This window comes from Streptomyces griseoluteus (genome assembly GCF_004784465.1).
Taxonomy (GTDB): domain Bacteria; phylum Actinomycetota; class Actinomycetes; order Streptomycetales; family Streptomycetaceae; genus Streptomyces; species Streptomyces griseoluteus.
Genome location: NZ_SRRU01000009.1, coordinates 340,616 through 394,395 on the forward strand (window position 1 = coordinate 340,616; position 53,780 = coordinate 394,395).

Below are 53,780 nucleotides of genomic sequence, written 5' to 3' on the forward strand. Positions count from 1 at the left end.
GACGGGTCGCCTCGGCGGGCTCGACGGTCGTATTCGTCATGGAGTTCCTTCGGTCGTGCGTGTTCAGGGGTAGGTGGACATCGCGTGTCGGTTGGGCCGGGAGGCTATGGGCGAACGTTCTCCGTTCTCGCCGGCGAACCAACAGGAAAGTGATGGACGGCGAGTAGGGAGGCGTACGCCGGTGGAGGCCGGCTCGGCGGGCCGGTACGGACTGCCCAGACCGCAGAGCGGCGCGCAAGCGGGTGGAGGCGTGCATCACTCGGTCCCCTTGATGTAGCGGGCCTCAATCAACTCTTCGATTAGGTCGGCAGTGACGAAGGCGAGACGGCGGGCGAGGCCGACAGCCTGCCGATAGGCCGCCGGTGTGTACTCCTCCCGCAGAGGAAGCCCTCGCTCCACGAGTCGGGTCATCTCAGCCGTGGGTGGGAATCCGTTGTCTGCCACCGTGATGTCGCTGAGCTGCTTCAAGTGGTTGCGCAGACGGTCGACCAGGGCGGCAGTCGTCGCACCGGGCGGAGGCTGATTGCCGATCGCCGCGTCGAGATCGTCAAAACGTCCTCGATGTCGAGCGGTTGCCAGACCCGGAAGCGCTCCAGCACGAGCCGTAAACCGTCTGCGTCGACCGGTGGCGTCCATTCCTCGGCCGGGCGTTTCGGAGCCACTGCGGTGCTCACCGCTCTCGCCCTGCCGAAGCCTCGATCACAGCCCAGGTGACCTTGCCCCACCGGTATGTGTCGTAGCCCCACCGCGAACTCATCCCCGCCACCAGACTCAGCCCCCGGCCACTCTCAGCGTTCAGTGCTGCCGTCTTCAGGTGGGGGACGCCGTGCGACCGGTCGGAGACTCCGATGCGGACGGCGCCGTTGCTCCGGCGCTCGATGGTGACCTTCGAGACGGGGGTCTCGGTGTGCTCGACGGCGTTGGCCAGCAGTTCAGTAACGATGATTCGTCCGCAGTCGGCTATGTCATCGTCCATGCCCCAAGCCGCCAGCACGTTTGAGACGAGAGCGCGGGCGTGGCTCGCGGACTCACGGACGCAGGGCAGCTCCGCGGTGTAGCCCGGGGCGCCGATCGCATTCGTTTTAGCGACGGTCATGGTCACGAGCTCTTTCCCTCCGGCGTGGGGTGCCCGGTCACTGACGAGTGAGGCAGGGCCGGGCTTTCCTCCGTGCCGCCGTGCCGAACTCGACTCAGCGACCGATGACCAGTCAACGAGTGACGAGCGGAGCACAACAGGAAGAGTCCCGGTTTTGTGCACGCCGACCAACCGGAAGACTTTGCGTTCCCATTACCTAGGGTCTGGGCATCAGAGTGACGGTGGTACTACGTTCGGTGCATGGGAGTGAATCTCGCCCTTCAGAGCCGATTAGTTCAACTTGGCCTCACGCAGGAGGAGTTGGCGGCCCGGCTGAACGCTGCGCTGCAGGAGATCACAGGCCGACCCGGCGAAATCTCTTCCCGAACGGTCCGCAACCTGCTCAACGGATCAAGTCGACGTCCAATCGGCCGCACTTGCGCGGCACTTGAGCGTGTGTTCGGCTGCCCCGTGGCGGACTTAGGGTTCAGCACCCCCAGCTCCATGCAACATCCTTCGGAGGGCCCCGTGCGGCGTCGCGACTTCATCGTTTCCACCACCGGAACGGCAGCCGCAGCCGTTCCAATCGTCAAGCAGCGTCGGTCAGTAGGTATGACGGACGTAGCCCGCGCCTCGGCCAGCATGAACGAGTTCGTGGAGGCCGACGACCGACAAGGAGGGCACGCCTCCCTGGCGACCGCAGCCCTCGAAGCTCGCGCCAAGGTGCTGGAGCTTCAACAGCGGAACGCCAGCGAACGTGTACGCCGCGCCCTGTACTCACTCGCGGCCGAGTTCACCACCATCGCCGCCTGGTCGTGCATCGACCTCCGCGACCTGGCTACGGCACAGGCGTACCTGCATGAGTCGTCTACGTTCGCCGGCCTCTCGCAGGACCCTCCCACCGGCATGCGTGTGTGGGTCAACATGGCCATGCTCGCCTATCAGCGCAAAAACTGGCCGGAACAGCTCGCGGCAGCGCAGGCGGCCAACGCCTCCCCGGCCGCCCGTAGGGACCCCTTCTTCGGCTCCATGGGCCGCGTCCGCCTCGCTCTGGCTCACTCGTCGTTGGGCGATCTGCGGGCCGCTCGGCGTGCTCTTGGCACAGCACAGGAGTCCTTCCAGAAGGCGGCCGAGGAGGAGCGTCCCCGATGGACCGCGTTCTACGGGCCGGCCGAACTCAACCACCTCGCCGCGATCATCCTCAACCACAACGGGGAGCCCGCTGAAGCCGAGGCGATGGCGCACCGAGCCCTGGCCAAGATCCCGGCGAAGTTCCAGCGCAACCGCGCGCTGGCGACTTGCCAGCTCGGGCTGGCACAACTTCGCCAGGGAGAGCCGGAGCAGGCCACGGCGACCGCGGCCACCGTCTTCACGATCATGGATGGCGCACCACTGCCTGGGCGTATGCGCACCTTGATCGGAGACTTCCACCGAGACCTGTTCCGGCTGGCGCCGTCAACGACGTACGCCCGCGACTGGGCAGACCGAATGCGAGATGAATGGAGTCGAGCGTGACCAGGGTGATCGAGCTGCGGCATTACGGACAGGAAAGCCTCCCAGAGAACTTCAGGCAGATGCTCATCGATGTGCACGCCGACGCCTACGCCGATGCGATGGACGACGAGTTCAACCAGCGGTTCCCGTGGTTCGTCGATCACTGGTCAGGGATGGACGGCTTCTCCTGCGTCGTTGCTTTCGACGGCGACGAGCCGACCGGCTTCGCGTACGGCGCCCCGCTCCAGCGAGGTCGTGAGTGGTGGCGTTCCACCGCGTTCGCGCCGAACAACGGCCACATCGCGACCTACGCCGTCTCCGAGGTCATGGTGCGCCCGCGGTGGCGGAAGCAGGGGATCTCGGAGCGGCTCCACGAAGCCCTGCTGAAGGAACGCAGCGAAGATCTAGCGGTGCTCCTGGTCGACGTGACGCACCCGAAGGTGCAGGATCTGTACGAGACTTGGGGCTACGAGAAGGTGGGCGAGCAGCAGCCCTTCGCAGACTCCCCGGTGTACGCCGTCATGGTGAAGAGGCTGCAACCCTGAGCAGCCCCGCCCCCGAGTCACCCGCGTACGACGCCATGTACTGGCCCAGATCCCGGCGCTCATAAACACCAATGAGCATCAGAGGCACCGACGGCCACCTTTGTGACTGTTCTTGAGTTCGCTAAGGAAGAGTTCACTCGATCCCGTCCGATCTGATGGATCGGGCGGGATCTCGGCGTTTCCGGGGTCTGTTCGAGATGTTTTCCGAACGGGTTCGGTGCCGGGAGCGGTTGCCTTGCGCCGTGATCCCCGTGTGTGGTGCCGGGGTCTCAGGTGGTCGTGCGGGTCTTCGAACCGTTGGGTGGAGGCAGGCCGGACACGTCGGGTGGCTGCGCGGCGGGTCCGGCGATGGAGGCGATGACTTCATGAGTGGTCGCGGTCGCTCGGGCTCCGGGGGTCTGATGCCGGGTGAAGAGGGTGTGCAGGTTGATGCTGCAGATCATCAGCCCGAGGAGGATGGTCTGCGCGACCCGGCCGTGGGCGATCCGCTCGGTGGGGTTGGAGATGTCGATGGCGTGGCTCTTGGCCCTGCCGTTGAGATCCTCGATGTTCGCCCGCTCGGGACGGTAGGCGTCCTGCCAGGTGAGGTGGAGGCAGTGCCGGTCCTGATGGAACTTATCGAGCTGGCACTACTGCGGAGGCTCTGAAGAAGGCATCTTCGGACACTCCGCCAGCCTTCTGGTCGCCGCCAGCCGACGCCAGCCCGCAGGGCACCAGCAGGCCGGTGAGCGCATCAGCCGCCATCCGCAGCTCGCACTCGGCCTCATCCTGGACACCCCGGTGTGATCGCCTTGCGCTCACGCCCCTCCCACGGACGACAGCACCCGTTAGCACCGTAGGGTCGGAACATGTCGATCGAGGACGTCCCGGGCCGTACGGCCAAGCACTGGCGGGACTGCACGGACGTGTACGACTTCCTGGACCAGATACGTCTCCGGCCCGGCACGTGGCTACGCGGCGGCTCACTCCACGATCTGCAGACAATGCTGATCGGCTACCAGGTAGCCCTCGGCGTGCATTCCATCGATGACCCCTGCGACTTCTGGCGCGGTGGGGCATTCGGCCAGTGGCTCGGGACACGCCTTGGCGGCACCAGCCCGCTCGGCTGGGCAGCCGACATCGAGCGCAACATGCCCGACGGCTCGACCCCCGTCGAAGAGTTCTTCCGCCTCCTCGATGCCTACAGGAGCGAAGCGGCGCAAGCCACCGCGACCACTCGGCTTCCCGGCATCGAGTACATGATCAACACCTTCGTTACCCTTTTCTGGCGCAAGCGTCTCCTCACACAGGCGACCGAACGTCTCGAAGACCACGGCTTCCGCGTTATCCGTCTGGAGGCCGGCCAATGGAGCACGGAGCGAGACATGCACCGTGCCATGGCCGCGGCCCTAAACTTCCCCGACTACTACGGGCACAACCTGGACGCGCTCAACGACTGCCTCGGCGACATGGCCTGTTACGGCGGCTACGACGATGCTCCCGAGGGCGCCGGACGGGCTCTCGTCTTCACCGACTACGACCGGTTCGCGACGACCTGCCCCAGGGCGGCCCAGGTCGTCCTGGACATCATCGCCGTCCAGGCCAGGCAGGCAGCCGTACTTCGCCGCCGTCTGATCTGCTTGGTCCAGAGCAACGACCCGCAGATCCGGTTCGAACCCATCGGAGCCATGTCCGTCATGTGGAATAGCGACGAATGGGCGGACAGCAACCGCGGCTGAGCGAGTGGCACACCAGAGGGGGACGATCAGCGCCAACACGGCACCCGTCATCGTCGGCGTCCACCCGGATGATGTCCCCACTGGCGACCCCGCGCACGAACCACGGAGTGTTGTCCAACCGCACCGTTCCATCGCCAAGGTCCACCGCCCACAGGCTCTCGACACTCGTCGGTGGCCAGCCATTCTCGCCCACCTCCAGCCGGAAATGGACCTTCACGTGGTTCTCGCTGATGCCCGTCACCGCACCATCACCCACATCTCGTCCAGGCCCTGATGTCCGGCAGCCGTTCCCGACCCCGGCGTACTTTCACGCTGGTCCGGCCCGTGCGGCCGCTGTCAGTGGCCTCTGTCAGGATTCCTCGATCAGCACCGTGATCGGGAGAGACTATGGGCACGTGGGACGTCGGCCCCTTCGATAACGACACCGCAGCGGACTTCTGTGGCGACCTCGACGAGGCTGCCGCAGGCGAACGCGAGGGCATCGTTCGCGGCGCTCTCACCCGTGTGATCGACACCGTGAACTACCTCGAAGCGCCTGAAGCAGAGGTAGCTGTGGCCGCGGCCGCCCTCGTCGCGGCGCAGTGTCCCCGGGGTGAGCCTGCTGATCCCGTTTATGGGCCGGAAGAGCTCCTTCCTGATCTAAGCGGCCTGCGCGATCTGGCACGTCAGGCCCTCGACCGTGTCATGACCAAGCCGTCCGAGCTGATGGGGCTGTGGGGCGAGTCGGGTGGCGCCACCTGGCGCGCGAACGTCCGCCAGTTGCAGAGCGTGCTCCTGCCTCAGCCTCCTGGAGAGCAGCTCAGCCTGATCTGACCGACCGCGACCGCTACTTGAGTCCTACCTGAAAGGCCACCATGAGCTGGGATGTGCTCCTCCTCCGCTTGCCCGACGAGGTCACCTCGATGCACGAGCTTCCCGACGACTACTCGCCGGAACCGCTCGGCCGGCAATGCGAGGTGCTCGCGGCTGTCACCCAGGCCGTTCCCGAAGTTGATCTCTCGGACCCCACGTGGGGCGACCTGTCCGGCCCCACTTGGTCCATCGAACTAAGCATCGACTCAGAAGACCCGGTGGACTCGATCATGCTTCACATTCGGGGCTCCGGCGAGGACGTGCTGGCACCTGTCTTCCGCCTTGCGGAGGCTCTGGGGTGCAAGGGGCTCGACCTCGCCGAAGGGGACCTGATCAATCCGGGGCAGACGTCGGGCTGGCACACCTTCCAACAGTTCCGTGACGGTGTGATCGGATCCGCTCAGTGATGCCGTCCGGCCGGATGATCACGTCCAGTGAAGGCGATGGAGATTCCCAACCCCTATGGCTCAGCGACGAGCCGGCCGCAGCCGGGCTGTGGGCTCGGATGCACGCCGAACACCGCGGCTCCGGCCGGTGGCCCCTGCTGCTGGACGCGCTCGACCCCGAGGATGCTGAATTCCGCCCCTGGGGATCGGGCGAGGTTTTTCCAGAACAGATGTCCGCTGCCGCGAGCCACGACCCAGCCGGCCTTCTCGCGGAGTGGTGGGCGACGTATACCGCCGTCGACGAAGACGACGACATGCTGTCGGCTGATCGGCGCCTCGCCATCACCGCCCCCTTCGAGCAAAGCTGGCCTGGACGCGCACCCAGCCGAGAAGCCGTGTTGAGCGCTGACCAACTGGCCGCCGAGTATGCCGAGGTGTTCCTTTCCGACCACCCCAAGTCGCGTCTCGGGCTGGTCACCGCCGCATCCGGCGCAGAAGCCCTCACAACGGCAGGATGGTCCGGTCCCGCCAACTATGACACCGACACGGCGAAGTTCTCCGCGATCGTCGGCGACTGGGAGAACCGGTTCAGCGCCCGTGTGGTCGCCGTCGGCTTCTCCACCCTGCATCTCAGCGTCGCAGCCCCACCCACAACTGAGGAGGACGCCCTCCTGGTCGCGGCCGAGCACTTCGCCTTCTGCCCCGACAACATCTGGCAAGGCAGATGCCCGTACACACTGGCCGCGTACGCTGAGCGGCTCACCGGTGTCCACAACTGGGACTTCTGGTGGGACTGAGGCCCCTCGCTGACACCCCGTGCGGGAAACGATCAACCTTGCCGCGGGAAGCGATCTTCAGGCGCTTCACGCGTACCTGATCAGAGGCACTCGTGAACACCCACCTTTGAGGGTCCGCCGCCCGACGATCAGCACGCCGTCCGCCACTCTCGGCCTCGTGTACCGCTGGACCGACCAACAGAGGCGGGGGGCCACGTCACGGAACGCGGCGCCAAGGCCGCGTGGATCGTGCTGGCCGCAGCTTCGATGGCGCTGTCCGAGGGGAAGGATGCTGACGGCGCTCGGGCGTCCCGTGCCGAGAGCGAACCGAGACAGCAGGAAGCTGACGATGCATCGGATCCTGTCTGGGAACCCCGGCAGGATGCGGCCGGCGGTTTCCGACCCCAGCCGTGCCCGGGTGATCCGGACGCCGGCGCCACGCGCCGGCGCCTAACCGCTGACTGACCCGGCGGATACTTCTTGGTCAACTGATGCGGTGAACCTGAGCGAACGGGTCAGCGCAGTCCCGCGAACACCACGGCTGCCGCCGTGCCGCCCAGGATGGTGCCCGCGATCACCTGTGCCGTTGTGTGGTCGCGCAGCGAGACTCGGGACCAGCCGACGGCGGCGACGCCGAGGAAGAGGAGGGCGGCCCACCAGCCGTAGGCGACGGTGATGACGATGGCGACGCCGGAGGCGACGGCGGTGTGGACGCTGACTTTCCACCAGACGGTGACCGCCATGGTCAGCACCAGGCCGGCGATCATGGCGGCGACCAGGGCGACGACCTCGCGGGGCGCGTCGAGCGCTAGCAGCAGGCCCGTGCCGACGAGGACGGAACCGAGGGTGACGAAGAGCGGTATCCACCGCTGAGAACGGACCTTGAGGTGCTTGTCGGTCCAGCGGCCACGGCGGACGCCGGCGACGATGTAGGCGATCGGCAGGCCGCCGCAGAAGGCGCCGGCCAGCAGACCCCAGCCCGCACCCGCAAGGGAGTCGGTGGAGTGCCAGCCGATGACCAGCAGGACGCCGACGACCAGGTTGGCAGGCGCCAGGACCTCGGTGACGAGGCGTGCGGAGCGCCGCTCGGCAGGAACGGCGGCAGTGGGCGGAAGCTGCGTGGTGGCGGTCATGCCGGTGTCTCCTCAAGGTGGGCGCGGAGGAAGTCCTGCGTGGCGCGGGAGCGGTAGGCGGTGCTGAGGGTGATGAGGGCGCGGATCTCGGTAGCGAGGTCGCGACCTCCGCTGGCCGGGGGCATGGGCTCGCCGGAGCCGGTGGCCGCGCCGCGGAGCCGTTCCTCACGGGCGACGGCGAGCCAGCAGGCTTCGGTGGTGATGTCGGCGTGGGCGCCGATGAAGCCGAGGGAGGTGGCGTGGTCGTAGGAGCGCCCGCGCAGTTCTGCCGGCGCGTGGTCGGCGAGGGTGAGGATCGAGTCGCGTATCTCGATGGTGCGCCGGTACAGCCGGTCGTGCGTACGCAGTGGGTTGGCCGCGTCGGCGGCGCGGCTCGGCGGGGTGTCGAGCCGGGTCTCCGGGACGGCGTCGGTGAGGGCGCGCCACAGGGGATAGAGGCTGACGAGCTGCCAGTGGGCCCGGATGCGGGCCAAGACGCGTGGGGCGGCGGGGAGGGTGCTGCCCAGCACGATCAGCAGCAGGGCCAGGAAGAGCAGGTCCGTGCTGAGCGCGTGGTTGACGTTTTCACCGCGCGGACTGTTGCCGAGGTAGTCGATGAACAGCACGGCGACGCGGTGGAGGGCGTATACGAGGCCGACGGCGGTGCCGGTGCCGATGAGGAGCAGCCCTCGGCCGACGAGTCCGCTGTCGGGGCGGCGCCCCCAGCGGAAGCAGAGCAGCGTGGCACTCAGCAGGGCGGCGCTGAGGTAGGAGGTCCATACGACGCCGTACGCGAGGATCGTGGCGTGGTCGGCGTAGTCCGCCAGGAGGTCCTCTGCCTCGTGAGGCTGGGGCGTGGCGAAGAAGCAGGCGGCCAGCAGGACGACCGCGACGACAGGCACGGCCTTGTGCAGCCGGGATACGCGTATCCCGGCCTTCGACTCGGCCATGTCGGCGACGAAGGTGAGGACCGATGCCGCCGCGACGGTCCCGCAGATGTGCTTGATCAGGAACGTCAGGTTGGTGACGTGCAGGTGCTCGTCGACTGCCGATGCGATGGCGCCCGGTCGGACCGTCATGGCCACGGCGAGTGCCGCGAAGGCCAGCCAGAGACTGAGTCGTTGGGGTCTGCGGAAGGCGGAGCGGGCACGCCAGAGGGTGACGGCCCAGAGCAGGACGGCGGGTATCGCGTCAATCATGTGTGGGGGAGTCTCAGGTGTCGCTGAGCGCGGCATTGAGCCGACGCAAGGTGCTGGGGGTGGGCCGGTCGCTGGTTCTACGCAGAGCGGCGCGGGTCGCGATGAGGCCGGCTAGCGTCTCCGCGCTCCGCTCCTCCTCGGTCTCGTAGCTCGTGCGGCCAAGGACGCCCATCACGAGGTCGGGGTCGAGGTGGTGGAAGGCTCGGCCGAGGGTTTGGCGCGGGGTGTGCCTGAGGAGCATGTGGCTGACCTCGTGCAACACGATGTGGTCCCGGTGGAGTGGACTGGTGGCGTCCTCGACGAGGATGTGGTCTGCCTTGTCTGTGGCGAGCCAGGCTCCGCAGGGCAGTTCGTCACCGGTGATCGCCGGGAAGGTGTGCAGGTGGATAGGCCGGCCGCGCTTCTTGGACACGCGGGCGAGCAGTTCCTCGATCTTGAAGGGGTCCGGAAGGTCGAGATCGTCCAGGACGGATGCGAGCCGGATTTCCTGATCTTGGGCAGGCCCCGAACGACCGGACTTCATCTGCCCTCCGACTCCGACACTTCTCGAACGCGCGGCTCACTGCCGCGATGCCGTGGCGAGTATATGGATCATTTCCGATCGCACATCTGGGGGGCTGTCGATTGCGCCGACTAAATACGGACAATTATGTGCAAGACCGGCGACGGATCCTTGCTAATGGGGCATCAGTTCACGCCATCGTGATGTTTGCCACTGGAATTCACATCGATGATCGAATCCCCGTGGGGAACCCCGAGGCCTTCGAGTTCGCGAGCGCGCTCGATGAATTCTGAAATGATCTTGAGGCTCTTGTCGGAGAGTCCGGACGCACGTAGGGCAACTGATCTCACGCCCGCATCGCGCATGGCGGCGAGTGCGTCGAGTTCGGCGGCGATCTTCTCCGATTCGTCGTCGTCGAAGAAGTAGGCGGGCTTCACGCCGAAGAAGGTGGAAAGGGCCTCGAGGTGGCGCTTGGTCGGATTGTCCTTGGCGCCGGTTCTCAGTTGCCAGATGTAGCTCGCGGAGATGGTCGGGCCGCCCTGTCGGCGGATGCCTGACGCCACCTCCTCGTAGCTGTACGGGCCGCGTCCCTTCGGGTGGACGGTGGTGAACAGCCGGTCCAGGCGACCGGCAAGTGTGGCCCCGCCGCCCGCCTGCGCCGCGGGTGCGTTGTTCTCGTGGTCCATTGTGGCCGTCCTCCGGTCGCGTCACTTCCACTGCTGTGAATGGCTGCCCTGCCTTCATCTTCCCTGGTTGACAGTAGCGCCCCATCTCAGTCTAGTGTGATCATCGTGCCATCCACCCACGAAAACGGTCCAGGCCAGGGTGGGGCCAAAACGACGATGCCCGGGAGCGCCAACTCCCGGGCATCCGTCGGCTGCCCTCGCCGAGGGCACCCAATGATCCGGGGCCGCGTGGCCAGCTTGCAGGCAACAACCGCGCAGCCCCGTCCATGAAGACGGAGTATCACATGCGCCCACCCAGCAGCGGAATCCCAGCAGCCTCGACGCGGGGCCGGTGCCAGCGGCTCCAGCGCCGTCGAGCTCACCGGGAGGGCTGATGGCCCGCATCCGGACGGTCAAGCCCGACCTGTTCGTCAACGAACGGGTCGCAGCCTGCTCGGTCACCGCAGTCGTCACCTACATCGGCCTGTTTTCCCATCGGGCGATGGCGCAGGCGTACGCTCCCCATCGCCTCAGCCGCTCGAAGGTGAGTGGCGGCTCGTGCAGCACAGCTGTGCGGAGCAGTTGTGACAGTTGCTCGGCATCGTACTCGGCCACGCTCGTGCGGTCGACGGCTTCCTGAGCGCGGGCCGCCTCGTAAGCGAGCTTCTCCTTTCGAGCCTTTCGCTTGGCCTCGGCCTCAGCGGCTCTCCTGGCCTTCTCCCGTTCCCTGGCCTGTCGCGCAAGTTCACCTGCGTATGGATCGTTCCCGCCCGCCACTGTTTCCCCCAGCTCAGAGCGTGATCGTCGGATCGGAACCTTCCGCAGTATCTCCCACTGGGTCGATGGCGTCAGCAGGTACTTTAGGAAAGGGATCGGTTGGCCGCCGACTTTTCTCACCGGCTGAAGCCGAACTCGGCGCGGCTCGGACCGAGCACGGGGTTGGCTACTCGCGTGGGTGGCGGTGGTGACGGGGCCTGACCGCCCCGCCGGGTAGTGGCCCTCGCTCCGGGCAGGGATTCGCACAAGCTGAGGGTTGTCGCAACGGAGGTTGGTGGGCACGAACATTGAGAACGACAGCCCTCAAGTTCGTTTCAGCTTCCTCGGCTGACCAGGATGGTCATCGGAGGCGTGCCGCCAAAGCCCCGCCCCGTCCTCCTTCCCAGTTGCGCGCCCCGGCACCTCCACACCTGGAACCAGCTATCCGCACAGGGACTCCAACCGCGTAACAAGCACGTTGCCTGGCTCTCTCGCTACGGGCAACATTTTCACGAATTGCTACACCGCCAGGGTGCTGCGTCGAGCCCGGGTCAGCGCGACGTAGAGCGCGCGATGTGCCTCGTCGGATGAGTCGAGGCCCTTGCGGAGCGCAGCCGCGTCGGACTGCTCCAGCCGCACTCCGACTCTGTCCCATTCCCTGCCCTTCGCCTGGTGACAGGTCATGCCGAGAACCAGTTGCTCTTGTTCCACGTTCAAGCGCGTGCGCAAGTGGCCGAGAGCCGTGCGGGGCGTCCGCGCGTGTCCCCCCCGACGGTTCGACGCGCGTTTTGGCGAGCACGGTACGCACCAAGGAGGTCCAGATCGCGGTGATGTCGTCCTGGCCTGCCAGACGTTGCAGTGCACTCTGCAGGTGGGGGCGGAGCTCCTCGAACGTGTCGGTCTCCTTGATGCCCAGGGTGGTCCATGCCTCCGGGAGAAACAGGGTTGGCAGGCCGAGGGCCTTCTGGGTGAGTTCGTTCAGAAGTGCGGTGCACAAGGCCTTCTGGAGTGGCCCCATAGGCGCCTTCCACCGGGCGGCCAGGGGAAGCACTTGCGGGTCGCAGTCCCACAGCGACTGCCACCTGCGTGCGAGCACGACATCGACCTCACTCGCCGTTCCCTCCGGGAGGGTCGTGCTCTCCCGGCGGCGTAGTCCCTGCGCCAGTGACGTCTGGGTCGCGCTGTCGCGCCATCTGAACGTGGTCCGGAGCTCGCCGCGTTCGAACTTCAGCTGCCTAAGGAGCTGGCGCACGCTCTCCGGACGGGCGCCGCGAAAGGCGTAGAGAGCCTGCCACGGGTCTCCCACCAAGGTGACGGCCAGTCCCGCGTCAACGGCGACACGGATGATCTCCACATCAAGATCATTCGCGTCGTAGACCTCATCGACGAGCAGGGACCTGATCGCTGTGGCGAAATAGGCCGTCACACGCGTGCGAACCTCCTCGCTGCCCAAGGCGTCGCGCAGGACTTCACGAACGTTGTCGTGAGTGCACCACCCGTCGTCGATCGCGGAGGAGAAGTCCACCGGCCTAATGTGGTACTTCGGCTCATTCTCCTCTGGATAGGCGGTGGCGACTTGGGTGCCCACGAGGCGGAGGGCGGGTCTCACTTTGGTGCGAGTGGTAGGCAGATGGGGCGGCCATGCGTCCAACACTTCCAGTTCCTCATGGCCGCCCGGCCACCGGAGGACCTGGGTCCGCAGAAGGTGGGTGAGCAGGTCGTTCAGGACCGAGTCGAGCGTGACGATGCGATGGGGCCATGCCAGCGCCGACGGACCCCACTGCTGAGACACCCGGCTGCGTAGCTCCTCGGTGGCCGAACGGGTGAAGCTGACCGCCACGACTGCCCGGTGATCAGCCGCGCGCGCGAAGCGGTGCAGACCGAAGCGCTGGTGCGCGACGGTCGTCTTGCCTGAGCCCGGGAACGCCTCCACGTAGAGGAGGCGGCGAGGGCTCGCGGCGACGAGGAGTTGCTCTATCGTGAGGGCGGGGGCGCCGGGGGGCCGGCGGTTATTCATCGGCGCCCCCCGTTCGAGGTGCGGACGTAGGCCAGGCCCCTCTGGGGGAAGGGCGCCGGAGTAGCAGTTCCTCCCACGGCGGTGCGTCAGGTTCCGGCGTGTCTGGGAACGGTTCGTACCCGGCTGCTTCGGCCCAGTCGCTGTCCTCTTCCCTCTCCTTCTCCTCGAACCCCTGCCAGTGGAAGTCCTCGATTTTCCCAGCGTCCTGGTCGTCCCTGTCCCGTTCCTCCTTGACCACCGCCAGCCAGTCGGGTTCGTCGAGGGGCGCAAGAGGGTCGTTCTCCGACCCAGAGGCGTCGCCTTCTCCAGTGGGGTCGGGTGCGTAGAGGAACTCGAACAGCTGCCGCATGTGCTCCGGCACGGTCGCAAGGGCCGGCGCCTCCACGAGGTCCCATATCTCGGAGTCCACCTCGTTGGCCTTCGCGAGGAGACCGGCAAAGGCCAGCGCGAAGTCGCCCTTTTTGCTGGAACCGGATCCCGCTGGGACGGCGGGCTGGTCGCCCTTGGCCTTCTTTGCGCTGCGGAACAACTCATGCACGGACTGGGCCGTCACCTCCGGCACCTCCAGGTTGACCTCCTTCAAAGCGGCCGCGATCAAGTGCTCGTTGCCTTCAGTGATGGACGGTTCCAGAGTCGGGTGGCTGACGAAGGCGTCGACGACCGATGGGTCGTGCTCGGAGAGCCATTTCGGCTTCCTGGGCTCTGCGCTGTCGAAGGGAAGATCGCTGTCGACGAGGACCGCCAGTTTGTTGCATAGCTCACTGCCCCGGGTCGCCAGCAGACGCACCGGCCACTGCCCGACCTTCCAGCCCATGGGCACGATGCTGAGAGCGTCGATAAAGGAGTGCTTGCGCGCGTCCGCGCTGGCCCACACCTTGCCGAACTCCCGCAAGATGGCCGCGTCGGTGACGCCCTCGACCAACACCAGGCGCTCGGCGAAGAGCGCGGCGGACCGGCTTGCGTCCAGGTGGAGCTGTGTCTTCCGCAGAGTGACAGCGCGGTGCTTGTCCGGTACAACCTTGGCGAGAGCGCGGCAAACCCTTCCCTGTGCCGTCCGGCGCACGACGACGAGCTCCTCGGGGGCGCAGGCCGTGATGACATCGGATGCGTGGCTGGAGAGGACGACCTGCAGCTCGGGCCGCTCCTTGACGGTCCTGCGCAGGTAGCGGACGAGAGCGTGCTGCAACTGCGGATGGAGGTGGGCCTCGGGTTCCTCAATGACGACCGTCGCGTGGAATGGCTTCGTACCGAAAAAGGAGTCCTCCTCCGCATCGGCGTCGGCCTGCGCCTGTTCTAGGTTCAGGGCCGCCTGCCGGATTTGTTCCTCTTCTGTGAGAGGCGGCTGATTGGGGGAGTCCGGAGGAGGCCCGGCCTCGCTCTGGGGAGTCTTGGCGGAGTCTGGTATCGCCGCCAGGGTCACGGCGATGTGCAGCAGGTTGACGTATCCCAGCCCGGAGACTTCGAGGGGCCGGGCGAACCTGCGTCCCTCCATGACGGCGAGCATGACCTCCAGAACGCGGGCCAGGTAGCTGTCGTCGATGACCTGGCCACGTATGTACGGCCACTGCTGGCTCACCCCGGCCGACAAGTCCTTGAGGTATCCGCCGATCCTCTTCTCGACGGCGTCGATGATGCTCTCTTTGGCCAGCTCCTCAAGCAGTTGGGAGGCCCGTGCCCGGAGCCCCACGAGATTCCGGGTGCCGTTCAGGCGTTGTTGTTCGGCTCGGAGCAGTTCCACCAAGATCCGCGCCTCGCGGCGCGCCAGTTCGTCTAGCGGGTGGCGCCAGGCCGGTAGGTAGATCAGCTTGTACGGGTCCAGGTCCAGCAATCTGCCGTGTGCGCCATCAACCTTCGCGACGACCCCGCCGAGCCGGCGACTCAGCGTGACACCCCAGCTCTGGGCTAAGCGGCTCAGTGGCAGGTGGTCGACCTCGTGAAGCCTGCGTCCGAGAGGCCCTTCCTCTTCAAGGCTGTTACCGAGAAGGTAGGCGACGCTGATGGTGCGCGTGGCCCTCTCCGACGCGAGCGTGGCGGAACCGAACCTTGGCAGGACCGGGAAGCGGCTGGCGGCATGTGCCAGATAGAGCGCGTCTGTGAGGGTCGTCTTCCCCACGCCGTTGGCTCCGATCAGCACGCTGAAGCGGCCGGGGAGGTCGCAGACCATCGCGTCCTCCGCGCTCGCCCGGAATCCGCTCACCGCGATGTGACTCAGGTGCATCATGTCCCCCCACAGGCCAAACAGCACAATGAAGGTCATCATCCTCCACGCCACTGACATTCGACCGAAAAAATGGTCAGTTGGGGGTTCGTGCTGTAGTTGAAGGCACCCCCTGCCCGGGGCGGTACCCCTCGTACCTGGCAGAGGAGGGCTACGGTAGGGGTCGCCTTAACGGAGGTTGGCGGAGTCGAGGGCTAGTAACATAGACAACTGCGGAGCGTGCCTATAGCCGGAAAGCGGGTCCTCCTCACAGTCCGACCTCGGCCCATGAGGGGGCCGAAATACCTCTGTGCTGTCCTGTCGTTGGTCAGGGGCAGCCGAGGAATCGGGGTACAGGCAGCGGGTTCGGGAGCGGGTGGCGCGTCCAGCCGGTGTCGTAGTCCCAGTGCAGGACCTCGGTCTGGTCCAGCAGGCAGCCGACCCAGAGGCCGGTGATGCCGACCGGTACGTTCGGAGACCGCGGGGGCAGCAGGCCTGGAGCGGCGAGGCGGTGCCATGCCGAGGAACGCATCCAGGTGAGCCACAAGAACACCTCGCGGCGCGGTCGGACGGAAGCCGCGTTGAGCTTCAGGGCCAGGTCCTCGTGCAGCCCGAACTCGACTTCCAGCAAGTCCACCAGTTCCGTTCCGCCGTCGGCGTCAGCGATGGGCGGCGGGTTCGCCGGGAGCGCGGTCCGCCAGGTCAGGATCGTGCGAGGCTGATCCGTTCGCTCACGTCCCGGCGGGCCAGTTCTGCGAGTTCAGCATCGGTGTGGCGACCGGGGAAAAGGGCTCGCGTCGTCTCGGCCGATTTCTGTTCGTCCTCGGCCCGGCGCTTCTCCAGTGAAGCGAGGAAGTCCGGATCCAACGACCACAGCACCGGGCCCATCCGGAGTGGTTCCGGGAGGGGAGAGGGCGGTGGGGGCTTTCCCTGGCGGCGGTTCTTCTCGGCCTTCCCGGCCCAGTGGTCTGGGTTGAAAGCCGGCATCTGGTCGGACCCCGTCAGCAGGCCGGCGCTGATGTAGCCGGTAGTCGTGTCGCTGGGCGTGGAACAGCCGGAGATCACCCCGGCACTGCCCAGGACGCTGTATGGGCACGCCTCCTCGTGGAACTGATGCTCGATACAGGCCGTGCCAGGGGTGAAGCGGTGCACACCACGCCGTTCCAGCTCGGCCAGGGCCGGGCTGATGACGGTCAGGGCATCCCTGAAGCGAGGGTTCCCCTTGCGGCCCCCGTAGGTTGCCTTCGCCGTACTCTCGAACACCACGTGCCAGCCCAGATTCAACTCGGGTACCGCACGCTTCTTGAGGTACGGCTCCCAGGAGCGCCGGTTCCGCTCAGCCACACTGCTGGTCACCTTTGTGACCTCAACTGCCCGATCACCGCCGCACATAAAGTCGAAGCGCCCGTCGGGGGCAGCGCGTACCTCGTGGAAATCACCGCACCGAGGGCAGCGGTCATACGGTTCGACGGTCTCACCCGTGCAGTACCGCAGGACGCCTGCCGCCCTCAGCTCCACCGGATCACTTGCTCGGAACATGAGCCTTGTCCGTCCCGGCAGGCGCGTCCCAAGGGAGTACCAGCTGTTCCAGCGGCAGACGGGACAAGGTCTTGAACAAGTCGTCCCGGCGGTACCCGAGCCCCGCGGCAAGCAGAATTCGCACGTGCTGATCCAGTGCCTCGATCATGGTCGAGGGCAGGCCGACGGCCTCCGGGATGACCCACGCATCCCGCAGGAGCAGCGCCAGATCGGTATCGCCAACCGGCAGATGGACATGCAGCTCCCACGGAGGGACGGTCCGCAGAGGGCCCCGTACCGCCCGGCTCCGCCGCGCGAGCAAGCGCCGACCGGCCACTTGGAGAGCACGCAGCACCGCCATTTCGGCCATGGCCGCCGCCACGGTCTCACGAGGGCTCTGGATCATGATTCTCCTACTGGATCTCGGAGGCGTGCCGCGGCTGGAGGAACGGGACCAGCGGGGCTGGCAGCACGGCGGGGGATCCGAGCAGCTCCCATTGGCAGTCCGGCACTTTGCCGTCGAGGTCGCGTAACGACCGCCGCATCATCAACAGGATCAGGGAGTCCGACGCCCGGTCTGTGGGGGACCAGTGGCGGTCTCCCACCTGGGCCATCAGCACCAGCCCCGACACGAAGGCCCTGCCCATCAGCCAGGCGAGGGCCGCGTCGCCCAGCTCGCCGGCCTCGAGCTCCGCCTCGACCCGTGCGCACAGGTCCAGCGCCCACTCGCGGGTCGCCCCGCTCACCTCCCAGGCTTCCCGCAGGTCCTCCAGGGTGGCCGTCTCCGCCAGACTCAGCAGGGCGCCGCGCACGTCACCGTCGGGAACGGTGCTCATCCCGCCGTCCGGAAGGAACACCTCCTGGGCGGCATCAGGGATGTCATCGACCGTGTACTCGGCCAGTGACGCCCCCGGGTTGCCCCACCCCGTCGGCTGCACGGCCCGCAGCACGTCACCGATCCCCTGCGGCGTCACGGCGGCACCTCCACGTAGCACCGTGGTCACCGCGGCAACCGTGACCTCCCCGCCGGACAGGCTCGGAGGTTCCGGGTTCGCGTCCAGGTCGGCCAGCTCGGGAGGGGGCCACACCACCCCCCGGTCACGCATGTACCGGGCGATGCCCTCATCGATCCGACGCACCCGCGCGGGAACGAGCCGCACCCGCTGCCCCGAGGCGACCACCTCGTCGGCGACGCGCTCCGCCCACTCCTCCTCGTTCTCCCCCTCTTCCGGACCTTCCTCGCCGAGCCCGGCGCCCAGGCCCCGGACCGCCTTGCCGAAGGCGTCCCGCACGGTCTCCTCCGGCACCGGGTGCCCTTCGCCGAACAGTGCCAGCGCCACATGAGAGGGCCGAGCGCCCCTCCGCGCCAGCCGGGCGAGCGCCACGACCAGACCGAATGCCTCGTCGTCCGGAACCGACGTGCTCCCGCGCCCGCGGCCCAGCGCCCGCTTCGTGTGTTCCGGCAACAGCCCCGCCCGCCGCCACGACGCAAGCTGCTTCGCTGACACCACGAAACCGTGCTGACGCGCGTGCTCGACGAGCTGCTGATCAGCGGAGATCGGATCAGGAGAAGACATGCCGCGAACCTACCTACTTCCGTCGGAAGAGGCCGCGCCTTCGGGAATTAGAAACCCCCCACCTTTACCCGGGCCGGGCGCACCGGGCCTGGTGACCTGGGCGAACCGCCGCAGCGCACGGCCCGGCGGCACATTAGGAGGAACCATGCTCACTGCACTGACCGCCCTGCTCCCGACCACCGGGCCCTTGCTCTGGGTCCTGATCGCCGTCCTGCACATCTGGATCACCGTGTACATCGTCATCGTCGGAGTCGCCCTGCTGCACCCCCGCCGCTCCCGCCGGAGGGAAGCCCGCCAGATCCTCGACTGCCACCTCCTCGTCCTCAGGCCCCTGTGACCCTGCTGGAGAAGTGACCGCGGGGTTGTGGCAAGGGCCGGCCCCGGCCCTTGCCATCCGGATAGGCTGGTGTTGCCTTAGGCGTCATCTCATTTGGGTCGGTAGGCTGTTGGCCGTGGTGGGGATTGTCGAGCGGCTGGTGCCGGACGAGTTGTGGGAGCTGTTCCAGCGGGTGGTGCCGGAGGCGCCGTCGCGGCCTCAGGGTGGCGGCCGACGTCGCCACGGTGATCGTGAGGTGCTGGCGGCGATCGTGTTCGTGGCGACGTCCGGCTGCACGTGGCAGCAGCTTCCCGCAGCGTCGTTCGGACCGTCCGGGGCGACGGCTCACCGCAGGTTCACCGAGTGGACGAAGGCCAGGGTGTGGGCCAAATTGCACCGCCTGGTCCTCGACGAACTCGGCTCCCGCGGCGAGTTGGACTGGTCCTGCTGCGCGATCGACTCGGTGAACATGCGGGCCCTGAAAAGGGGGACCTGACAGGCCCGAATCCTGTCGACCGGGGCAAGTACGGCTCGAAGATCCACCTGATCACCGAGCGGACCGGTCTGCCCCTGTCCGTCGGAATCTCGGGCGCCAACGTCCACGACAGCCAGGCCCTGATCCCGCTCGTGAAAGGCATACCGCCGATCCGGTCCCGCCGAGGACCTCGCCGACGCAGGCCCGCCAAGCTCCACGCAGACAAGGGCTACGACTACCGCCACCTGCGACAATGGCTGTCCCAGCGACGCATTCGGCACCGCATCGCCCGCAAGGGCATCGAGACCTCACAGCGACTCGGCCGACATCGCTGGACCATCGAGCGGACCATGTCCTGGCTCGCCGGCTGCCGCCGCCTCCACCGCCGCTACGAACGCAAGGCAGACCACTTCCTCGCCTTCACCAGCATCGCCTGCACCCTCATCTGCTATCGCAGACTCACCAAATGAGATGACTTCTTAACGGAGTTTGGTGGACACCAGGGGAGACAACCCTGATCGGCTGAACACCGAGGCGTCCTAGGCAGCCACCAGTAGAACCCGGTCCTCAAGCGACAGTCCCCAGGGGCGTCCCGGACGTACTCCATCGGCGCCCTCGCGTCGCAGCGTCACGAGCAACGTGCGGAATTCCCGCGGAGTTAGCCCCGTGAACGGGAGTATCCACGAGGCTTCCGATGCGGTGATCACACGAGGCATCCCGTGATCTTCGCATCGGCCAGCAGAGTCCGGAGGCAGGCAGCGGGGTCCCGGACGCTCCCGCGGGAATGTTCTCGTTCTCTGCCATGCTTCGCGCGTGGCTTCTCCTGGCTCCCGAACGAAGACGACCGATGTGTGGTCGCTGCCCCAAGACGAGCAACTCATTGGGCAGCGCATCAGCGAAGCCCTGCCGCGCTCCGGCTGGCTGTGCAGTCACCCCGGCCCGAAGGGCCTTCACCAGGTGCATCTGCATCGCTCACTCGGTGAGGCCCTGAGCTGCGGCGGTCGGCAAGCGTTTCTGCTTCTGCCGACCGAGGCCCGGGCACCTGAGGACGTCCTGGTGGACGACGCCGTCGCCCCCAGATCCGACCTCGGACACTCGGCCGTCGTGCAGTTCCTTTGCTCACGCCGCCTTCAGGACGGCGAGGGCGAAGTCTTCGAGGCCGGCCGTCTCGCGGTGCGCTGGTTCGAGCAGGAGGTCGGGCCGGAGAGACATCAACTCCTGACCGAGGAGACGCGCCTTATCTGGAAAGTCCTGCGAGCGGCGACCAGGCCGGCCATCGTCGAGAGCACGCAGGGCCGACGAATCTCCGGCATGAGGATCGGCCTTGCCGCCCATGACCTCGTGACCAGCAGCGGGATGCTGCTGACGCGAGGCGGTGTCCAACGTCTGCGTCTGGCCGCCGCGCCCCCAACCGGTCAGATGCGGGCCAAGCTTTAGGTGCAGGTTTAACCGTTGAAGGTGCCCCCGCCCTCGGGGGCGTGATGACGGGAGTGAGTGCGATGAGTGATCTGGCCTGGGTGTCGCAGTCCTGCACGCTGCCCACCGAGGAGCGGCCCTTGCGGGTCGCGGAGTGGGATGCGCTGTTCTCCGAGCGGCTGACGTCGCTGTCCCGGCCGCAGCCGCTCCGGCTGCGGCCGGACCTGGCGGATGGCGAGGGCGTTGAGGAGCGGGTCCGTGCCTTGGTGGAGCGTGAGAGCGGCTGCTGCTCGTTCTTCACCTTCACCGCCACCCCGGGCGAGGACTTGATCTCTCTGGACATCTCAGTGAACCCGGCGCACGAGGCGGTCCTGGACGCCCTAGCCGCGCGGACCGCTGCCTCGCAGGAGTGGCGGTGAGCTCGGGCCTACGCAGCGGGCAGGTCGCCGAGGCGGCCGGGGTGAACGTGCAGACGCTGCGGTACTACGAGCGGCGCGGCCTGCTGGCCGAGCCGGAACGAAGCAATGGCGGTCACCGCCTGTACGGCGAGGAGGCGGTGACCGCGCTGCGGGTGATCAAGGCGGCCCAGCGGCTCGGGTTCACGCTGCTGGAGGCCGGCCGCCACCGCCACGGCCGCTCCGTGGCGGGGCTCCAGGAACGTGCTGCGGCCAAGCGCGCCGAGGTCGACCGGAAGATCGCCGACCTGGCCACCATCCGCACCGCCCTGGCCGCCGCCGTCGAGGCGGGCTGCGACGACCTGACCGTGTGCGCGTCCAGCGCCTGCTGTCCCATCCCCTTCACCGACCTCGCCGAGGAGAACCGCCATGCCGGACCTTGCTGCTGACCACCACCCCCACCGCGCCCCGAAGGCGCTCGGGGGCTTGGCAGCCTTCGCGTGTGTGGCGCCATAACTTCAGCGATCCACAGATCTTGACAATTGCTCCGACCGTCCGCACAACGCACAGGCCACGGCAGTCTCCACGCAGGTCTTCCCGGCGCGGAAGTCACTGCCAACGAACATCTCCGCAGAGCCCGGCACGCAGTCATAGAACTTGCTCATAAACGCGTGCGCCTGCTGCTCGGCGCTCTTGGCCGTGGCCTTGTCGGGCAGAGCGTCGGAGAAATGGGCCTGGATCAGCGTGTGTTGCCAGCGATTGACTTCCCCGATGTGCCGTGTGAGGCGTTCCCATGGAGCGCTGCTGTACCCGATCTTGATGCGGGGTGTGTGTCCGGCGATCTCCAGGACGTAGAGCCGATGTTCACGGTACCCGTGCTCGCGAAGGAAGTCATTGGCGGTAGCGCGGGCGCGGTCCTGGATGCGTAGGGCAAAAACGGGCAGCGGCCCGCTGCCGGCGTCCTGCATGAGCCGTCGGGCCAGGCTGCGGGGCTTCTTGATGATGACGCTCCGCTGCGACGGCGGAGGCGGGGGGATCGGTGCCAGCATGCAGAGATTGTCGCCCAACGACCTTGTGCGGTAAGCGAGTTCGCCGGAACTGCGTGCGAAGCGCTACTCTCCGCCTGCAGACGCCCGCCTAGTCGTCGTTCGGCAGGTACCACCCGTGCTCGCGATGCCTGGGCTCTGGTGGGTTCGGGTTCTCGCGGGCATAGGCCTCGTTTGCACGGCGAATCATCTCTGCGTCGTAGCGGTGCAGCTCGTCGTACAGTTTGTCCGCTTCGTTGAGATCCCCGGCGGATACGTAACGCTCTCGCAGCGCCTCACGTTCGTCTGCGAGTTCCGCGTCGGACAGCGGGCGGAGGCTACCGAGGCCACGCGCGATAGAGTTGAAGATGCCCATACGTTGATGTTGTCACGCTGAGGGCTACCGCCGCGCTGTTGTCCGCCAATACCGCCTCGAAGGTGCGCGAAAACGCCCGGCTCGCGGCTGCTGAGATCACCCCGTCGAAAGGTCCCATCCACAGCTCTTGACTGATTCCTAATGCGGTCTGTCAAGCCGCGAGAGCGGTGGGTGGCACGAGTTCGTAGGTCCGTCCGTCGCGGAGGAGGGCCCAGAGGACGTTGACGCGGCGGCGGGCCAGAGCGAGGACGGCCTGGATGTGGCGCTTGCCTTCGGCTCGCTTGCGTTCGTAAAACCGGCGGGACTCATCGCAATGGCGGATGCTGAACAACGCGGAGATGTAGCATCTGCTCGCCGAAGCTCGCCGCCACCTCGCTCTCGTCCTGCGCGGCCGCCGCCGCGGCCCCGGCCTGGAGGACCAGATCGTGGCGGCCGTCATCTCCAGCCACTGCCTGGATATCAGCGAGCCGAAGACCGTACGCGGTCTGGAGGCGGGCTACCGCCCCTACACCGCCCGGTGGTCCCTGTCCGAACTCCCCGCCCGCCGCCGACCTCCGACCCCCGCGCCCAACCTGGACCGCCAACCCACAGCCAGTCCCGGCGAGCTGACCGCGCACCGGCTCACGGATCAGGATGCGGGGGAGTGGGAGATCCCCCGCATCCCGCTCCAGTACGAGCGCGCCGTCCTCGCCGGCGTGGTGGTGCGCGAGAAGCTGCGCACCACCACCGCCACGCCACCGCCGTGCGGGGCCGTGCGTACGTCGTCGTCGCCCACCAGCAGGCGGCGATGCCCGAGCATCTGCTCGCACCCGAGCTGGCCGACCCCGAGATCGACGATCAGGAGCAGGAGCCCGGCCGACGCGAGGGGCTGGACCTGACGACGCTGCGGGCCCTGCGGAAGTCCCGCACCGACGTGGAAGCCCTCGATCTCACCACCGAGCGGCTGCGTCACCTCGGGGCCGCCTTCACGGCGGCAGCCGACCGGGCCCGCGCCACGATGGACCGCTACGCGCACCATGACGATGCCGACGACGCGCATCCGGTGCGCGAGGACGACCAGCGGGCGCACCGCCCGCAGGAGCCCGGACTGCACCGTGGCCGGGAGGCCTGCCACTGAGTGCAGCCGATGTCGAGGTGCATCTGGAAATGGCATCACCTGCCTTGTTCGGGCTGTTTACGATCCCTCCGTGACTGAAGAATGGACCTCTGCCCTTAGCTTTTCTTCCTTCGCAGCCCCTCGGAGAGCGGACGGTACAGCCGCAACCACTGACCCGCGCCCCGCGGTTGAAGCTACTGCGATGCGCTGGCAGGGCCACAGCAGCTGCGGAGAGACTGCTGTGGTGGCGTCCATGGCGCTCCTGGAGGCAGCTGATGTGCGTGGCAGGGGGCCGCTGATCAACCGAGTTGTGGAAATACATGGGCTCGCCGGCAGCATCGGGGAGCAGTTGACGCTGGCGTGGGCTGCTGAGCAAGACGCTCAGCGCTTCCAGGACCCGGCCATCGAACGTGACCCGCAACACCTTGAGGACATCCAGAGCGCGCAACGTATGGCTGTGCGAGCCCTATGCGAGATGAGCACGCACTTCCTGTTGGGAGCCGCGCACAGTCTGGCCAATCTCGTTCTGCGTGCTGCACTCTGCAGCCTGTCAGCAGCCTCCGTAATCAACGCCTCAAAGAGGAATCGCAAGGCCAAGGGGTTTGAGCCGAACACCGATTTGTGGACGGCGTGGCCGACGTTCTCTTCGTCGCTCACCGTCGAACTGTGGGCCAAAGAGCTGCCCCAAGCAGCCGAAGCAAGTGGACTTGAGCCACTCAAGCACCTGGTTGCCCGTCTCTCGATGCTGCAGCAGGATCCCCGGTTCAAGGCGCTGGACGAGCGCCGCAGCATGGACTACCACCGCCGACGCCCGCAGTCGCTCCAACACACGTCTCCCCATGCCGGAGTATGGTCCTACAACGAAGCCACCAAGACTTCGACCATCAAGATGGTCGCCTCCAGCGCGGACGCCCGGCGAGATGAAACCCTCGTCCATCAGATCTGCGTCGCTGCTTTGACCTGCATCTCCGAAGCTATGGATGATTTCGAACCGCTACTGGCGGAAAGTCTCTCAGCTTGCCATCTGGCATGGCGGCCGACAGATGCTCGATGGGCTCACTGAATCGGGGGTGCAAGGGTCAAACCTGGACCCCTTGTCCAGGTCCGCTACCGCCCGGACCATCGTTTCGTTTCCCCTTGACGGCGCCCGCTGCTGTCCGCGGTCAGACCGCGGACAAGGGGGCCCCAGCACGCTGCTCCTCGATTCCCTCCACCCAAGGGCGGCACCCGACACGAAGGAGCCACAGCGATGACCACGCACTGACCACCGGCAGGCGCCCGGCGCGCCCGCCCCGACCATGGGCCCGACCAGCACCGGGCACGCCGACCCGGCCTCCTGTGGTGCGCAATTGGGGCGCCACTGTGAAACCCACTTTGGTGCCCGCCACCGAGCAGGACCGAAAACCCGCAGGTCATCGCGAGATACGGGCGCGGGCGGCGTTTTCACAACCCTCTGGCAACTCGCGCCGCGAAGCTCACGACGCCCGCCAGCAAGCTGAGTACGCAGCCCGCGCACGGGAGTACAAGGAGCAGCTGCGCTGCGCGGCCGAGCGGGAGGCCCGCCGTCCCGTGTGCGCTGGCTGCGGCACCCGGTTCACCGATGCACGGTGGAGGGCCATCGAGCCCGCCGGATAGGACGCGCCACGGGAGACCCACCCGCACCTGTGCGACGACTGCAAGCAGCGAGCGATCACCGCCGAACGCCCAGCCGAGCAGGCCGGGAACGAGCACCTGGAGCACGACCAGGCCGTGCCCGAGCAGAAGGCCGACGGCACCTGGCTCTCCCCTTCCGCGGCTGACGTCCGAGCGGAGACCACGGCCGGGCAGAACCGTCCTGCCCGGCCGCGGTGGGGATGTGCGCGCCTCGCGGTCCGCGGTCATGCTGCGGCACTCTGCCTGACGTCTCGTCTCGGAGAGGAAAAATCTCGATCTGCCGGTACCTGGTCGCCCTGCCCTTCATCCTGAGACACATGACGTCCAGTGACCCCGCCTCGGCACACCCGCAGCCATCGATCACAGCGGTGACGCGGTACGACATTTTCACCTACCTGCGCGAGATACCGAGCCCCTGGTGGGGGAAACTGGACGAGGTCACGTTCCTGGAGAGCCTTTACGACCTGGACCTACCTGCCCCCGAGAACAGCCGGCTCCCGACTGTCCGAGCTGACATCCAGCAGCACAGGATTAACAACTATGACCTGGACGACGACTGGATCTTCCAGGACCCCCGATTGGGGCTATCCGATGGGCCGGACGAGGTACTGCTCGCCTTCCTGGCACGAACCGTTCACCCCGAAGTCGCGGCTGGTGTCGAGGAGGCAACGAAGCAGGTTGAGGAGCTCAACCGGCTGCTGGCACCGGACGGATGGGGCCTACGCCCACACGACTTCCTCTCTGGCCGCCCTATCTACATGCCGGTCCGGCTTCCGCCCACGGGACCGCTGGTCCCGCTGCCGTTGAACGACGACGACTCGAGCAAGCTCGACCTGGTCCTAGGACAGACTTACAGCCTCCTGGACTGTGCCGGCGAGGAGACCGCGTGTGACCTGTTGCGTACGGCTGTCCTGACCCTGCGCCGCGACGGCGGCTTCTTCCACCCCATGCCCGGTGACGGTTGGACGGCGGACACCTACGAAGGGGTCCTGACCGTGGAGCGCGAACTCCAGCCCACCTGCACCCCGGAGATGAAGGAGCTGATCTGGCGGACACTGCAGCCCCTGCTCAGCCAGCTCGGGCGCACCGACGTCCAGAACCTTGTGGTCGAAGGCGATAACCGGCCGCTGCCTAACATCTCCCCGGACTGGCGGACCGAGGCTGCGGCGCCCGCTACCCCCCTCGTTCGCGGTCTCCGCCTCTTCTTCTCCACTACCGAGTTCGACGTCACCCAGAGGGACTTCACCGATCTGGAGATCCGCGCCTCGCAGGACCGCAGCGGGTTCCACTACCTCTACGACATCCGCGCACGCCGGATGATCAACGACTTCGTTCTCGACGACCGGCCCCGGGTGGCCACCCTGTGCAGCGTCACCATCATCAAGAAGGGCGACACCTTCACGCCGAGGATCAAATTGTGGAAGAAGGATAAGAGGAAGGCGGGAGAGGTCCCCGCCACGTATACGGTGCCCGACACCGGGGCCACCCGGGCTGTCAAGGCGCTCGTCGACACCGGGGATGCCCACGAGAACTTCTGGAAGGTCATCAACTTCCTCCAGGGCTGCGCCGGCCTGAGCACACCCGGCGGCTCCTTCCAGCTCGTGGCCGAAGACGAGGCCCAGCTGACCCAGCTGCTGACCGGCCAGGACCGGACGATGGTTCTCGGTGCGGTCAGGACCGCGATCGGCGGCGGCCTCACCGAGGAGGACATCCGGTTGATCAGTAACCGCAGGGAGCAGCTCCAGAGGTTCGAGCGACTGTTGACCGATTCGGACTACTTCCAGCAAGAGGAGAGCCTGGCAACGACGCGGGGGGCGGAGGCGGTCTGGCAGGCCTTCTTCGAGGCGAACCAGTGGATCTTCGGCTACGGACTCAACCTCATCGCCTGTGAATCCATCGACGACGGCAAACTGGAACGCATCACCACCGGTGCCGACATCTTCGGCGGAGCCGGGAAACGCATCGACGCCATCATGCGTTCCAAGGGCCTGATCAGCAGCATGCTCTTCTGTGAAATCAAGACACACGAAACGGAGCTGCTCGCCAAGACCCCGTATCGCGGGGGCGTCTACCAGGCATCGAAAGAACTGGGCGGCGGCGTGGCGCAGGTGCAGAAGACCGTGAGCAAGGCCCAGCAACTCATCTCCCGAGAGTTCCTCACCCATATCCACGACGACGACGGCACCCCGACCGGCGTCGAACTCTCCACCACCCGGCCCCGGCAGGTCGTGGTGATCGGGAGCCTCCGCGAGTTCACCCACAACGGCCGTGTAAACCCGGAGAAGATCAACTCCTTCGAGCTCTACCGGACATCTATCCAGGACGTTGAGATCATCACGTTTGACGAGCTCTACCAGCGAGCGTGCTTCATCGTCGAAGATCGCTAGGCCGCCCCTCTGTCGGTCTGGGCGGCCTGTGCGAGACGACGGCCTACGGCCTCGCGTGACCCGGGCTGTCAGTGGCGGCTGCCAGGCTGAACGGATGGACCGTAATGACGAGCAGCTGCTGCGCGGCCGGGTCTACGGCACCGACCACGACCACCCGGGCCCGCTCCCGCACTGTGGCTACGCTGAACTGGTCGGTGGCCCGCTCGATGGGCTGCTGCTCGACATCACCGGCTGGACAGCGGACGAGATCCAGACTGGCGTCGCGCTGATGACCGAGCTTGGGCAGTTCGGCGCCGGCGGCCGCGCCCTGTACGACCCGCGACCCGGCCAGCGGAACCGCTGGGACTGGTCTGGCGACTCACCTTGACACCCCTGGGCCGACTCGCCCAGACCCGCCCGGGGCACGCTGGAAGGCGTGACCAGCGCGCCAATCGTCGTGCACCGGCCCTCGCCCTCGGGCGGCCAGAAGGTCACCGTGCACACCAATGACCGGAACGAGATCCTCGGCACCGCCTACAGCGACCACGACTTGGTCGTGTTCCTCGAGGGCACCGGAGTGGTCAAACCCGACGCCCTCCTGGACGACCCGCAGTGGGTGGAGTGGCGCGGCGGCCACGCCCACGAGTTCCCCGCCGCCTGACGTCTGAGGGCACGGGAATGTGCGGCATACAGTGCCGGGCATCAGCGTCGTCGTTGAGCTCCACCTCACCAGGTGTCGATGTGCAGTGGCTTTCCCTTGTGGGGGGCATCGGACATCGGTGCAGTCCGCGCCCGAGGCTTGTTCCGAATGGAGGCCGGTCTGACGGCGGGTTCGCTTGGCTGATCCGACTCCTGCCGGATTGTCAGTGCCGGGCTTTACCGTCGATACAACGACCTCCGACGGTGATGGCGGTGTGAGTTGGCGAACGTCGTCTGGCACAAGAGCATGCGGATCCTGCTTGACCTGACCCGGGAGGACTTGGACCACCCGGAACTTCCCGAGCTGTGGGACACCATCTACAAGGCGGACCGGTTCTTCGGACGCCTGGGAGTGCCGGTCAGTGAGCGAGATCTGCAGTGCGGAGGCGTGTGCCGCGACATGGGCGTCGAAGCTCCCATGCACCTAAGGATGCGCGGCGGTCGGCGCGAGGCCGTGCACGAACGCCGCGAGGACGAAGAACGCCACACCGCCCCGATGAGCGACGAGCACAAGGCCTACCAGGAACGCATCCTGCGTGCCGCACAGGAAGGCGGTTTCAGCGGCGACAGCGAGGTACGCACCCGGGTAGGCCGCAGCTGGATCCAGACCGACACTCTCGTCGAAGGAGCCGACGGCCGTCGCATCGGCTGGGAAGTACAGCTGTCCACCATCGACGAGAGCGGCCTACGCGGCGTCCGTGCCCGTGCCGCCAAGGCCACCAAGAACGGCATCACCCCCGCCTGGCACACCGACCGCGCCGCCTACGCCCAGCGCAACGACACCCACTGGACCCGCAGCGACCACCTTCCCGCCTACGTCATCACCCGCACCGGCGACCTCCGCATCGTCTCCGGCTTCCGCGCCCTTGAGTTCTGGCACTGCGACACCCGATCCCTCTACCCCTGCCCCCACGGCGTCCGACGCTGCGGCAAAGCCCACGCCACCCCCAAACCCCGCCATGTCCTCTTCGACGACATGGTCCGCCAGACCGCCGCCGGCACCATCGTCCCCATCCAGTTCCGCGCCGGGACCACCGTGCACCGCTACTGGGTCACCAGCACCGACCGTGACCGGCTGGACGATCTTCACAGCGACGACACCCGCCTGCCGCCCGAACGGGAAACGACCCAAGCGGGCGGTGCGAGCTGCAACCGCCCCACCTGCAAGCCTCCTGCATCGCTCACCGTCCAAGTCCCACCGTCTCAACCCAACATCCCGGTTCAGCCCTCGGCACCGGCCATCGAGACCGCTCCCACTGGCCCCGAGCAACATGCAGACCACACTTGGCAGGCGGCCGACAGCACGACGGGACCACTCGGCGAACTGATCACGCTCCAGCAGGCCGCCGACGACGCCCGCCTCCATCTCCAGCAGCTCCACGGCCACCGCGAACGGGACCAGCAGCGCCAGGTATGGCGGGACGCCGCGGCGACCGTGCAGGCCGCAGTGACCCACTACGCCCGCACCCACTCCCTGAACCGCCACGAGGTCGAAGCACGCCTCCGACAACTCGTTCCACGTACCGTGCAGTAGGCGCGTACATCTTCATGTGAGTGGGGCTGCCGCGGCCCCGCCTGGCCTACCGCCGCACGGGTCGCAAGAACCTTCACGTGCGCGGCTACAAGGAGATTGGCACCACGACCACCCCGTTCGACATGGTGGTCCGTAACGACCTCGATCGCTACCGCCTGGTCATGGACGTCATCGAACGCGTCCCCGGCCTCGCGGTTCGCGCGGCGGCCGTACGCCAGCGGATGGTGGACGCCCGCCAGCGCCATCAGGCCTGGATCCGGGAGCACGGCATGGACCTGCCCGAGGTCGCCGACTGGACCTGGGACGGCTGAGCGGCCACATCCCGCCCCGCGCCCCGACGACGCCCGAGACGCCCGTCACAGAACCCGGCTGCGTGGTAGCCGCCGCCGGGATGTTCGGCTAGGTAGCACAGCGGCACCAGGCCGGGGGCGGCCTCGGTGCCGACCAGGCCGCGCAGGGCGGGGCCAGCGATGGCGTCGGGGAACAGTTCACCGCCGTCGATCCTGGCCGCCCCGAGCCGGGTGCCGCCGGGGTGCAGCGCTTCGACCGGGCAGGGCCCCAGCGTGTCCCAGCGGACGATCATGGTGGTGGCCGGCCGGCATACCTCCTGTGGTGGCACCCGTATCGGCTCGTCTGGTCGCCGTGGCACGGTGCGGTTGAGGAGGTGGACGCCGCCGAGGACGACCCAGGCTCCCCGGTCCGAGAGCTGCTCATCGGGCACGCTGGTCTCCTTCGTGTGAAGCGGGTGCCACGGGTGATCGCCCTGCAGCCCGAAGGGGCACCGGGTCGGCCGGACATCCCCGGATGGCTGCCTGCTCGTCGCTGCGACGTCCGGCCGAGGACGATGCGCCGGCCCTTGAGGGTGCCGAGGTCGAGCAGGCCGAGGACGCCGACAGCAGCGACCGAGCCGAACGCCGGTCAGGACCGCAAGATCAACTCGTTGCCCCTTTGGTGCGTACCTGGGGCACACTTCTTCCGGGTGCGGGGCGGAAGGCAGGTGCCGCGACACCCGTCTGAGGTGCGCGAGCGCTGGTCGGGCCGCGCAGAACCAGGGACTTTTCAGGGACTTTCAGCTCTGTCCCAGGGACTTTCCAGGGATTTTTCGCCGAGTAAGCGGGAAAAGGCCTGACAGCTTCGAAAGAGACAAAGCCCCAGGTCAGGGTTGGTTTCCTGTCGGTAGACAGAGCCTCGCAGGGCCGTGTCCCCGTGCAGTTCACGTGGGCTGGGCGAGGACGCGCGGATGTGGGCCTGGCAGGCGCCGTCAGAGTCCCCTGACGGCGGCGCCGCCGTGGGCGCTGGTCGCGGTGAACTCGCCCTTGAACAGCGCCACTTGCCGGCTTCGCCGCATTCTCCAGTACGTCTCGAACTGCTGAGCGCAGACCGGGACGACTCCCCGGGTGAACACCGTCGGACGCGACGCCTCGCCTCAGTCCACCGGCCAGGTGTGCACCGGGGCGTTGAGGTGCATGTAGTCCATGTACAGCTCCGTCATCCGGCGCAGCGCCTCATGCCGGCTCGTGTGCGTGGTGTCCTCCAGCTTGCGCACCATCTCCTTCTGCCACACCGCGCCGTTGCGGGCCGTGACACACCGCTGCTCGATGATGCCGAGCAGCGGCTCCCGCCACGCCGCGTCCATGCCGGACAGCTCCAGACCCCGGTGCGCCAGTGGCAGCAGCCGCCGCAACACCAGTTCCGGCACCGGCACCTCGCCCATGCCGGGCCAGTACAGCAGCGCCTCGATGCCGTGCCGGGCGGCGGTGTGCAGGTTCTCCTCCGCCGCCGAGAACGACATCCGCGACCACACCGGCCGGTCCTCCTCCACCAGGGCCCGCGTCAGCCCGTAGTAGAAGGCACCGTTGGCGAGGGTGTCCGCGACCGTCGGGCCCGCCGGCAGCACGCGGTTCTCCACCCGGACGTGCGGCCGCCCGTCGGCCACCGCGTACACCGGGCGGTTCCAGCGGTAGATGGTCCCGTTGTGCAGGGTCAGCTCGGCCAGCTCCGGGATGTCGCCCCGGTCCAGCGTCTCCGCCGGGTCCTGCTCGTCGCACAGCGGAAGCAGGGCCGGGAAGTAACGCAGGTTCTCCTCGAACAGGTCGAAGACGCTGGTGATCCACCGCTCCCCGAACCACACCCTCGGCCGCACCCCCTGGACCTTGATCTCCTCGGGCCGGGTGTCCGTCGCCTGCTCGAACAGCGGGATACGGGTCTCGTGCCACAGCTCCTTGCCGAACAGGAAGGGGGAGTTCGCCGCGAGTGCCACCTGCACTCCCGCGATGGCCTGCGCCGCGTTCCAGTAGCCCGCGAAGTCCTCGGGGGAGACCTGGAGGTGGAACTGGGTGCTGGTGCAGGCCGCCTCCGGGGTGATCGTGTCCGCGTAGGAGCGCAGCCGGTCCACGCCGTCCACCTCGAGGCGCAGATCCTCGCCCCGCGCCGCGAACACCTGGTCGTTGAGCAGGCGGTAGCGCGGGTTCTCCGACAGCGCGGCCACCCCGATGTCCGCCTGGCGCAGCGTGGGCAGGATGCCGACCATCACCAGCCGCGCGCCGACGGTACGGGCCCGGTCCTCGGCGTGGTTGAGCGCCGCCCGGATCTCCACCTCCCAGGCGTCCGGGCCACCCGCCGTCAGCCGGCGCGGCGGCACGTTGATCTCCAGGTTGAACCGGCCCAGCTCGGTCGCCCAGGAGGGGTCCGCGATGGCCTCCAGCACATCGCTGTTGCGCATCGCGGGCTCGGCGTCGGCGCCCACGAGGTTCAGCTCGATCTCCAGCCCGACCCGGGGCCGGTCGCTGTCGAACCGTGACTCGCGCAGCATCTGGGCGAACGCGTCGAGGCACTCCTGCATCTTGATGCGGTACCGGCGGCGGTCCTCGCGGGTGAAGACGAGCGCCGGGACGTCCCGTCCCATCGGCCCTCCTGGATTCCCTCCTCCAACACCTGTGTCCCCCAGCCTCGCATCACCCACCGCACCCCACCACGCGGCGGCGCTACGGGTGGTCGACCACCCGCGCGAGCAGCAGGGCCACGTCGTCGTGGTCGTCGGGGTGGCGCAGGCCGTGCACCAGCCGGTCGCAGACCTCCTCCAGCGAGGGGCCGGGCTCGCCCAGCAGGGACAGCAGCGTCTCCAGCCGGTCGTCGATGGCGTGCTGCCGGGTCTCCACCAGCCCGTCCGTGTACAGCACCAGCAGATCGCCGGGCTCCATCGGGACGGTGACCGCGTCGAACGGGACCCCGCCCACCCCGAGCGGCGCGGCGGGCGGCAGGTCCAGGAACTCTGGGGGCCGGCCGGGCCGGACCAGGGCGGGCGGCAGATGCCCGGCGTTGGCGACCGTGCACCGGTTGGTGGCGGGGTCGTAGACCGCGTACAGACAGGTGACGATGTAGTGCTCCAGGTCGCAGGTGATCCGGTCCAAATGGCGGAGCACCGCCCCCGGGGCCAGGTCCAGGTCGGCGTAGGCGCAGGTCGCGGTGCGCAGCCGGCCCATGGTGGCGGCCGCGTCGATGCCGTTGCCCATCACGTCGCCGACCACCAGGGCGGTCCGGTCGTCGGCCAGCGGGATGACGTCGTACCAGTCGCCGCCCACTTCACTGGTGGCCTGCGCGGGCTCGTAGCGGGAGGCCACCTCCAGGCCGGTGTGGCGGAGGGAGTGGTCGGGCAGCAGGCTGCGCTGGAGCGTGAGCGCGGTGTTGCGCACGCTCTGGAACCAGCGCGCGTTGTCGATCGCCACCCCGGCCCGGCCCGCTATCTCGGCCGCCAGCACCACGTCGTCCTCGTCGAACGGCAGCGGATTGCGGGTCCGCTTCAGGTCCAGCGCGCCCAGCACCTCGCCGTGCGCGATCAGCGGCACCGCCAGGTACGAGTGCACGCCCGCCTCCGCGAGCAGCGCCTCGCCGTCCGCGTCCCGTGCGATCCGCGGCAGGTCGGCGGCCTGCACGTGCGGGATCAGCACCGGGCGCCCGGTGTGCACGCACAGCGTCACCAGCCGGTCCCCGGCGTAGGCGGCCAGGTCGCCCGGCGGGTCGGCGGCGCGGGTCGCCACGGTCTGGTGGGCCGCCTTCAGGGCGAGCGCCCGGAACAGCTCGGGCCCTTGCTCCGGGCTGCGAGTCCGGCGGCAGGCCAGCGCCGAGTCCAGCACGTCCACCGCGACCACGTCAGCCAGCACCGGCGCCGCCACCTCGGCCAGCTCGCGGGCGGTGCGCTCCACCTCCAGGGTGGTGCCGATCCGCGCGGAGGCGTCCGCGATGACCGCCAGCCGTCTGCGCGCCCGGTCCGCCTCCGCGGCGGCCTGGTGCCGCTCGGTGACGTCCACGACGGAGGCGGCCGCGCCCAGTACCCGGCCGCTGGAGTCCTCCAGCCGGTAGAAGGACAGTGACCAGGCGTGCTGCTGTCCGGGATCATTGCGTGGCCGGCCCACGTGGTACTGGTCCAGCAGCGGCGTGCCGGTGGTGAGGACCTGGCGCAGCGCCGACTCCACGGTCTCCACATCCGTCAGCGGCAGCGTCTCGCGCAGGCTCCGGCCCACGTGCTCGGCGGCCGGCACGCCGTCGATCCGCTCCAGCGCCGGGTTGACCAGCAGATACTTCAGGTCCGGGTCCAGCAGGGCGAGCCCGATGGGGGACTGGTAGATCAGCCGCTCGCACAGCGCGAGGTCGGTCTCCACCCGTTGGAGCAGGGCCCGGTCGGCGGCGATGCCGAGCGCGTACACATCGCCCTCGTCGTCGAGCAGCCGCATGGTGCGGAACTCGGTCAGCCGGCTGGAGCCGTCCTTGTGCAGCACCGGGAAGGCGCCCGCCCAGCCCTGGCCGGTGGCCAGCACCTCGCTGAACAGCCGTACCGCCGACTTGATCCGGCCCGGCGAGACGAGCAGCCGGCCCGCCTCGGAACCGAGCGCCTCCTCGGCGGAGTAGCCGAAGAGATCCTCCGCCTGCGGGGTCCAGAAGACGATGCGCCCCGCCGTGTCCAAGACGACCGCGGCCACACTCAGCAGGTCGAGCAGCCCCGTCGGCCGGGGGTCCTCGGCATCGTGCTCCTCGTCCGACTGGAAGGAGTCCACTGCCATCCCGCCACCTCCACCCAACCGGTACGGGCGTCGCCCCACAGCTCGGGACCGGTACCCCTCCATGCTCCCCCCGCCGCCCGCTCACGCCCACCGCAGAGCCCGGCCGCCCCCCCCTCAGCCGCCCTCCTCGCGCCTCTCGCGTCCGTCATCGTCATCGTCATCGTGCGACGGCACCCAGTGATGCTCGGTGAACCAGCGGCCGAACAGCGCGCCCCCGTACACCACGAACCCCACGCCGATCAGCCAGGACGACACCACCAGCACGGTGCCGACCGCCCCATAGCTCAGCGCGTTGGTCACGATCAGCGGGGTGAAGACCAGCGTGGAGAAGGCGCGCAGCCCGGCCAGGCCCACCACGCTGGCGATCGCGCCCGGCAGCAGTTCACGCCAGCGGACCTGGCCGCCCAGCAGGAACCACGGCCCCCACCAGAAGAAGAACAGCGTGGTCACCGTGGTCAGGAAGGTCCGGGAGAACCCCTCCACGGTCGTCCCGGTCTGCACCTCCTGGTACAGGTACGCCATCAGTACCAGCAACCAGGTCGCCTGCCGCCACACCCGGTGCCAGCGCCCGGCGGGCAGCCCCCAGATGCGCTCGAACGCGTTCTGCACACTGCCGCCGAAGGACACCCCGAACACCGCGAGCATCAGGATGCTCCACGCGCTGGTGGTGCCGATGACCTCGCGCGGGGGGCTGAACACCTCGTTGAGCAGCTTCGCGGAACGGCCCGACAGCCCCATGCCGTCCGACAGCCAGGAGGGGAAGCCGCCGCGCACCAAGGGGTCGGCGGCGGCGACCACGATCAGCAGCGGGGCCAGGGTCACCAGTGCGAGGGTGGCGAACCCCATGGCCCGGTGCAGCAGTTCCAGCTCCTTGCCGCGCCGGATCAGCTTGTGCAGGGCGAGCCACTCCCAGACCCGCTCCAGGCGGCCCGTGCCCCGGCTCACGGTCCCGCCTCGTCGGACCCCTCGCACCCGTCGGACTCCCCGGACGGTGGCGGGTAGGTGAGGCGCCCGTCCTCGACGTGCGCGTTCTCGTTCAGCGACGCCGGCTTGGTGCTCGTCGCCGACATGATGTGGTCAACGTCCGCGCCCGCCGCCAGCAGCGCGTCCGTGATGAGCCTGCGGTGGCAGCGCCAGGGCACCGCCTCGCTGCACATGATGGCGGGCCGGCCGTGCTCGGCCAGTTCCAGGAGTTCGTCCAGACCCTCCCGGAACTCGTCCGTGGCCATGTGGTCGGCGTAGTCCCGGAAAGCCTTCACCCGCCAGGCGCCGTTGGGACTGGGCACGTCCCTGGGCGTGTGCCGCCGTCCGCCCAGTTGCGGAATCCAGCGGTACTCGATGCCGGGCGGCAGCGCCTCCTCGATGGCCGACCGGTTCCACTGCGGGAACTTCCGCGAGGAGGGGAACGAGCGCACGTCGACCAGATGGGTGATGCCGTGGTTCCGCAGCATCGTCACCAGCTCGTCGAAGTCACGCGTGGAGTGTCCCACCGTGCGGATGCGGTTCGTCATCCCGGCGCCCGCCTCACCCGACCCGCCCGTGCCGCCGGTTCAGGCGTTCGCGGCCCGCACGAGCACCCGATCCTGGGAGATCTTCACGTCCCAGTCCGGCTGCGGGACCGTCGCCGGACCCCGCGTCACCTCGCCGTCGGAGAGCCGGAACGCGCTGCCGTGCCAGGGGCAGTGCAGGCAGCCGTCCGCGTCGACCTTGCCCTCGTCCAGCGGGCCGCCGGCGTGCGTGCAGGTCGCCGAGAGGGCGTTCACCGTGCCGCCGTGCCGCACCAGCACCACCGGCACACCGCCCGCGTCGACCCGCAGCGGCTTGTCCTCCTCCAGCGCGGTCAGCGCCGCGACGTCCGTCCATTCGCCGGTCGGCTCCTCGAACGCCGTGTGGTTGACGCCGACGCCGTTCACATACGACAGGTGCCCGCCCAGGTAGGCCGAGGCGCCGGTCAGGCCGAGGCCCACCCCGCTCAGCACCACACCGGCGCGCCGACGGCCGGTCAGCCGGGCCACCCAGGACGCGGCCTGGAGCACGGTCGCCGCGCTGTTGAGCAGACCGTGCACCAGGCCGACCCGCTGGGGGCCGCCGAAGGTGTCGGCCCAGTCGGACGCGCCGCTCGCGGCCGTCGGCACCACGGCGAGCAGGCCGAAGCCGACGAGTTTGCGCGCCGCCACGGCGCCGCGCTCGCCCGCCGTCAGGTCCAGCACGGTGGCCATGCCCCAGGCACCGATGGGCACATCGGTCAGCACCGGGTGCAGCGCGTGGCCCAGCCAGGTACCGGAGAGCGCGTTCTTGACGCCGGTCGGCTGCGTCACCTTGTTCACCAGCTCGGCGGCCGGACCGGTGAGGGCGTCGAGCGCGGTGCGGCCCTCGATGTCCTGGATGACGTGCTCGATCTGCTTGGGCATGACACTCGCTCCTCGTAGCGTTCGGACCTGACGGGCCGGTGTCCCGACGGTGCTCCGGCTCGCGCTCTCATCTGGGTCAGGCTGTCTCTGCCCGAGCAATCCGGGCCGCCGGTACGGCAGTTCGCCGCCGGTGAGGGGCCGGGTTCCCCTGTTCAGCGGGGCCACTCCCGTGGACCCGCGCCCTGCCACTCGACCCACTCCGCGCCGACGACGTCCGCCTCCTCCACCGAGGCCAGGCCCTCGGGCCCGGCCCGGCGCAGGAACTCCACGACGTCCAGCACGGTGTAGGCCATGCCGACGAACCGGTCACCGACGCGCACCCGCCTGCCGCCGTCCGGGGCGGGCGGGTAGATCACGACGGGTGTCTCCGGGGTCATGTCCCGAGCGTGGCCCAGGACCGCGGCCGCCGCATGCCGGAGTGCTCCGGGACGGGGGCGCTACTCGACCGCCGGGTCCTCCTGGGCGTGCCGTACCGCTTCCTGGACCGACCGCTCCAGCGCGCCGCGGTCCTCGCCGGTCGCGGCCGACCGGTCGGCGATGGCCGCGCGCACGGCGTCGTACGCCGTGCGCCAGCGGCGCCGCTGGGCGTCGTACTCGCTCCCGGTGAGACCGGCCAGCTTGGCCCGTTCCACCTCGGCGGACCGCTCCAGGGCGATGAGGCTGTCGGGAATGTCTGCCACGTGGGGATCGTAAGCGCGGCGGGCCGCGGGCGCCTCCCAGGTCCCCGGAGCGGGGATTCATGTCCGGGGCCGGAGGCTCGCCGGATGGGTCTCGATCTTTATTTCACCTGATCGGGGGAGTGACCAATCCGCTCCGGCGGCAGATCCGGATTCCCGGTGTGAGGGATGAAGAGCGGGACCACCGATCGCCGGCCGATCCGGCGCGCTTCGCACTGGGCGCGCCGGGCGGACCGCTCTTCGGAGGAGTCGGGGCGCCGACTGCCACGAGCCGCCCCGACTCCACCGGCGCCGCATGTTTCCCCTCCGCCCCGAATCGGCTTTTCCCGCTACGACCCTCGGCGCGGCCCCCGTCGCACGCCACTCAGGAGATGACGCAGAGATGATGACCACCACCCGTACCCGCCGTGCCGCCGTCACCCTCGCCGCCGCCGCGGTGCTGCCCCTCGCCCTGAGCGCCTGCTCCTCCAGCGATGCCAAGGACAGCGGGAAGTCCGACTCGTCGGCGGCCGCCGCCTCCTCGCCCGAGGCGAGCGAGAGCATGGGTGGCGCCTCCATGGACCAGCCGTTCGGCCCGGCCTGTTCCTCGGTGCCGAAGAGCGGCGCGGGTTCCTTCGACGGCATGGCCAAGGACCCGGTGGCCACGGCCGCCTCGAACAACCCGGCGCTGTCCACGCTGGTCGCCGCGGTCAAGAAGGCCGGTCTGGTCGACACCCTCAACAACGCGCAGAACATCACGGTCTTCGCGCCCACCAACGACGCCTTCAGCAAGATCCCGAAGGCCACGCTGGACAAGGTCCTCGCCGACAAGGCCCAGCTCACCAAGATCCTGACCTACCACGTCGTCGGCCAGAAGCTCGCGCCGGAGGACCTGGAGAACGGCTCCTTCGACACGCTGGAGAAGTCGAAGGTCACGACCTCCGGCATGGGCGAGTCGTACACCGTCAACGATTCCTCGAAGGTCGTCTGCGGCAATGTGAAGACCGCCAACGCCCACGTGTACATCATCGACACCGTCCTGATGCCCAAGAGCTGACCCACCCGGCAGCGCCCGCCCGCTCCGGGGTCACCGGAGCGGGCGGGCGCGCAGCCCTTTCCCCCTTGCCGCCCCACTCCCTCGAAGGGAAAGCACGATGCGCCGAACCGCCGTCGTGGGCAGCGGAGTCGCCGGACTCACCGCCGCCCATGTGCTGCGCCGGGCCCACCACATCACCCTGTACGAGGCGGACGACCGCCTCGGCGGCCACGCCCACACGCACGACCTCATGGCCCCGGACGGCCGCATCCACCGGGTCGACTCCGGCTTCATCGTGCACAACCGGCGCACCTACCCGAACCTGCTCCGCCTCTTCCGCGAACTCGGCGTAGCCACGCAGGAGTCGGAGATGAGCATGTCGGTGCGGTGCGAAGGCTGCGGCCTGGAGTACGCCGGTGCGCGCGGCGCCCGCGGCCTGCTCGCCCAGCCCCGCAACCTGCTGCGCGCCCCCTACCTGCGCATGCTCGCCGAGGTCCCCGCCTTCCACCGGGCCGCCCGCGCCCTGCTGCAGCACGGCGGCCGCTCCACGCTCACGCTGGGCCAGTTCATGGACCGGGCGGGCTTCTCCCCGTACTTCCGGGCCCATTTCATGACCCCGCTGGTGTCCTGCGTCTGGTCCTGCGACGCCGAGACCGCGCAGCACTACCCGGCCGCCTACCTCTTCCGCTTCCTCGACCACCACGGCATGCTCTCCGTCACCGGATCGCCCGTGTGGCGCACCGTGACCGGCGGTTCACGCAGCTACGTCGACCGGGTCGCGGCCGAGGTGCAGGAGGTCCGCACCAGCGCCCCGGTCCGCACCATCCTGCGCCACGCCGACGGCGTCGACATCACCACGGGGGACGGCACCACCGACTCCTACGACCACGTCGTCGTCGCCGTCCACCCCGACCAGGCGCTCCGGCTGCTCGGGGACGCCTCCGCCGACGAGAAGGAGGTGCTGGGCGCCTTCCGCTACTCCCACAACACCACCCTGCTGCACACCGACGTAGCCCTGCTGCCCCGGGCGCCGGGCGCCCGTGCCTCCTGGAACTACCTCATGCCGAACTGCGCGGCGGGCTCGGACCGGGTACGCGTCACCTACGACATGAACCGGCTCCAGCGTCTGGACGCCTCCCGGCGCTACCTCGTCACCCTCGGCGGCGAGGACCGCGTCGACTCCTCGCGCGTGCTGGCCCGGATGAACTACGAACACCCCGTCTACACCCCTGAGTCGGTGGCGGCCCAGCAGCGGCTGCCCGAACTCGCCACTGCCGTCACCGCGTTCGCCGGCGCCTACCACGGCTGGGGGTTCCACGAGGACGGCTGTCGCAGCGGGGTCGCGGCCGCGAAGGCGCTGGGGGTGACCTGGTGACCACGCCCGCCCTCTACCCGTGCGTGGTCCGGCACACCCGGCGTGCGCCCGTCCACCACGCCCTGCGCCACCGCACCTACATGTGGCTCGTGGACACCGACCACATACCGGAACTGCCCCGGCTGCTCCGCCCGTTGGCAAGGTTCCGGGCCCGCGACCACTTCACCGGCCGCGCCCTCTCGATCCGGGCCGCGCTCGACGGTTTCCTCGCCGAGCACGGCATCGATCTCGAAGGGGGCCGCGTCGTGATGCTCACCCACGCGCGCGTCCTCGGCCACGTCTTCAACCCCCTCACCCTCTACTGGTGCCACGACCCGGACGGCCGCCCCCGCTGTGTGGTGGCCGAGGTCCACAACACCTACGGCGGCCGCCACGCCTACCTGCTGCACACCGACGCGGCAGGCAGGGCTGACGTGGACAAGGAGTTCTACGTCTCGCCCTTCTATCCGGTGGACGGCCGCTACCACATGCGGCTCCCGCTGCCCGGCGAACGCCTCCAGCTCTCCCTGCGGCTGGACCGGCCGGGCAGCCCGCCCTTCACCGCCGCCGTCCACGGCACCCGCCGTCCCGCCACACCGGGGGCGCTGCTCCGGCTCTCCCTGCGCCACCCCTGGTCGACCCTCGCGGTGTCGGCCGCCATCCGTTTCCACGGCATCCGCCTGTTCCTCAGGGGCCTGCCGGTGCAGCCGCGCCAGGTCCGCCACGACCCGGAGAACGCGACATGACCACAGCCCACCCCCGCCCCACGACCAGGACCGGCGCGGCAGCGGTCCCGGCCCCGGTGGACGCCGGCCGCTGGCCCGACGTGGCCGCCGTGCCCAAGGCGTCCCGGCCGGTGCGTACCGTCGCCGCCGCCGTCGTACGGCACGCCCTGCGCGGGCTGCCGCTCCGGGTACGGTTTCCCGACGGCACCGTCCTGGGCCAGGGCGGACCGCTCATAGAGGTGCGGGACGCGGACGCCTTCCACGCCCGCATCGGCACGACGGGCCTGATCGGGTTCGGCGAGTCGTACATGGCGGGGGAGTGGGACGCCCCCGACCTGGTCGGCGCGCTCACCGTGCTCGCCTCCCACGCCGCCGACCTCGTCCCCGCCCCGCTGCAACGGCTGCGCCGCCTGTGGGCGCTGCGCCAGCCCGCCGCCCAGCGCAACACCCGGACCGGCGCCCGCGACAACATCAGCCGTCACTACGACCTTTCCAACGATCTCTTCGCGCTCTTCCTGGACGACACCCTCACCTATTCCTCCGCCGTCTTCCGCGGCTTCCCCGCCGAGCACGCCCTGCTCCCCGCCGCCCAGCACCGCAAGATCGACCGGCTGCTGGACCTCGCGGAGGTGGGCGAGGGCACCCGGCTGCTGGAGATCGGCACCGGCTGGGGCGAACTCGCCCTGCGCGCCGCCGCCCGCGGCGCCCACGTCACCTCGCTGACCCTCTCCCGCGAGCAGCGCGACCTCGCCCGGCGGCGCGTGCACCAGGCGGGCCTCGCCGACCGGGTCGCCATCGAACTGTGCGACTACCGCGAGGCCGAGGGCACCTACGACGCCATCGTCAGCGTGGAGATGATCGAGGCGGTCGGCGCCGAGTTCTGGCCCGTGTACTTCCGCACCCTCGACGAGCGCCTCGCCCCCGGCGGCCGGGTCGCCCTGCAGGCCATCACCATGCCGCACGACCGGATGCTCGCCTCCCGGGACACCCACACCTGGATTCAGAAGTACATCTTCCCCGGCGGCCTGCTGCCCTCCGTCGAAGCCGTCGACCAGACCGTGCGGGAGCACACCCGGCTCGCCGTCACCCGGCGCGACGCCTTCGGCGCGCACTATGCCGAAACCCTCCGGCTGTGGCGCGAACGGTTCACCGAGCGCGCCGAGGACGTCGAAGACCTCGGCTTCGACCATGTCTTCCGCCGCCTGTGGACCTTCTACCTCGCCTACTCCGAGGCCGGATTCCGCTCCGGCTACCTCGACGTCCAGCAGTACCTGCTCACCAAGGAGCCCACTCGATGACCGACCTCCGCACCCCCGTCCGGACCGGCGCCGCACACCGGCTGGCCGTGCTCGTCGAAGACGCGCTCGGGGCCCCGCTGCCGGTCCGGCTGCGCGCGTGGGACGGAAGCGAGACCGGCCCGTCCGACGCCCCCGTCGTCGTCCTGAGCTCCCGCCGGGCGCTGCGCCGCCTGCTCTGGCAGCCCGGCGAACTCGGCCTGGCCCAGGCGTACATCACCGGTGAACTCGATGTGGAGGGCGACCTCGCCGAGGGGCTGCGCGCCGCCTGGACCTCCGCGCGCGAGCGGGGCGCGCACACCCCCCGGCTCACCCTGGCGGACTGGGCCCGCGCGGTCGGGGAGGCCGCGCGGCTCGGCGTCGTCGGGCCCCGCCTGCCCGCACCCGCGACCGAGGCCCGGCTGCGCGGCGACCGGCACACCAAGGCCCGCGACCGGGCCGCGATCAGCCACCACTACGACCTGTCCAACGACTTCTACCGCCTCCTCCTCGACGACACCATGGCCTACTCCTGCGGCTACTGGACCGCCGAGGACATGGACCCCGCCGACGCCCAGCGCGCCAAGCTGGAGCTGATCTGCCGCAAGCTCGGCCTCACCGCCGGCTCCCGGCTGCTCGACATCGGCTGCGGCTGGGGCTCGCTCACCCTGTACGCCGCCGGGCGGCACAAGGCCCGGGTCACCGCCGTCACGCTGGCCCGCGAACAGGCCGCCCACGTCCGCGAGCAGGTCCGCGAGCGCGGTCTCGAGCACCTCGTGGAGGTGGTGTGCCAGGACTACCGGGACATCACCGGCTCCGCCTACGACGCGGTCGCCACCGTCGAGATGGGGGAGCACGTCGGGGACGAGGAGTATCCCGCCTTCGCCGCCGCCCTGCACCGCATGGTGCGCCCCGAGGGCCGGGTGCTGGTGCAGCAGATGTCGCGGGGCGCCAACGCGCCGGGCGGCGGCGCGTTCATCGAGGCGTACATCGCGCCCGACATGCACATGCGGCCCCTCGGCGACACCGTCGCCCTCCTGGAGGCGGCAGGTCTGGAGGTGCGGTCGACGGAGTCGATGCGCGAGCACTACGTGCGCACCGTCGCCGCCTGGCACCGGACGCTGGAACGCCGCTGGGACGAGGTCGTCGCCCTGGTCGGCACCGAGACCGCCCGTGTATGGCGGCTGTACCTGGTCGGTGGCGCGCTCGCCTTCGAGGAGGGGCGGATGGGCGTCGACCAGATCCTCTCCGTACGCCGTGACCGCAAGGGCGCCAGCGGGCTCGACCTCTCCGAGGCCGCCGACTGGTACCGGGACCTGGTGTGAGCGGCTTCGCCTGGGGCGCCTTCGCCGCGAACCTCGGCTGGGCGGCGCTCACCGCGCTCGGCGTCATGGTGATCACCTTCGCCGTCGCCGTACGCAAGGGCATGCACCGGATCGTGGACATCGCCTGGGGCGCCGCCTTCGCCGCGGTCGCCCTGGCCACCTTCGGCGCGTCGGCGGGCGAGGGAGACCTCGCCCGCCGGGCCCTCGTCACCGCCCTCACCGTCGTCTGGGGCCTGCGGCTCGCCGTCCACATCGGGCGGCGCGGCCGGGGTCACGGCGAGGACCCGCGCTACGAGGAGCTGCTCGACAAGGGGTCCGGCAACCGGAACCTGTACGCCTTCCGCATGATCTACCTGCTCCAGGGCGCCCTCGTCTGGCTGGTCTCCCTGCCGGTGCAGGCCGCCCAGTACGCGACCCGCCCGGTCTCGGTGCTCGCCTGGCTGGGGACGGCCCTGTGGGCGGTCGGCATCTTCTTCGAGGCCGTCGGCGACGCCCAGAAGGCCCGCTTCAAGGCCGACCCCGCCAACGAAGGCCGCATCATGGACCGGGGTCTGTGGCGCTACACCCGGCACCCCAACTACTTCGGCGACTTCTGCGTCTGGTGGGGCCTGTTCCTCATCGCCTGCGACGGCGGACCCGCACCCGCCGTCGTCTCGTTCCTCTCACCGCTGGTGATGAGCTATCTGCTGATCAACGGCAGTGGCAAGCGTCTGCTGGAGCGCCGTATGGCCGGCCGCCCCGGCTGGGCGGAGTACGCCTCCCGCACCAGCGGCTTCTTCCCACTGCCCCCGCGCTGACACCGGTCCACGAAGGAGGGGAGCCCCGGCTCACCGGGGCTCCCCTCCTGTCCTTTCGCAGCGTCTCCGGCTACGACGGCATGCTCAGCACCGTCACCGGGGCGCTGGTCGGCTTGGCCGAGCCGCCCGCCGGTTCCACCGTCACGCCGACGCCCGAGGCGCCGTCCACCGGGCCCTTCAACAGCACCGACTGGCTGGCGCGTGCCGGGTCCATCAGGCCGGCGTCGCGCATCGTGCCGCCGTCGTCGAACCAGAGCTGGTACACCTTGCCCTTCGGGGGCTCGGGCATCTTTGACGACACGAACACCGCCCGGTCACGCTGGGCGGAGACCACCACCGTGCCGGTGCCGCCGGCCACTCTCACCGTGCGTGACTTGGCGTCCGGCGCGGCCAGCACCCCGGCCAGGTCGGACGCCTGCCGCTCCGCTCGCGCCGCCCGCTGCTGGGCGTCCTGGGCGCGGTCGTACTGCCACACCGCCGTGCCGCCGAACACGGCCGCCGCCGCCACGCACGCGGCGAGCGCCCAGCGGGCCGGGGCCGCGCCGAGCGCCTTGCTCCGGCGCACCCGCTCCACCGGGGTGGTGCCGGGCGTGAGCTGGCGCACCGAGCCGACGCGGTGCAGCACCTCCTCCCGCATCGCCGGGCGCACCGGCACGGTCGAAGCCAGCGCCAGCCGGGCCGCGGCCGCCTCGAACTCCTCCACCTCGCGGGCGCAGGACGGACAGCCGGCGAGATGGCGCTCGAAGCCGGCGCGTTCGTCGTCGGGCAGCGCGTGCAGCGCGTAGGCGCCCGTCAGCGTGTGCGGATCGGTCATGGTCACGCGGTCACCCCCAGGCAGTCGCGCAGCCGGATGAGGCCGTCGCGCAGTCGTGTCTTGACGGTGCCGAGCGGCAGCGCGAGCGCCTCCGCGACCTCCCGATAGGTCAGCCCCCGGTAATAGGCGAGCGTCACCGACTGCCGCTGGAGGTCGGTCAGCGTGCGCAGACAGCGCCGCACCTGCTCCTGCTCCAGCCGGGACTCCACCTGTTCGGTCACCTCGTCGTACTCCGGCGTACGGTCCAGCAGCGCCGCCTTGGTGTCACGGGCGGCGGCCGCCTCCACCGAGCGGACGCGGTCGACCGCGCGCCGGTGCGCGAGCGTCAGAATCCAGTTGATCGCGGTTCCCCGGTCGGGCCGGTAGCGCGGAGCCGTGCGCCACACCTCCACCAGCACGTCCTGGGCCACCTCCTCCGACTGGGCCAGGTCGCGCAGGACCGCCCGGACGACCCCGAGCACCGGGCCGGCCACGGTGTCGTAGACCGAGGCGAACGCCTCCTGATCACCGAGGGCCACCTCGTGCAGCAACTGCTGCAAGTCCGGTTCCGCTGCCGGGTTCCTGCCGATGTAGACGGCTTCCTTCACAACTGTCCTCTCCCACGTTGCGCCGGGGCGGCGCTCCCGCCCGGGGCGGCGGAAGTCGTCCCCGCGTAATCCGGGGCCACAGCGGCCGCGGATTGGTCACCCGGACGAACAACGACGACGGCTCCGGGCTCAGACCAGCCCGCTGACGGTCACGGTGACCTTCGGCGCCTCCCGGCCGGGCAGCAGCCCGGCCAGCCGTACTTCCACGGCCCGTGCGACATCACGGGCCACGTCCAGCGTGCGGACGTGGCCGCGCGCCACGACATGGATCTCCACCTGCCACGGGCCCGCCTCGTCCGGCCGGCTCAGCCGCACCCCGGAGGGCACCGCCCGGCCGCCGTTGGCCGCGCTCGCGCCGTGCGGCAGCGCCGAGCGCAGCCGCCCGCCGAGGCCCGGCCGCAGGAACGCCACCCCCGGCACGGCCTCGACGGCCGCCGTGATCTCCTCGGTGAGCGTGGTGCGCAGCGCGCGGTCAGTCATCGCCCGGTCCTTCCTCGAATCCGGCCGGACCGTCCACGAGGTCGACGATCCGGATGTCCACCGCCGCGGGCCGCAGCCCCAGCCGCAGCCGGGCCGCCCCGGTCACCCGGCGCCGTACCTCCTCGGCCACCTCCTCCAGTGGCACACCCAACGGGGCGTGCACCTCCAGGCGCACCGTCACCTCGCCCCGGCCCGTGTCCGGCGGGGTGATCCGGCAGGAACCCGCGCGGACCCCGGTGACGGTCTCGGCGGCGGCCCGCAGGGTGCGCGCGGCGACCGCCTCCATCACCCACAGGTCCTCGTCGTCGTCCCCGAGCGGCACCGGGCGGCCGGGCCGCAGCTCCATCCGGACCACGTCCATCACGCGCCGGGTCAGCGCGGAGGGGTCGTAGCCGGTCTCCCCCGGGATGGTCTCCTCGCGCAGCTCCCGTACGGTCGACTCCAGCAGCGTCAGCTCCCGGACGGCGTCCTTGCAGTACGGGCAGGTGGCGCGGTGCGGGTCGGGGTCGGCCTGCTCCCAGCCGTCCCAGACGCCGGACAGCAGCCGTCCGCAGGCGAGCTGTTCGTCGTCGCCGTCGGGCCCGGTGTACCGGTCGGGCGGGTCGGTGTGCGTGGTCATCGCCAGGCCCCCAGTGCTCGTGTCAGACAGCGTCGTGCGCGGAAGACGCGGGCGCGCACCGCCTCCTGGCTGATGCCGACCGTCTCCGCGATGAACTCGTAGGAATGTCCGTCCAGTTCGCGCAGCACCCAGCAGGCCCGCTGCTCCGCCGAGAGGTCGTCCAGCGCCCGGCGCATCCCGCGCACCGCGTCCCGCGCCTCGGTGAGCCGCTCGGGGAAGTCGTGCTCCGGCGCGGCGAACTCCCCGGCCGCCTCCAGCGACGTCACCGGCCGGCGCGCCCGGAGGACGTTCAGGCAGCGGTTGGTGACGATGCGGTACATCCAGGTCCCGAAGGACGACTGCCGCCGGAACTCCGGCAGCCTCCGCCAGGCGCTGATGAAGGCGTCCTGCACCGCGTCCTCCGCCTCGGCGCGGTCGCCCAGCAGCCGGGTGGCGAGGCCGACCAGCGCCGGGGCGTGCTCGCGCACCAGCACCGCGAACGCCTCCTCGTCGCCCTCGGCCGCCCGCACCGTCAGCAGGCCGCCGTCCGGGCGCGCTTCCCCCGACACCCGTGACGGGGCGGCGTCGGGCGCGCGTTCCGGTCCCGGAAACGCGATCTGTCTGCGGACCCCCGACACCGGGCGGCTCCTCTCCGTCGTCCTGCCCCTTCGACACCTCCAGGGCGGCTTTGGGACGCGGATTTCCGCCGCGCCCCTTTGCTGCCGTGCCCCTCATCGGCTACTTCAGGCGCGGAAACCCAGGTGGATGCAGGTCATGGGGCGCGTCATCGGGGCGCGGACGGGCTTCAGCGGAGAAAATCCGGGAATCCGCGTCACATTCGTGGACCGGCCGGGTCCAACGGAACGACAACAGCAGTACGGCCCATCGAGAGGACCTGGTCATGAGCGTCCAGAGCGCGTCCCCCACCGCCCCCGCGGGCCCCACCGCGAAGCAGCCGCCGGCCACCACGGCCCTCGCGGGCGGCGCCACCGGAGCCGACGAGCCCGCCGCCACGCGCGGCCGGACCTCCATCGCCGATGCCGTCGTCGTCAAGGTCGCCGGAGTGGCCGCGCGCGAGATCCCCGGTGTGCACGCCATGGGCGGCGGCCTCTCCCGCACCATCGGCGCCGTCCGCGATCGCGTCCCCGGCGGCCGTTCCAACGTCGGCCGGGGCGTCAAGGTCGAGGTGGGCGAGCGGCAGACCGCCATCGACCTCGACCTGGTCGTGGAGGACGGCGTCCCGATCGCCGACCTCGCCCGTGACGTTCGGGAGAACGTCATCGACGCCGTCGAGCGGATCACCGGCCTGGAGGTCGTCGAGGTCAACGTCACCATCAACGACGTCCACCTCCCCGACGACGAGGACAGCGCCCCGGAGACCACCTCCCGCGTGGCCTGAGTCGGGGCCGCGGGCCTGGACGGGCAGAGCACAGCAGGGCAGCAGGGCAAGAAGAGCAGGGAAGAAGGGGACGGAGAGATGGACAGAGCGCTGGTAGGGCTGATCGCCGGCATCGCGCTGGCGTTCGCCGGCTGGTTCGGCGGCTTCGGCGCGTTCCTGCTCGTGGCCGCGCTCGGCGCGGTGGGCTACGCCGTCGGGTACTGGTTCGACCGGGGCGGACGCGCCGGGGACCTGCGGCACGCCTTCGATCGGGGCCGCCGATGAGCGCCCCCGAGCGGCGCGGCACCACCACGGTCTCCGACCGTGCCGTCCGCCGGATCGCCGGACGCGCCGTCACCGAGGCGCTGCCCGGCCGCGCCGCGCGGGCGACGGGCTCCTCGGCCGCCGTACGCGGCGGCCGGGCCGAGATCGCGGTCGACGTCGCTCTGCCCTACCCGGCGCCGCTCACCCCCACCGTGCGCCGCGTCCAGGACCATGTGACCGCCCGCACCGGGGAGTTGACCGGCCTGGACGTACATCCGGCCCGCGTCGGAGTCACGGCGCTGACGCCGGACCGGACGACGGAACCGGACGGCGCCCCGGAAACCGCCCCCGCGCCCTTCCGCGGCCGGGTCCCGCGCCGCTGGTGGGCCCAGCGCAGGCTGCCCCTCGGCGTGCTCACCCTGCTCGCCACCCTGACCTGCGGCGCCCTCGCCACCGACCTGATCCTGGTGCACACCGGACACCGCCCTGCCGCCCTCTGGCGCACCGGCGCCCTGCACTGGCTGTACGTGCACGGCCCCGGCGAACCCCCGGTCACCGCCGCCGCCCTCGGCTGCGCCCTGCTCGGCGTCTGGCTGATCGTCCTCGCCGTCACCCCCGGCCGGCGCGGCCTGCTCACCGCCCACTTTCCGGTACCGGCCACGCGGGTCGCCGTCGACCGGGGAGCCGTCGCCGCGCTGCTCCGGGACGCGGCCGCCGGGACCGAGGGCGTCGACACCGTCGCCGTACGGGTCCGGCGCCGCAGCGCCACCGTGCGCGCCGCCCTCGCCTTCGGCGACCGCACCGCCGTCCGGGACCAGATCGCCGACGCCGCGCGCCGCGCCCTCGCCGGGTGCGGACTGCGCCGCCCGCTGCGACTGCGGGTCGCCGTCCGCCCGCTGCCGGTATGGACCCCGCCCCCGGCCGAGGCCGTGCCGGCGCCCCTGGGAGCCGTGGCGACCGCCGGAGGGAGCTGATGCGCACCGCCCTGAACCGCTGCGTCCTCGCCGCCACCGGGCTGGCCGTGCTGGCCGCCGGAACCTGGCTGGCGACCGCCGACCCGGCCCTGGGCGCCCGGATGCCCGCCTGGTGGCCGGAACTCTCCGGCGACGTCACCTTCCTGAGCCCCACGCGCGTCCTCGACCTGCGCAGCCGGAGCTGGTGGACACCCACCGTGCCGGCCGCCTCCGTCGCCGCCACCGCGCTCGGCGCCCTGTGGTGCGCCCGCCAGTTCCACGGCGGCGGACGTCCGCTGATCGCGCTCCCCGCACCCGGCGCCACCGTGCGCGCCCGCGCCCTGGAGGAGGCCGTCGCCCGCGACGCGGCCGCCCTGGACGGCGTCGCCCGCTGCCGCGCCCGCGTCCTCGCCGGACGCGGCCGGATCACCGTACGGCTGCACCTCTGGCTCCAGCCCGACACCACCCCCGACGCCGTGCTGCCCGGCGTCACCCGGCTCCTCGGCCGGGCCGAATCGGCCGCCGCCCCCTGTCCCGTCCACGGCCGGGTGCGCCTGAGCGCCCGGTCCCACCAGGTATCGCATGTCCGCTGAACCACACGCCTCCGCCGCCACCCGGCCGCCCCCGCCCCGCCCCGCCGACTGGGGCCCGGCGCTGCGCCGCACGCCGCTGTCCATGTGGCGCGACGACGTCTCCGACGACGCGGCCGCCCTCACCTACTACTCCATCCTGACCGTGCTGCCCGCCCTCCTGGTCACCGTCATCGCCTTCGCGCTGATCAGCCCCGGCACGGCGGAACGGTTCATCACCCAGGTCACCGCCTACGCCCCCGCCGAGTCCGGCGGCGAACTCCACGACGTACTGGGCCGCATGCTGCGCCCCGATGCCGCGATCTGGCCGCTGCTGGTCGTCGGGACGGCCAGCGCCATCTGGTCCGCCTCCAGCTATCTGGCGGTCTTCCGCCGCTCGCTGCACCGCATGCACCGCGTCGAGGACCACCGTTCGCCCCTGCGCAAGGCCCACCGGATCGTGCTGACCGCGCTGGGGCTGCTCGGCCTGCTCGTGGTCAGCGCCCTGGTGCTGCTGCTCACCGGGCCGGTCGCCGAAACCGCCGGGCGCTTCTTCGGCCTCGACGCCACGGTCGCCTGGGTGTGGCGCCTGCTGCGCTGGCCCCTGCTGCTGGTCCTCGCGGTCGTGCTGATCGTGGTCGTCTTCCGCACCGGCCCGGTGCAGGCCAAGCGGCGTAGCCACAGCCTGCCCGGCGGAGTGCTCGCCGCCACGCTGTGGATCACGGTGTCGGGCGGCTTCGCGCTCTACACCTCGGTACTGGGGGGCTACAGCCGACTCTATGGATCGCTGGCGGGCTCGGTCGTCTTCCTGATCTGGCTCTGGCTGTCCAACCTCGCCCTGCTCACCGGCGCCCAGTTCACCGCCGAGCTGAGCCGGACGCCGGCCGTACCGCCCCCGCCGCCCGGCTGAGCCGACGCCCGGATACGGCCGCGCGCGCCGTACGGCGAACGCACCGTGACGAATTGCCGACCGTCACCCGCCGTGTTTCGTTGGGTGCTGAGCCGCCCCGCACCGGTGGCGGCGCCCTGGCCGGCTGGAGGAACCGTGGCCGAGAAGTTCGTGCAGATCATCGCCTTCGAGACCGACCGCATCGACGAGATGCGCACCCTGGCGACGGACATCGACCGGCGTTTCGGGGGCATGCAGCACGGCCCCACCTACCAGGCCGTCCTCAAGGACAAGAGCAAGGACGACCGCTACTACGAGGTGCTGGAGTTCGCCTCCCTGGAGGCGGCCGGCCGCAGCCGCCACGACCCTGGGGCCCGTGCCTTCGCCGAGCGCATGGCGGCCCTGTGCACCAGCCCGCCCTCCTTCATCGAGTGCGACCTGCTGGAGTCGTCCCGGCCGAGCTGACCGGGACGACTCGGGGCGGCTAGCCGATCCGCCACAGATGGTCGTCGGTGCCGTTGTCCGCGAACTGCACGACCTGCGCGCTGTTGGCCGTGGACATGTTGTCCACGCCGAGCACCTTGCCACTGTGCTTGTTCTGGAGCCGGAACCAGCCGTCACCGCTGTCCAGCTGCCGCCACAGATGGTCGTCCGTGCCGTTGTCCTCGTACTGGACGACCAGCGCGCTGTCGGCCGTCGACATGCCGTCCACGCCCAGCACCTTGCCGCTGTGACCGTTGCGGACCAGGAACCAGCCGTCCCCCCGGTCGAGCAACTGCCAGGCGTGGTCGCCGGTCGGCGTGTCGTCGTACTGCACCACCCGGGCGCTGTTGGCCGTGGACATGTTGTCCACGGCGAGCACCTTGCCGCTGTGCTTGTTCCGTATCCGCCGGAACGGCGGCTCCGGGGTCCACGGCCGGCCGTCCGGCGCGGCGGTGGGGAAGCTGCTGATCCGCAGCCGAGCCGCCCCCATCGGGACCAGGGTCACCGTCTCGACGGGGGCGGCGGACCGGGCCGGGCCCGGCTGGAGCGGCGCGACCACGTGCTCGTCGTCCGCGACCCACTCGGCGATACGGCGGGCCCGCGCCGTCAGCCGTACGGGCGTGCCCTCCAGGGTGAACGGGTTGGCCGGGACCGCGCCCCCCGACCGGACGAACTCCGGCACCGCGCCCGGTACCAGCCCGTAGTTCCACGGGGTGGTGGCGTGCACCTCGTACTCGGGGAAGGTGTCGTCCCCCGCGTACCGGACGTACCGCTCACCGATCCTCAGCGCGTACGTCAGCGGGCCGTGTGCCACGCTGACCGCGTTCTTGCCGCCCGCCCAGGTGCGTACCGTGGTGCGCTGGGGGAGCTTCAGGGCGATGACGTCGCCGTTCGCCCAGGTGCGGTCCACGGTGACGAACGCGGGGCCCGGACGTGCGGCCACCGCCCGGCCGTTGACCGTGAGCACCGGGTCCGCGCACCACCCGGGCACCCGCAGGCGCAGCGGGAAGCGGACCGGGCGGGGCGTGGACAGAGTGAGCCGGACCGTCTCGCCGAAGGGGTAGTCGGTCTCCTCGGTGACGGTGACCCGCGTGCCCCCGGCCACCGTGGCCGTCACCCGGCAGGGTGCGTAAAGTGCGGCCGCCAGACCCTGGTCCGGGGTGGCGAGCCACAGCTCCTCGGTGAAACAGGGCCAGCCCATGCCGTAGTTGTGCGGACAGCAGCGGTACTGGTCGACGCCCGGCTGGAACGACTGCATGGCGAAGCCGTTCTGGAACTGCCCCTGCGTCTTCACCGCGTTGTCCAGGTCGACGCTGTTGGCGCTGGTGATGTAGTGCACCGCGCGGCCCTGCGGATCGAGCGCGGCGGGCAGCATGTTGAAGGCCAGCTCCTCGCAGCGGTCCGCCCACACCGGGTCCCCGGTGACCCGCGTGAGCAGCTCGTGGCTGGCCATGAACTCCACGATCCCGCACGTCTCGAAGCCCTGCCGGGGATCACCGAAACCGGGCCGCAGATTCTCGTCCCCGGCGAACCCGCCACCGGGGAACTGTCCGTAGGTACCGAGCACCTGGTCGTACGTGCGGTACGTGGCACCCGTGTCCGAGGCCGACCCGGAACGCCGGGCGTACTGGGCGGGTTCCCTGAAGCCCTGGGCGATGTTGACGTTGTGCGGGGTGGGCAGCGGGCCGGTCCAGTCGGCGCCCCAGGTGTGCATCTTGTCGGCGAGGTCCAGCAGGAAGGCGTCGCCGGTACGGTCGTGCAGCCACAGCGCGACATCGAGACCGTCGCCCCAGCGGGTGGCGATCCAACTGTGGTCGAAGGTACCCTTGCCCTGGGCGTTCATGAAGGTCAGGAAACGGGTCAGGAACGGGATGATCCGCTGGTCGCCCGAGTACTCCTGCCAGGTCCGCAGCGCCATCAGCAGCGGCAGGAACGGCCAGAAGTCGGGTCCGCCGTCCAGCGAGGTGCGCAAGCCGCGCGGGCCGAAGAACCCGTCGGACTGCTGGGTGGCCAGAACCGCGTCGATCCAGCGGCGGGCCCTGCCCAGCGCGTCGGCGTCCCCGGTGGCGATGGCGAGCGGAACGAAGCCCCTTAGCCAGTACGGGAGTTCCTCCCAGCCGGGCTTCTCGGGGTGGACCCAGCCGGAGGCGTCGAAGTCCAGGAAGTGCGACCGCTGGTCGTAACGGCCGCACAACCCGTCGAGCTGAAGCCTGAGTTGGCCGGCCAGCCAGCCACGCGCGGTGATGCTGCCGGGCGCGAGCCGGGTGAAGGCGGCCGGGGCGAGCGAGCGGGCGGCGGGGGCGGCGTACGCCAGGGGGCCGGACAGTGCGGCCGAACCCAGCGCCAGCGCGCCGCCGGCCAGGAAGTGACGTCGGTCGAGGGACATGCGG

63 protein-coding genes and 4 pseudogenes (1 of these 67 cut by a window edge) are annotated in these 53,780 nt (G+C 69.7%); 31 read left to right on the top strand and 36 right to left on the bottom strand.

Features of this window, described 5'->3' with window-relative positions:
• The 4 genes from fxlM to E5082_RS24835 all read right to left on the bottom strand — a co-directional run.
• Positions 1–40, bottom strand: the 5' end (the start) of a protein-coding gene (gene fxlM, locus E5082_RS24825) for a methyltransferase, FxLD system (protein WP_135793467.1). Its footprint begins 1,193 nt before the window's first position; only the first 40 of its 1,233 coding nucleotides appear in the window; its start codon is at positions 38–40; the stop codon falls past the left edge of the window.
• 215 nt (positions 41–255) lie between these two features.
• On the bottom strand, positions 256–531 hold the full coding sequence (locus E5082_RS24830) for a DUF6415 family natural product biosynthesis protein (protein WP_244321622.1): 276 nt from the start codon (positions 529–531) through the stop codon (positions 256–258).
• Positions 465–674, bottom strand: a complete 210-nt coding sequence (locus E5082_RS33065) for a hypothetical protein (RefSeq protein WP_244321623.1) — start codon at positions 672–674, stop codon at positions 465–467. Before E5082_RS33065 ends, E5082_RS24830 begins: the two co-directional genes overlap by 67 nt.
• Positions 671–1,096: an ATP-binding protein gene (locus E5082_RS24835; RefSeq protein ID WP_135793556.1), complete on the bottom strand. Its 426-nt coding sequence runs from the start codon at positions 1,094–1,096 to the stop codon at positions 671–673. The genes E5082_RS33065 and E5082_RS24835 overlap by 4 nt, the downstream gene beginning before the upstream one ends.
• A 240-nt stretch (positions 1,097–1,336) precedes the next feature.
• On the opposite strand from E5082_RS24835, the gene E5082_RS24840 reads away from it, so the two are divergent.
• Together E5082_RS24840 and E5082_RS24845 are read left to right on the top strand one after the other, a co-directional pair.
• Positions 1,337–2,590 carry a helix-turn-helix domain-containing protein gene (locus tag E5082_RS24840; RefSeq protein WP_135793468.1) on the top strand — a complete coding sequence of 418 codons (1,254 nt, stop codon included), beginning with the start codon at positions 1,337–1,339 and terminating at the stop codon, positions 2,588–2,590.
• The gene (locus E5082_RS24845) at positions 2,587–3,114 is read left to right on the top strand and encodes a GNAT family N-acetyltransferase (protein ID WP_135793469.1); all 528 of its coding nucleotides are present in this window, start codon (positions 2,587–2,589) and stop codon (positions 3,112–3,114) included. Before E5082_RS24840 ends, E5082_RS24845 begins: the two co-directional genes overlap by 4 nt.
• A 269-nt stretch (positions 3,115–3,383) precedes the next feature.
• On the opposite strand, the gene E5082_RS32470 is transcribed toward E5082_RS24845, so the two are convergent.
• Positions 3,384–3,557: a hypothetical protein gene (locus E5082_RS32470; RefSeq protein WP_167514132.1), complete on the bottom strand. Its 174-nt coding sequence runs from the start codon at positions 3,555–3,557 to the stop codon at positions 3,384–3,386.
• A 405-nt stretch (positions 3,558–3,962) separates the two neighbouring features.
• Between E5082_RS32470 and E5082_RS24850 the strand changes: the two genes are divergently transcribed.
• Entirely contained in the window at positions 3,963–4,832 is an 870-nt protein-coding gene (locus E5082_RS24850; RefSeq protein ID WP_229918743.1) for a barstar family protein, read from the top strand.
• Here E5082_RS24850 and E5082_RS33490 read toward each other — a convergent pair.
• Positions 4,789–5,088 (bottom strand): DUF4265 domain-containing protein, encoded by a 300-nt coding sequence (locus tag E5082_RS33490; protein ID WP_308437499.1) that lies wholly within the window; start codon positions 5,086–5,088, stop codon positions 4,789–4,791. The genes E5082_RS24850 and E5082_RS33490 overlap by 44 nt on opposite strands.
• Positions 5,089–5,219: 131 nt before the next feature.
• On the opposite strand from E5082_RS33490, the gene E5082_RS24860 reads away from it, so the two are divergent.
• From E5082_RS24860 to E5082_RS24870, 3 genes are read left to right on the top strand one after another with little or no spacing between them, the layout of a single operon-like run.
• Positions 5,220–5,645: a DUF4259 domain-containing protein gene (locus E5082_RS24860; protein WP_135793470.1), complete on the top strand. Its 426-nt coding sequence runs from the start codon at positions 5,220–5,222 to the stop codon at positions 5,643–5,645.
• A gap of 41 nt (positions 5,646–5,686) precedes the next feature.
• Positions 5,687–6,091 (top strand): hypothetical protein, encoded by a 405-nt coding sequence (locus E5082_RS24865; RefSeq protein ID WP_135793471.1) that lies wholly within the window; start codon positions 5,687–5,689, stop codon positions 6,089–6,091.
• A 14-nt stretch (positions 6,092–6,105) separates the two neighbouring features.
• Entirely contained in the window at positions 6,106–6,867 is a 762-nt protein-coding gene (locus E5082_RS24870) for a DUF4253 domain-containing protein (RefSeq protein ID WP_135793472.1), read from the top strand.
• A 494-nt stretch (positions 6,868–7,361) separates the two neighbouring features.
• Here the strand turns inward: E5082_RS24870 and E5082_RS24875 are convergent, their stop codons facing one another.
• The 4 genes from E5082_RS24875 to E5082_RS24890 form a co-directional block, all read right to left on the bottom strand.
• Positions 7,362–7,979 carry a phosphatase PAP2 family protein gene (locus E5082_RS24875; protein ID WP_135793473.1) on the bottom strand — a complete coding sequence of 206 codons (618 nt, stop codon included), beginning with the start codon at positions 7,977–7,979 and terminating at the stop codon, positions 7,362–7,364.
• A complete protein-coding gene (locus E5082_RS24880) occupies positions 7,976–9,157 on the bottom strand; it encodes a DUF2304 domain-containing protein (RefSeq protein WP_135793474.1) in 1,182 nt (393 codons plus the stop codon). The genes E5082_RS24875 and E5082_RS24880 overlap by 4 nt, the downstream gene beginning before the upstream one ends.
• Positions 9,158–9,170: 13 nt before the next feature.
• Positions 9,171–9,680, bottom strand: coding sequence for a hypothetical protein (locus E5082_RS24885; protein WP_229918744.1), 510 nt, complete (start codon positions 9,678–9,680; stop codon positions 9,171–9,173).
• Between the two features lie 164 nt (positions 9,681–9,844).
• Entirely contained in the window at positions 9,845–10,345 is a 501-nt protein-coding gene (locus tag E5082_RS24890; protein ID WP_229918745.1) for a helix-turn-helix domain-containing protein, read from the bottom strand.
• A 373-nt stretch (positions 10,346–10,718) separates the two neighbouring features.
• On the opposite strand from E5082_RS24890, the gene E5082_RS24895 reads away from it, so the two are divergent.
• Positions 10,719–10,964, top strand: coding sequence for a hypothetical protein (locus E5082_RS24895; RefSeq protein WP_167514126.1), 246 nt, complete (start codon positions 10,719–10,721; stop codon positions 10,962–10,964).
• Positions 10,965–11,599: 635 nt separating this feature from the next.
• Here E5082_RS24895 and E5082_RS24900 read toward each other — a convergent pair.
• The 7 genes and pseudogenes from E5082_RS24900 to E5082_RS24930 form a co-directional block, all read right to left on the bottom strand.
• Positions 11,600–11,791, bottom strand: coding sequence for an ATP-binding domain-containing protein (locus tag E5082_RS24900; protein WP_135793476.1), 192 nt, complete (start codon positions 11,789–11,791; stop codon positions 11,600–11,602).
• 538 nt (positions 11,792–12,329) lie between these two features.
• Positions 12,330–13,097: pseudogene (locus E5082_RS33785) on the bottom strand (UvrD-helicase domain-containing protein); the annotation flags it as partial.
• On the bottom strand, positions 13,090–15,357 hold the full coding sequence (locus E5082_RS24910; RefSeq protein WP_167514133.1) for an ATP-dependent nuclease: 2,268 nt from the start codon (positions 15,355–15,357) through the stop codon (positions 13,090–13,092). The pseudogene E5082_RS33785 and the gene E5082_RS24910, both read right to left, overlap by 8 nt.
• A gap of 265 nt (positions 15,358–15,622) precedes the next feature.
• Positions 15,623–15,931 carry a hypothetical protein gene (locus E5082_RS24915; RefSeq protein WP_135793478.1) on the bottom strand — a complete coding sequence of 103 codons (309 nt, stop codon included), beginning with the start codon at positions 15,929–15,931 and terminating at the stop codon, positions 15,623–15,625.
• A 65-nt stretch (positions 15,932–15,996) separates the two neighbouring features.
• Positions 15,997–16,650, bottom strand: coding sequence for a hypothetical protein (locus E5082_RS24920; RefSeq protein WP_135793479.1), 654 nt, complete (start codon positions 16,648–16,650; stop codon positions 15,997–15,999).
• Between the two features lie 166 nt (positions 16,651–16,816).
• Positions 16,817–17,218, bottom strand: coding sequence for a hypothetical protein (locus E5082_RS24925; protein WP_135793480.1), 402 nt, complete (start codon positions 17,216–17,218; stop codon positions 16,817–16,819).
• Positions 17,219–17,225: 7 nt separating this feature from the next.
• Positions 17,226–18,389: a hypothetical protein gene (locus E5082_RS24930; protein ID WP_229918746.1), complete on the bottom strand. Its 1,164-nt coding sequence runs from the start codon at positions 18,387–18,389 to the stop codon at positions 17,226–17,228.
• Positions 18,390–18,534: 145 nt separating this feature from the next.
• Between E5082_RS24930 and E5082_RS24935 the strand changes: the two genes are divergently transcribed.
• Positions 18,535–18,726 (top strand): hypothetical protein, encoded by a 192-nt coding sequence (locus E5082_RS24935; RefSeq protein WP_135793481.1) that lies wholly within the window; start codon positions 18,535–18,537, stop codon positions 18,724–18,726.
• 124 nt (positions 18,727–18,850) lie between these two features.
• A protein-coding gene (locus E5082_RS24940) for an IS5 family transposase (RefSeq protein ID WP_229918768.1) occupies positions 18,851–19,650 on the top strand; the annotation gives its coding sequence in 2 pieces (ribosomal slippage) (positions 18,851–19,186 and positions 19,189–19,650; 798 coding nt in all).
• 72 nt (positions 19,651–19,722) lie between these two features.
• Here the strand turns inward: E5082_RS24940 and E5082_RS24945 are convergent.
• A pseudogene (locus E5082_RS24945) lies at positions 19,723–19,896 on the bottom strand (IS5/IS1182 family transposase); the annotation flags it as partial.
• Between the two features lie 97 nt (positions 19,897–19,993).
• Between E5082_RS24945 and E5082_RS24950 the strand changes: the two are divergent.
• From E5082_RS24950 to E5082_RS24960, 3 genes are all read left to right on the top strand, one after another.
• Entirely contained in the window at positions 19,994–20,617 is a 624-nt protein-coding gene (locus tag E5082_RS24950) for a hypothetical protein (protein WP_135793482.1), read from the top strand.
• 62 nt (positions 20,618–20,679) lie between these two features.
• Positions 20,680–21,015 (top strand): ferredoxin reductase domain-containing protein, encoded by a 336-nt coding sequence (locus tag E5082_RS24955; RefSeq protein WP_135793483.1) that lies wholly within the window; start codon positions 20,680–20,682, stop codon positions 21,013–21,015.
• Positions 21,012–21,440, top strand: coding sequence for a MerR family transcriptional regulator (locus E5082_RS24960; RefSeq protein WP_135793484.1), 429 nt, complete (start codon positions 21,012–21,014; stop codon positions 21,438–21,440). Before E5082_RS24955 ends, E5082_RS24960 begins: the two co-directional genes overlap by 4 nt.
• A 69-nt stretch (positions 21,441–21,509) precedes the next feature.
• Here E5082_RS24960 and E5082_RS24965 read toward each other — a convergent pair whose 3' ends face one another.
• From E5082_RS24965 to E5082_RS32475, 4 genes and pseudogenes are all read right to left on the bottom strand, one after another.
• A complete protein-coding gene (locus tag E5082_RS24965) occupies positions 21,510–22,040 on the bottom strand; it encodes a hypothetical protein (protein ID WP_135793485.1) in 531 nt (176 codons plus the stop codon).
• An 88-nt stretch (positions 22,041–22,128) separates the two neighbouring features.
• Positions 22,129–22,392: a hypothetical protein gene (locus E5082_RS24970; RefSeq protein ID WP_135793486.1), complete on the bottom strand. Its 264-nt coding sequence runs from the start codon at positions 22,390–22,392 to the stop codon at positions 22,129–22,131.
• Positions 22,393–22,543: 151 nt separating this feature from the next.
• Positions 22,544–22,798: pseudogene (locus E5082_RS24975) on the bottom strand (IS110 family transposase); the annotation flags it as partial.
• Positions 22,799–23,020: 222 nt separating this feature from the next.
• Positions 23,021–23,191, bottom strand: a complete 171-nt coding sequence (locus E5082_RS32475; protein ID WP_167514134.1) for a hypothetical protein — start codon at positions 23,189–23,191, stop codon at positions 23,021–23,023.
• Here E5082_RS32475 and E5082_RS24980 point away from each other — a divergent pair.
• From E5082_RS24980 to E5082_RS25010, 7 genes and pseudogenes are all read left to right on the top strand, one after another.
• Positions 23,180–23,509: a hypothetical protein gene (locus E5082_RS24980; RefSeq protein ID WP_135793487.1), complete on the top strand. Its 330-nt coding sequence runs from the start codon at positions 23,180–23,182 to the stop codon at positions 23,507–23,509. The two genes, E5082_RS32475 and E5082_RS24980, sit on opposite strands and share 12 nt — an antisense overlap.
• Before the next feature lie 232 nt (positions 23,510–23,741).
• Complete coding sequence (locus E5082_RS24985; RefSeq protein WP_135793488.1) at positions 23,742–24,551, top strand: hypothetical protein; 810 nt, start codon at positions 23,742–23,744, stop codon at positions 24,549–24,551.
• A gap of 907 nt (positions 24,552–25,458) precedes the next feature.
• Positions 25,459–27,528 carry a Shedu anti-phage system protein SduA domain-containing protein gene (locus E5082_RS24990; protein ID WP_135793489.1) on the top strand — a complete coding sequence of 690 codons (2,070 nt, stop codon included), beginning with the start codon at positions 25,459–25,461 and terminating at the stop codon, positions 27,526–27,528.
• Positions 27,529–27,622: 94 nt separating this feature from the next.
• Positions 27,623–27,895 carry a hypothetical protein gene (locus tag E5082_RS24995; RefSeq protein ID WP_135793490.1) on the top strand — a complete coding sequence of 91 codons (273 nt, stop codon included), beginning with the start codon at positions 27,623–27,625 and terminating at the stop codon, positions 27,893–27,895.
• A 48-nt stretch (positions 27,896–27,943) separates the two neighbouring features.
• Positions 27,944–28,168: a hypothetical protein gene (locus tag E5082_RS25000; protein ID WP_135793491.1), complete on the top strand. Its 225-nt coding sequence runs from the start codon at positions 27,944–27,946 to the stop codon at positions 28,166–28,168.
• A 285-nt stretch (positions 28,169–28,453) separates the two neighbouring features.
• Positions 28,454–29,740 carry a hypothetical protein gene (locus E5082_RS33070; RefSeq protein WP_229918747.1) on the top strand — a complete coding sequence of 429 codons (1,287 nt, stop codon included), beginning with the start codon at positions 28,454–28,456 and terminating at the stop codon, positions 29,738–29,740.
• A 38-nt stretch (positions 29,741–29,778) separates the two neighbouring features.
• Positions 29,779–30,051 (top strand): annotated as a pseudogene (locus tag E5082_RS25010) (phosphoketolase family protein); the annotation flags it as partial.
• Here the strand turns inward: E5082_RS25010 and E5082_RS25015 are convergent.
• From E5082_RS25015 to E5082_RS25050, 8 genes are all read right to left on the bottom strand, one after another.
• On the bottom strand, positions 29,985–30,461 hold the full coding sequence (locus tag E5082_RS25015; protein WP_229918748.1) for a hypothetical protein: 477 nt from the start codon (positions 30,459–30,461) through the stop codon (positions 29,985–29,987). The pseudogene E5082_RS25010 and the gene E5082_RS25015 overlap by 67 nt on opposite strands.
• Positions 30,462–31,166: 705 nt before the next feature.
• Positions 31,167–32,645 carry a glutamate-cysteine ligase family protein gene (locus E5082_RS25020; protein ID WP_135793492.1) on the bottom strand — a complete coding sequence of 493 codons (1,479 nt, stop codon included), beginning with the start codon at positions 32,643–32,645 and terminating at the stop codon, positions 31,167–31,169.
• A gap of 79 nt (positions 32,646–32,724) precedes the next feature.
• The gene (locus E5082_RS25025) at positions 32,725–34,797 is read right to left on the bottom strand and encodes a SpoIIE family protein phosphatase (RefSeq protein ID WP_135793493.1); all 2,073 of its coding nucleotides are present in this window, start codon (positions 34,795–34,797) and stop codon (positions 32,725–32,727) included.
• 114 nt (positions 34,798–34,911) lie between these two features.
• A complete protein-coding gene (locus tag E5082_RS25030) occupies positions 34,912–35,742 on the bottom strand; it encodes a ribonuclease BN (protein WP_229918749.1) in 831 nt (276 codons plus the stop codon).
• On the bottom strand, positions 35,739–36,308 hold the full coding sequence (locus E5082_RS25035; protein ID WP_135793494.1) for a DUF488 domain-containing protein: 570 nt from the start codon (positions 36,306–36,308) through the stop codon (positions 35,739–35,741). Before E5082_RS25035 ends, E5082_RS25030 begins: the two co-directional genes overlap by 4 nt.
• Before the next feature lie 39 nt (positions 36,309–36,347).
• Positions 36,348–37,208: a Rieske (2Fe-2S) protein gene (locus E5082_RS25040; protein WP_135793495.1), complete on the bottom strand. Its 861-nt coding sequence runs from the start codon at positions 37,206–37,208 to the stop codon at positions 36,348–36,350.
• Between the two features lie 152 nt (positions 37,209–37,360).
• Positions 37,361–37,585, bottom strand: coding sequence for a hypothetical protein (locus E5082_RS25045; RefSeq protein ID WP_135793496.1), 225 nt, complete (start codon positions 37,583–37,585; stop codon positions 37,361–37,363).
• A gap of 60 nt (positions 37,586–37,645) precedes the next feature.
• Positions 37,646–37,888, bottom strand: coding sequence for a hypothetical protein (locus E5082_RS25050; RefSeq protein ID WP_135793497.1), 243 nt, complete (start codon positions 37,886–37,888; stop codon positions 37,646–37,648).
• A gap of 379 nt (positions 37,889–38,267) precedes the next feature.
• Here E5082_RS25050 and E5082_RS25055 point away from each other — a divergent pair, with 379 nt between their 5' ends.
• From E5082_RS25055 to E5082_RS25080, 6 genes are all read left to right on the top strand, one after another.
• Positions 38,268–38,921 carry a fasciclin domain-containing protein gene (locus tag E5082_RS25055; RefSeq protein WP_229918750.1) on the top strand — a complete coding sequence of 218 codons (654 nt, stop codon included), beginning with the start codon at positions 38,268–38,270 and terminating at the stop codon, positions 38,919–38,921.
• A gap of 97 nt (positions 38,922–39,018) precedes the next feature.
• A complete protein-coding gene (locus tag E5082_RS25060; protein WP_135793498.1) occupies positions 39,019–40,275 on the top strand; it encodes an NAD(P)/FAD-dependent oxidoreductase in 1,257 nt (418 codons plus the stop codon).
• The gene (locus tag E5082_RS25065; RefSeq protein ID WP_135793499.1) at positions 40,269–41,000 is read left to right on the top strand and encodes a DUF1365 domain-containing protein; all 732 of its coding nucleotides are present in this window, start codon (positions 40,269–40,271) and stop codon (positions 40,998–41,000) included. Before E5082_RS25060 ends, E5082_RS25065 begins: the two co-directional genes overlap by 7 nt.
• A complete protein-coding gene (locus E5082_RS25070) occupies positions 40,997–42,277 on the top strand; it encodes an SAM-dependent methyltransferase (protein ID WP_135793500.1) in 1,281 nt (426 codons plus the stop codon). The genes E5082_RS25065 and E5082_RS25070 overlap by 4 nt, the downstream gene beginning before the upstream one ends.
• Positions 42,274–43,578 (top strand): SAM-dependent methyltransferase, encoded by a 1,305-nt coding sequence (locus tag E5082_RS25075; protein WP_135793501.1) that lies wholly within the window; start codon positions 42,274–42,276, stop codon positions 43,576–43,578. The genes E5082_RS25070 and E5082_RS25075 overlap by 4 nt, the downstream gene beginning before the upstream one ends.
• Entirely contained in the window at positions 43,575–44,375 is an 801-nt protein-coding gene (locus E5082_RS25080) for a DUF1295 domain-containing protein (RefSeq protein ID WP_135793502.1), read from the top strand. The genes E5082_RS25075 and E5082_RS25080 overlap by 4 nt, the downstream gene beginning before the upstream one ends.
• Before the next feature lie 70 nt (positions 44,376–44,445).
• Here E5082_RS25080 and E5082_RS25085 read toward each other — a convergent pair whose 3' ends face one another.
• From E5082_RS25085 to E5082_RS25105, 5 genes are all read right to left on the bottom strand, one after another.
• On the bottom strand, positions 44,446–45,195 hold the full coding sequence (locus E5082_RS25085; protein WP_135793503.1) for an anti-sigma factor: 750 nt from the start codon (positions 45,193–45,195) through the stop codon (positions 44,446–44,448).
• Positions 45,192–45,776 (bottom strand): sigma-70 family RNA polymerase sigma factor, encoded by a 585-nt coding sequence (locus E5082_RS25090; RefSeq protein WP_086694527.1) that lies wholly within the window; start codon positions 45,774–45,776, stop codon positions 45,192–45,194. The genes E5082_RS25085 and E5082_RS25090 overlap by 4 nt, the downstream gene beginning before the upstream one ends.
• 129 nt (positions 45,777–45,905) lie before the next feature.
• Positions 45,906–46,256, bottom strand: a complete 351-nt coding sequence (locus E5082_RS25095) for a hypothetical protein (protein ID WP_135793504.1) — start codon at positions 46,254–46,256, stop codon at positions 45,906–45,908.
• The gene (locus E5082_RS25100) at positions 46,249–46,875 is read right to left on the bottom strand and encodes an Asp23/Gls24 family envelope stress response protein (RefSeq protein WP_135793505.1); all 627 of its coding nucleotides are present in this window, start codon (positions 46,873–46,875) and stop codon (positions 46,249–46,251) included. The genes E5082_RS25095 and E5082_RS25100 overlap by 8 nt, the downstream gene beginning before the upstream one ends.
• A complete protein-coding gene (locus tag E5082_RS25105; protein ID WP_190045219.1) occupies positions 46,872–47,423 on the bottom strand; it encodes an RNA polymerase sigma factor in 552 nt (183 codons plus the stop codon). The genes E5082_RS25100 and E5082_RS25105 overlap by 4 nt, the downstream gene beginning before the upstream one ends.
• Positions 47,424–47,755: 332 nt before the next feature.
• On the opposite strand from E5082_RS25105, the gene E5082_RS25110 reads away from it, so the two are divergent.
• The 6 genes from E5082_RS25110 (at position 47,756) to E5082_RS25135 (ending at position 51,372) form a co-directional block, all read left to right on the top strand.
• Positions 47,756–48,253: an Asp23/Gls24 family envelope stress response protein gene (locus E5082_RS25110; RefSeq protein ID WP_135793506.1), complete on the top strand. Its 498-nt coding sequence runs from the start codon at positions 47,756–47,758 to the stop codon at positions 48,251–48,253.
• Between the two features lie 78 nt (positions 48,254–48,331).
• Positions 48,332–48,517 (top strand): hypothetical protein, encoded by a 186-nt coding sequence (locus E5082_RS25115; RefSeq protein ID WP_086694531.1) that lies wholly within the window; start codon positions 48,332–48,334, stop codon positions 48,515–48,517.
• Positions 48,514–49,470: a DUF6286 domain-containing Asp23/Gls24 family envelope stress response protein gene (locus tag E5082_RS25120; protein WP_135793507.1), complete on the top strand. Its 957-nt coding sequence runs from the start codon at positions 48,514–48,516 to the stop codon at positions 49,468–49,470. The genes E5082_RS25115 and E5082_RS25120 overlap by 4 nt, the downstream gene beginning before the upstream one ends.
• Positions 49,470–50,042: a hypothetical protein gene (locus E5082_RS25125; protein WP_135793508.1), complete on the top strand. Its 573-nt coding sequence runs from the start codon at positions 49,470–49,472 to the stop codon at positions 50,040–50,042. The genes E5082_RS25120 and E5082_RS25125 overlap by 1 nt, the downstream gene beginning before the upstream one ends.
• On the top strand, positions 50,032–50,928 hold the full coding sequence (locus E5082_RS25130; RefSeq protein WP_135793509.1) for a YihY/virulence factor BrkB family protein: 897 nt from the start codon (positions 50,032–50,034) through the stop codon (positions 50,926–50,928). The genes E5082_RS25125 and E5082_RS25130 overlap by 11 nt, the downstream gene beginning before the upstream one ends.
• A gap of 135 nt (positions 50,929–51,063) precedes the next feature.
• Complete coding sequence (locus tag E5082_RS25135) at positions 51,064–51,372, top strand: hypothetical protein (protein ID WP_135793510.1); 309 nt, start codon at positions 51,064–51,066, stop codon at positions 51,370–51,372.
• A gap of 19 nt (positions 51,373–51,391) precedes the next feature.
• Here E5082_RS25135 and E5082_RS25140 read toward each other — a convergent pair whose 3' ends face one another.
• On the bottom strand, positions 51,392–53,776 hold the full coding sequence (locus E5082_RS25140; RefSeq protein WP_135793511.1) for an RICIN domain-containing protein: 2,385 nt from the start codon (positions 53,774–53,776) through the stop codon (positions 51,392–51,394).
• Between the last annotated feature and the right edge of the window lie 4 nt (positions 53,777–53,780).

What these genes read in the sequence shown, in the direction of transcription:
- E5082_RS24835 (WP_135793556.1), bottom strand. Translation starts at nt 1,096, where the DNA reads ATGACCGTCGCTAAAACGAATGCGATCGGCGCCCCGGGCTACACCGCG.
- E5082_RS24840 (WP_135793468.1), top strand. Translation starts at nt 1,337, where the DNA reads ATGGGAGTGAATCTCGCCCTTCAGAGCCGATTAGTTCAACTTGGCCTC.
- E5082_RS32470 (WP_167514132.1), bottom strand. Translation starts at nt 3,557, where the DNA reads ATGATCTGCAGCATCAACCTGCACACCCTCTTCACCCGGCATCAGACC.
- E5082_RS24850 (WP_229918743.1), top strand. Translation starts at nt 3,963, where the DNA reads ATGTCGATCGAGGACGTCCCGGGCCGTACGGCCAAGCACTGGCGGGAC.
- E5082_RS24860 (WP_135793470.1), top strand. Translation starts at nt 5,220, where the DNA reads ATGGGCACGTGGGACGTCGGCCCCTTCGATAACGACACCGCAGCGGAC.
- E5082_RS24865 (WP_135793471.1), top strand. Translation starts at nt 5,687, where the DNA reads ATGAGCTGGGATGTGCTCCTCCTCCGCTTGCCCGACGAGGTCACCTCG.
- E5082_RS24870 (WP_135793472.1), top strand. Translation starts at nt 6,106, where the DNA reads ATGATCACGTCCAGTGAAGGCGATGGAGATTCCCAACCCCTATGGCTC.
- E5082_RS24875 (WP_135793473.1), bottom strand. Translation starts at nt 7,979, where the DNA reads ATGACCGCCACCACGCAGCTTCCGCCCACTGCCGCCGTTCCTGCCGAG.
- E5082_RS24880 (WP_135793474.1), bottom strand. Translation starts at nt 9,157, where the DNA reads ATGATTGACGCGATACCCGCCGTCCTGCTCTGGGCCGTCACCCTCTGG.
- E5082_RS24885 (WP_229918744.1), bottom strand. Translation starts at nt 9,680, where the DNA reads ATGAAGTCCGGTCGTTCGGGGCCTGCCCAAGATCAGGAAATCCGGCTC.
- E5082_RS24890 (WP_229918745.1), bottom strand. Translation starts at nt 10,345, where the DNA reads ATGGACCACGAGAACAACGCACCCGCGGCGCAGGCGGGCGGCGGGGCC.
- E5082_RS24895 (WP_167514126.1), top strand. Translation starts at nt 10,719, where the DNA reads ATGGCCCGCATCCGGACGGTCAAGCCCGACCTGTTCGTCAACGAACGG.
- E5082_RS24910 (WP_167514133.1), bottom strand. Translation starts at nt 15,357, where the DNA reads ATGATGACCTTCATTGTGCTGTTTGGCCTGTGGGGGGACATGATGCAC.
- E5082_RS24925 (WP_135793480.1), bottom strand. Translation starts at nt 17,218, where the DNA reads ATGATCCAGAGCCCTCGTGAGACCGTGGCGGCGGCCATGGCCGAAATG.
- E5082_RS24930 (WP_229918746.1), bottom strand. Translation starts at nt 18,389, where the DNA reads ATGTCTTCTCCTGATCCGATCTCCGCTGATCAGCAGCTCGTCGAGCAC.
- E5082_RS24935 (WP_135793481.1), top strand. Translation starts at nt 18,535, where the DNA reads ATGCTCACTGCACTGACCGCCCTGCTCCCGACCACCGGGCCCTTGCTC.
- E5082_RS24955 (WP_135793483.1), top strand. Translation starts at nt 20,680, where the DNA reads ATGAGTGATCTGGCCTGGGTGTCGCAGTCCTGCACGCTGCCCACCGAG.
- E5082_RS24965 (WP_135793485.1), bottom strand. Translation starts at nt 22,040, where the DNA reads ATGCTGGCACCGATCCCCCCGCCTCCGCCGTCGCAGCGGAGCGTCATC.
- E5082_RS24970 (WP_135793486.1), bottom strand. Translation starts at nt 22,392, where the DNA reads ATGGGCATCTTCAACTCTATCGCGCGTGGCCTCGGTAGCCTCCGCCCG.
- E5082_RS24980 (WP_135793487.1), top strand. Translation starts at nt 23,180, where the DNA reads ATGCCCGAGCATCTGCTCGCACCCGAGCTGGCCGACCCCGAGATCGAC.
- E5082_RS32475 (WP_167514134.1), bottom strand. Translation starts at nt 23,191, where the DNA reads ATGCTCGGGCATCGCCGCCTGCTGGTGGGCGACGACGACGTACGCACG.
- E5082_RS24985 (WP_135793488.1), top strand. Translation starts at nt 23,742, where the DNA reads ATGGCGCTCCTGGAGGCAGCTGATGTGCGTGGCAGGGGGCCGCTGATC.
- E5082_RS24990 (WP_135793489.1), top strand. Translation starts at nt 25,459, where the DNA reads ATGACGTCCAGTGACCCCGCCTCGGCACACCCGCAGCCATCGATCACA.
- E5082_RS24995 (WP_135793490.1), top strand. Translation starts at nt 27,623, where the DNA reads ATGGACCGTAATGACGAGCAGCTGCTGCGCGGCCGGGTCTACGGCACC.
- E5082_RS33070 (WP_229918747.1), top strand. Translation starts at nt 28,454, where the DNA reads ATGCGGATCCTGCTTGACCTGACCCGGGAGGACTTGGACCACCCGGAA.
- E5082_RS25020 (WP_135793492.1), bottom strand. Translation starts at nt 32,645, where the DNA reads ATGGGACGGGACGTCCCGGCGCTCGTCTTCACCCGCGAGGACCGCCGC.
- E5082_RS25025 (WP_135793493.1), bottom strand. Translation starts at nt 34,797, where the DNA reads ATGGCAGTGGACTCCTTCCAGTCGGACGAGGAGCACGATGCCGAGGAC.
- E5082_RS25035 (WP_135793494.1), bottom strand. Translation starts at nt 36,308, where the DNA reads ATGACGAACCGCATCCGCACGGTGGGACACTCCACGCGTGACTTCGAC.
- E5082_RS25040 (WP_135793495.1), bottom strand. Translation starts at nt 37,208, where the DNA reads ATGCCCAAGCAGATCGAGCACGTCATCCAGGACATCGAGGGCCGCACC.
- E5082_RS25045 (WP_135793496.1), bottom strand. Translation starts at nt 37,585, where the DNA reads ATGACCCCGGAGACACCCGTCGTGATCTACCCGCCCGCCCCGGACGGC.
- E5082_RS25055 (WP_229918750.1), top strand. Translation starts at nt 38,268, where the DNA reads ATGATGACCACCACCCGTACCCGCCGTGCCGCCGTCACCCTCGCCGCC.
- E5082_RS25060 (WP_135793498.1), top strand. Translation starts at nt 39,019, where the DNA reads ATGCGCCGAACCGCCGTCGTGGGCAGCGGAGTCGCCGGACTCACCGCC.
- E5082_RS25070 (WP_135793500.1), top strand. Translation starts at nt 40,997, where the DNA reads ATGACCACAGCCCACCCCCGCCCCACGACCAGGACCGGCGCGGCAGCG.
- E5082_RS25075 (WP_135793501.1), top strand. Translation starts at nt 42,274, where the DNA reads ATGACCGACCTCCGCACCCCCGTCCGGACCGGCGCCGCACACCGGCTG.
- E5082_RS25095 (WP_135793504.1), bottom strand. Translation starts at nt 46,256, where the DNA reads ATGACTGACCGCGCGCTGCGCACCACGCTCACCGAGGAGATCACGGCG.
- E5082_RS25100 (WP_135793505.1), bottom strand. Translation starts at nt 46,875, where the DNA reads ATGACCACGCACACCGACCCGCCCGACCGGTACACCGGGCCCGACGGC.
- E5082_RS25110 (WP_135793506.1), top strand. Translation starts at nt 47,756, where the DNA reads ATGAGCGTCCAGAGCGCGTCCCCCACCGCCCCCGCGGGCCCCACCGCG.
- E5082_RS25115 (WP_086694531.1), top strand. Translation starts at nt 48,332, where the DNA reads ATGGACAGAGCGCTGGTAGGGCTGATCGCCGGCATCGCGCTGGCGTTC.
- E5082_RS25120 (WP_135793507.1), top strand. Translation starts at nt 48,514, where the DNA reads ATGAGCGCCCCCGAGCGGCGCGGCACCACCACGGTCTCCGACCGTGCC.
- E5082_RS25125 (WP_135793508.1), top strand. Translation starts at nt 49,470, where the DNA reads ATGCGCACCGCCCTGAACCGCTGCGTCCTCGCCGCCACCGGGCTGGCC.
- E5082_RS25130 (WP_135793509.1), top strand. Translation starts at nt 50,032, where the DNA reads ATGTCCGCTGAACCACACGCCTCCGCCGCCACCCGGCCGCCCCCGCCC.
- E5082_RS25140 (WP_135793511.1), bottom strand. Translation starts at nt 53,776, where the DNA reads ATGTCCCTCGACCGACGTCACTTCCTGGCCGGCGGCGCGCTGGCGCTG.